At 70.4% G+C, this 54,343-nt stretch carries 56 protein-coding genes and 4 pseudogenes (2 of these 60 cut by a window edge); 32 read left to right on the top strand and 28 right to left on the bottom strand.

All coding sequences use genetic code 11. The features are described 5' to 3' along the window. A protein-coding gene (locus ACWDAG_RS16645; RefSeq protein WP_450696297.1) for an RICIN domain-containing protein crosses the window boundary here: on the top strand, nt 1–2,535 show its 3' portion. 111 nt of this gene lie to the left of the window's left edge; only the last 2,535 of its 2,646 coding nucleotides appear in the window; the start codon falls outside the window, past its left edge; it ends in the stop codon at nt 2,533–2,535. 57 nt (nt 2,536–2,592) lie between these two features. Continuing rightward, nucleotides 2,593–2,916, top strand: a pseudogene (locus ACWDAG_RS16640) (LuxR C-terminal-related transcriptional regulator); the annotation flags it as partial. A 41-nt stretch (nt 2,917–2,957) separates the two neighbouring features. Here ACWDAG_RS16640 and ACWDAG_RS16635 read toward each other — a convergent pair. After that, nucleotides 2,958–3,095, bottom strand: a pseudogene (locus ACWDAG_RS16635) (VOC family protein); the annotation flags it as partial. A 71-nt stretch (nt 3,096–3,166) separates the two neighbouring features. Further along, a complete protein-coding gene (locus ACWDAG_RS16630) occupies nt 3,167–4,072 on the bottom strand; it encodes a serine/threonine-protein kinase (RefSeq protein ID WP_450696296.1) in 906 nt (301 codons plus the stop codon). A gap of 124 nt (nt 4,073–4,196) precedes the next feature. Between ACWDAG_RS16630 and ACWDAG_RS16625 the strand changes: the two genes are divergently transcribed. From ACWDAG_RS16625 to ACWDAG_RS16605, 5 genes are all read left to right on the top strand, one after another. Continuing rightward, a complete protein-coding gene (locus tag ACWDAG_RS16625) occupies nt 4,197–4,742 on the top strand; it encodes an RNA polymerase sigma factor (RefSeq protein WP_450696295.1) in 546 nt (181 codons plus the stop codon). A gap of 61 nt (nt 4,743–4,803) precedes the next feature. Continuing rightward, a complete protein-coding gene (locus ACWDAG_RS16620; protein WP_450696294.1) occupies nt 4,804–5,550 on the top strand; it encodes a hypothetical protein in 747 nt (248 codons plus the stop codon). Between the two features lie 148 nt (nt 5,551–5,698). Further along, nucleotides 5,699–6,397 (top strand): hypothetical protein, encoded by a 699-nt coding sequence (locus ACWDAG_RS16615; protein ID WP_450696293.1) that lies wholly within the window; start codon nt 5,699–5,701, stop codon nt 6,395–6,397. Between the two features lie 489 nt (nt 6,398–6,886). Beyond that, nucleotides 6,887–7,141, top strand: a complete 255-nt coding sequence (locus tag ACWDAG_RS16610; RefSeq protein ID WP_450696292.1) for a hypothetical protein — start codon at nt 6,887–6,889, stop codon at nt 7,139–7,141. Nucleotides 7,142–7,333: 192 nt separating this feature from the next. Continuing rightward, nucleotides 7,334–7,822, top strand: a complete 489-nt coding sequence (locus ACWDAG_RS16605) for a DUF5994 family protein (protein WP_450696291.1) — start codon at nt 7,334–7,336, stop codon at nt 7,820–7,822. A 29-nt stretch (nt 7,823–7,851) separates the two neighbouring features. On the opposite strand, the gene ACWDAG_RS16600 is transcribed toward ACWDAG_RS16605, so the two are convergent. Beyond that, complete coding sequence (locus tag ACWDAG_RS16600) at nt 7,852–8,250, bottom strand: DUF5994 family protein (protein WP_450696290.1); 399 nt, start codon at nt 8,248–8,250, stop codon at nt 7,852–7,854. 546 nt (nt 8,251–8,796) lie between these two features. Between ACWDAG_RS16600 and ACWDAG_RS16595 the strand changes: the two genes are divergently transcribed. The 6 genes from ACWDAG_RS16595 to ACWDAG_RS16570 all read left to right on the top strand — a co-directional run bounded on the left by ACWDAG_RS16595 (nt 8,797) and on the right by ACWDAG_RS16570 (nt 12,665). Continuing rightward, entirely contained in the window at nt 8,797–9,141 is a 345-nt protein-coding gene (locus ACWDAG_RS16595; RefSeq protein WP_450696289.1) for a hypothetical protein, read from the top strand. 510 nt (nt 9,142–9,651) lie between these two features. Then, the gene (locus ACWDAG_RS16590; protein ID WP_030224351.1) at nt 9,652–9,855 is read left to right on the top strand and encodes a cold-shock protein; all 204 of its coding nucleotides are present in this window, start codon (nt 9,652–9,654) and stop codon (nt 9,853–9,855) included. Nucleotides 9,856–10,033: 178 nt separating this feature from the next. Beyond that, a complete protein-coding gene (locus ACWDAG_RS16585) occupies nt 10,034–11,521 on the top strand; it encodes a DEAD/DEAH box helicase (protein ID WP_450696288.1) in 1,488 nt (495 codons plus the stop codon). A 151-nt stretch (nt 11,522–11,672) separates the two neighbouring features. Beyond that, nucleotides 11,673–11,933 (top strand): CBS domain-containing protein, encoded by a 261-nt coding sequence (locus ACWDAG_RS16580; RefSeq protein ID WP_450696333.1) that lies wholly within the window; start codon nt 11,673–11,675, stop codon nt 11,931–11,933. A 6-nt stretch (nt 11,934–11,939) separates the two neighbouring features. Beyond that, complete coding sequence (locus tag ACWDAG_RS16575; protein ID WP_450696287.1) at nt 11,940–12,266, top strand: SCO5918 family protein; 327 nt, start codon at nt 11,940–11,942, stop codon at nt 12,264–12,266. 30 nt (nt 12,267–12,296) lie between these two features. Next, entirely contained in the window at nt 12,297–12,665 is a 369-nt protein-coding gene (locus tag ACWDAG_RS16570; protein WP_450696286.1) for an STAS domain-containing protein, read from the top strand. A gap of 12 nt (nt 12,666–12,677) precedes the next feature. Here the strand turns inward: ACWDAG_RS16570 and ACWDAG_RS16565 are convergent, their stop codons facing one another. From ACWDAG_RS16565 to ACWDAG_RS16515, 11 genes are all read right to left on the bottom strand, one after another. Next, on the bottom strand, nt 12,678–12,971 hold the full coding sequence (locus tag ACWDAG_RS16565; RefSeq protein ID WP_450696285.1) for an SCO5918 family protein: 294 nt from the start codon (nt 12,969–12,971) through the stop codon (nt 12,678–12,680). Between the two features lie 121 nt (nt 12,972–13,092). After that, nucleotides 13,093–13,791, bottom strand: a complete 699-nt coding sequence (locus tag ACWDAG_RS16560; RefSeq protein WP_450696284.1) for a hypothetical protein — start codon at nt 13,789–13,791, stop codon at nt 13,093–13,095. 242 nt (nt 13,792–14,033) lie between these two features. Further along, complete coding sequence (locus ACWDAG_RS16555; protein ID WP_450696283.1) at nt 14,034–15,155, bottom strand: sensor histidine kinase; 1,122 nt, start codon at nt 15,153–15,155, stop codon at nt 14,034–14,036. Beyond that, the gene (locus tag ACWDAG_RS16550; RefSeq protein WP_450696282.1) at nt 15,155–15,832 is read right to left on the bottom strand and encodes a response regulator; all 678 of its coding nucleotides are present in this window, start codon (nt 15,830–15,832) and stop codon (nt 15,155–15,157) included. Before ACWDAG_RS16550 ends, ACWDAG_RS16555 begins: the two co-directional genes overlap by 1 nt. Nucleotides 15,833–16,044: 212 nt before the next feature. Beyond that, the gene (locus ACWDAG_RS16545; RefSeq protein ID WP_450696281.1) at nt 16,045–16,266 is read right to left on the bottom strand and encodes a hypothetical protein; all 222 of its coding nucleotides are present in this window, start codon (nt 16,264–16,266) and stop codon (nt 16,045–16,047) included. 110 nt (nt 16,267–16,376) lie between these two features. Continuing rightward, on the bottom strand, nt 16,377–17,471 hold the full coding sequence (locus ACWDAG_RS16540; RefSeq protein WP_450696280.1) for an NlpC/P60 family protein: 1,095 nt from the start codon (nt 17,469–17,471) through the stop codon (nt 16,377–16,379). 58 nt (nt 17,472–17,529) lie between these two features. After that, the gene (locus tag ACWDAG_RS16535) at nt 17,530–18,012 is read right to left on the bottom strand and encodes a poly-gamma-glutamate biosynthesis protein PgsC/CapC (protein ID WP_450696279.1); all 483 of its coding nucleotides are present in this window, start codon (nt 18,010–18,012) and stop codon (nt 17,530–17,532) included. Continuing rightward, complete coding sequence (gene pgsB / locus ACWDAG_RS16530; protein ID WP_450696278.1) at nt 18,009–19,280, bottom strand: poly-gamma-glutamate synthase PgsB; 1,272 nt, start codon at nt 19,278–19,280, stop codon at nt 18,009–18,011. Before pgsB ends, ACWDAG_RS16535 begins: the two co-directional genes overlap by 4 nt. A 7-nt stretch (nt 19,281–19,287) precedes the next feature. Next, nucleotides 19,288–21,504: a HAMP domain-containing protein gene (locus ACWDAG_RS16525; RefSeq protein WP_450696277.1), complete on the bottom strand. Its 2,217-nt coding sequence runs from the start codon at nt 21,502–21,504 to the stop codon at nt 19,288–19,290. Nucleotides 21,505–21,923: 419 nt separating this feature from the next. After that, nucleotides 21,924–22,058, bottom strand: coding sequence for a hypothetical protein (locus ACWDAG_RS16520; protein WP_450696276.1), 135 nt, complete (start codon nt 22,056–22,058; stop codon nt 21,924–21,926). Nucleotides 22,059–22,093: 35 nt separating this feature from the next. Then, the gene (locus ACWDAG_RS16515; protein ID WP_450696275.1) at nt 22,094–22,855 is read right to left on the bottom strand and encodes a DUF4232 domain-containing protein; all 762 of its coding nucleotides are present in this window, start codon (nt 22,853–22,855) and stop codon (nt 22,094–22,096) included. 415 nt (nt 22,856–23,270) lie between these two features. Here ACWDAG_RS16515 and ACWDAG_RS16510 point away from each other — a divergent pair, with 415 nt between their 5' ends. Continuing rightward, on the top strand, nt 23,271–24,248 hold the full coding sequence (locus tag ACWDAG_RS16510) for a TolB family protein (protein WP_450696274.1): 978 nt from the start codon (nt 23,271–23,273) through the stop codon (nt 24,246–24,248). On the opposite strand, the gene ACWDAG_RS16505 is transcribed toward ACWDAG_RS16510, so the two are convergent. Beyond that, nucleotides 24,236–24,823, bottom strand: a complete 588-nt coding sequence (locus ACWDAG_RS16505; RefSeq protein ID WP_450696273.1) for a hypothetical protein — start codon at nt 24,821–24,823, stop codon at nt 24,236–24,238. The genes ACWDAG_RS16510 and ACWDAG_RS16505 overlap by 13 nt on opposite strands. 161 nt (nt 24,824–24,984) lie before the next feature. Between ACWDAG_RS16505 and ACWDAG_RS16500 the strand changes: the two genes are divergently transcribed. Both ACWDAG_RS16500 and ACWDAG_RS16495 read left to right on the top strand, forming a co-directional pair. After that, a complete protein-coding gene (locus tag ACWDAG_RS16500) occupies nt 24,985–26,172 on the top strand; it encodes a macrolide family glycosyltransferase (protein WP_450696272.1) in 1,188 nt (395 codons plus the stop codon). 245 nt (nt 26,173–26,417) lie between these two features. Further along, entirely contained in the window at nt 26,418–27,602 is a 1,185-nt protein-coding gene (locus ACWDAG_RS16495) for a type III polyketide synthase (RefSeq protein ID WP_450696271.1), read from the top strand. A 12-nt stretch (nt 27,603–27,614) separates the two neighbouring features. Here the strand turns inward: ACWDAG_RS16495 and ACWDAG_RS16490 are convergent, their stop codons facing one another. From ACWDAG_RS16490 to ACWDAG_RS16480, 3 genes are all read right to left on the bottom strand, one after another. Next, nucleotides 27,615–29,777, bottom strand: coding sequence for a SpoIIE family protein phosphatase (locus ACWDAG_RS16490; RefSeq protein ID WP_450696270.1), 2,163 nt, complete (start codon nt 29,775–29,777; stop codon nt 27,615–27,617). 222 nt (nt 29,778–29,999) lie between these two features. Beyond that, entirely contained in the window at nt 30,000–30,878 is an 879-nt protein-coding gene (locus tag ACWDAG_RS16485) for an alpha/beta fold hydrolase (protein WP_450696269.1), read from the bottom strand. A 29-nt stretch (nt 30,879–30,907) separates the two neighbouring features. Beyond that, a complete protein-coding gene (locus tag ACWDAG_RS16480; RefSeq protein WP_450696268.1) occupies nt 30,908–31,609 on the bottom strand; it encodes an SDR family oxidoreductase in 702 nt (233 codons plus the stop codon). A 103-nt stretch (nt 31,610–31,712) separates the two neighbouring features. Between ACWDAG_RS16480 and ACWDAG_RS16475 the strand changes: the two genes are divergently transcribed. Next, complete coding sequence (locus ACWDAG_RS16475; protein WP_450696267.1) at nt 31,713–32,282, top strand: TetR/AcrR family transcriptional regulator; 570 nt, start codon at nt 31,713–31,715, stop codon at nt 32,280–32,282. 18 nt (nt 32,283–32,300) lie between these two features. Next, nucleotides 32,301–32,423, top strand: coding sequence for a hypothetical protein (locus tag ACWDAG_RS16470; protein ID WP_450696266.1), 123 nt, complete (start codon nt 32,301–32,303; stop codon nt 32,421–32,423). 26 nt (nt 32,424–32,449) lie between these two features. Here the strand turns inward: ACWDAG_RS16470 and ACWDAG_RS16465 are convergent. After that, nucleotides 32,450–32,800: pseudogene (locus ACWDAG_RS16465) on the bottom strand (zinc-binding dehydrogenase); the annotation flags it as partial. Between ACWDAG_RS16465 and ACWDAG_RS16460 the strand changes: the two are divergent. The 3 genes and pseudogenes from ACWDAG_RS16460 to ACWDAG_RS16450 form a co-directional block, all read left to right on the top strand. Further along, nucleotides 32,788–32,907 (top strand): annotated as a pseudogene (locus tag ACWDAG_RS16460) (TetR-like C-terminal domain-containing protein); the annotation flags it as partial. The pseudogenes ACWDAG_RS16465 and ACWDAG_RS16460 overlap by 13 nt on opposite strands. A 207-nt stretch (nt 32,908–33,114) precedes the next feature. Further along, nucleotides 33,115–33,432 (top strand): helix-turn-helix domain-containing protein, encoded by a 318-nt coding sequence (locus tag ACWDAG_RS16455; protein ID WP_450696265.1) that lies wholly within the window; start codon nt 33,115–33,117, stop codon nt 33,430–33,432. A 97-nt stretch (nt 33,433–33,529) separates the two neighbouring features. Next, the gene (locus ACWDAG_RS16450; protein ID WP_450696264.1) at nt 33,530–34,012 is read left to right on the top strand and encodes a hypothetical protein; all 483 of its coding nucleotides are present in this window, start codon (nt 33,530–33,532) and stop codon (nt 34,010–34,012) included. Here ACWDAG_RS16450 and ACWDAG_RS16445 read toward each other — a convergent pair whose 3' ends face one another. Then, a complete protein-coding gene (locus ACWDAG_RS16445; RefSeq protein WP_450696263.1) occupies nt 34,013–34,816 on the bottom strand; it encodes a TrmB family transcriptional regulator in 804 nt (267 codons plus the stop codon). A 259-nt stretch (nt 34,817–35,075) separates the two neighbouring features. Here ACWDAG_RS16445 and ACWDAG_RS16440 point away from each other — a divergent pair, with 259 nt between their 5' ends. Continuing rightward, entirely contained in the window at nt 35,076–36,326 is a 1,251-nt protein-coding gene (locus ACWDAG_RS16440; protein WP_450696262.1) for a S53 family peptidase, read from the top strand. A 76-nt stretch (nt 36,327–36,402) separates the two neighbouring features. Here the strand turns inward: ACWDAG_RS16440 and ACWDAG_RS16435 are convergent, their stop codons facing one another. Continuing rightward, entirely contained in the window at nt 36,403–37,002 is a 600-nt protein-coding gene (locus tag ACWDAG_RS16435; RefSeq protein ID WP_450696261.1) for a DUF4232 domain-containing protein, read from the bottom strand. 175 nt (nt 37,003–37,177) lie between these two features. Here ACWDAG_RS16435 and ACWDAG_RS16430 point away from each other — a divergent pair, with 175 nt between their 5' ends. Both ACWDAG_RS16430 and ACWDAG_RS16425 read left to right on the top strand, forming a co-directional pair. Continuing rightward, a complete protein-coding gene (locus ACWDAG_RS16430) occupies nt 37,178–38,551 on the top strand; it encodes a helix-turn-helix domain-containing protein (RefSeq protein WP_450696260.1) in 1,374 nt (457 codons plus the stop codon). 171 nt (nt 38,552–38,722) lie between these two features. Next, nucleotides 38,723–40,087: a S53 family peptidase gene (locus ACWDAG_RS16425; protein WP_450696259.1), complete on the top strand. Its 1,365-nt coding sequence runs from the start codon at nt 38,723–38,725 to the stop codon at nt 40,085–40,087. A gap of 206 nt (nt 40,088–40,293) precedes the next feature. Here ACWDAG_RS16425 and ACWDAG_RS16420 read toward each other — a convergent pair whose 3' ends face one another. The 3 genes from ACWDAG_RS16420 to ACWDAG_RS16410 form a co-directional block, all read right to left on the bottom strand. After that, complete coding sequence (locus ACWDAG_RS16420) at nt 40,294–41,526, bottom strand: RNA-guided endonuclease InsQ/TnpB family protein (protein WP_450696258.1); 1,233 nt, start codon at nt 41,524–41,526, stop codon at nt 40,294–40,296. A 379-nt stretch (nt 41,527–41,905) separates the two neighbouring features. Next, nucleotides 41,906–42,550: a response regulator gene (locus ACWDAG_RS16415; RefSeq protein WP_389072487.1), complete on the bottom strand. Its 645-nt coding sequence runs from the start codon at nt 42,548–42,550 to the stop codon at nt 41,906–41,908. After that, nucleotides 42,538–43,788 (bottom strand): histidine kinase, encoded by a 1,251-nt coding sequence (locus ACWDAG_RS16410; protein ID WP_450696257.1) that lies wholly within the window; start codon nt 43,786–43,788, stop codon nt 42,538–42,540. The genes ACWDAG_RS16415 and ACWDAG_RS16410 overlap by 13 nt, the downstream gene beginning before the upstream one ends. A 169-nt stretch (nt 43,789–43,957) precedes the next feature. Between ACWDAG_RS16410 and ACWDAG_RS16405 the strand changes: the two genes are divergently transcribed. After that, nucleotides 43,958–44,407, top strand: a complete 450-nt coding sequence (locus tag ACWDAG_RS16405) for a hypothetical protein (protein ID WP_450696256.1) — start codon at nt 43,958–43,960, stop codon at nt 44,405–44,407. Nucleotides 44,408–44,442: 35 nt separating this feature from the next. Here ACWDAG_RS16405 and ACWDAG_RS16400 read toward each other — a convergent pair whose 3' ends face one another. Both ACWDAG_RS16400 and ACWDAG_RS16395 read right to left on the bottom strand, forming a co-directional pair. Further along, nucleotides 44,443–45,261: a COG4705 family protein gene (locus tag ACWDAG_RS16400; RefSeq protein ID WP_450696255.1), complete on the bottom strand. Its 819-nt coding sequence runs from the start codon at nt 45,259–45,261 to the stop codon at nt 44,443–44,445. 133 nt (nt 45,262–45,394) lie between these two features. Beyond that, the gene (locus ACWDAG_RS16395) at nt 45,395–45,772 is read right to left on the bottom strand and encodes a DUF952 domain-containing protein (protein ID WP_450696254.1); all 378 of its coding nucleotides are present in this window, start codon (nt 45,770–45,772) and stop codon (nt 45,395–45,397) included. 133 nt (nt 45,773–45,905) lie between these two features. Between ACWDAG_RS16395 and ACWDAG_RS16390 the strand changes: the two genes are divergently transcribed. Next, nucleotides 45,906–46,109 carry a cold-shock protein gene (locus tag ACWDAG_RS16390; RefSeq protein ID WP_351473368.1) on the top strand — a complete coding sequence of 68 codons (204 nt, stop codon included), beginning with the start codon at nt 45,906–45,908 and terminating at the stop codon, nt 46,107–46,109. Between the two features lie 232 nt (nt 46,110–46,341). After that, entirely contained in the window at nt 46,342–47,808 is a 1,467-nt protein-coding gene (locus ACWDAG_RS16385) for a DEAD/DEAH box helicase (RefSeq protein ID WP_450696253.1), read from the top strand. Between the two features lie 53 nt (nt 47,809–47,861). Here ACWDAG_RS16385 and ACWDAG_RS16380 read toward each other — a convergent pair whose 3' ends face one another. Next, nucleotides 47,862–49,001 carry a sugar ABC transporter substrate-binding protein gene (locus ACWDAG_RS16380; protein ID WP_450696252.1) on the bottom strand — a complete coding sequence of 380 codons (1,140 nt, stop codon included), beginning with the start codon at nt 48,999–49,001 and terminating at the stop codon, nt 47,862–47,864. A gap of 232 nt (nt 49,002–49,233) precedes the next feature. Between ACWDAG_RS16380 and ACWDAG_RS16375 the strand changes: the two genes are divergently transcribed. The 3 genes from ACWDAG_RS16375 (at nt 49,234) to ACWDAG_RS16365 (ending at nt 51,527) form a co-directional block, all read left to right on the top strand. After that, nucleotides 49,234–50,706 (top strand): AAA family ATPase, encoded by a 1,473-nt coding sequence (locus tag ACWDAG_RS16375; RefSeq protein ID WP_450696251.1) that lies wholly within the window; start codon nt 49,234–49,236, stop codon nt 50,704–50,706. A 120-nt stretch (nt 50,707–50,826) separates the two neighbouring features. Continuing rightward, nucleotides 50,827–51,105, top strand: a complete 279-nt coding sequence (locus tag ACWDAG_RS16370) for a CopG family transcriptional regulator (protein WP_450696250.1) — start codon at nt 50,827–50,829, stop codon at nt 51,103–51,105. Then, nucleotides 51,102–51,527 (top strand): PIN domain-containing protein, encoded by a 426-nt coding sequence (locus tag ACWDAG_RS16365; RefSeq protein ID WP_450696249.1) that lies wholly within the window; start codon nt 51,102–51,104, stop codon nt 51,525–51,527. The genes ACWDAG_RS16370 and ACWDAG_RS16365 overlap by 4 nt, the downstream gene beginning before the upstream one ends. 319 nt (nt 51,528–51,846) lie before the next feature. Here ACWDAG_RS16365 and ACWDAG_RS16360 read toward each other — a convergent pair whose 3' ends face one another. Further along, entirely contained in the window at nt 51,847–52,239 is a 393-nt protein-coding gene (locus tag ACWDAG_RS16360) for a nuclear transport factor 2 family protein (protein WP_450696248.1), read from the bottom strand. A gap of 140 nt (nt 52,240–52,379) precedes the next feature. Between ACWDAG_RS16360 and ACWDAG_RS16355 the strand changes: the two genes are divergently transcribed. After that, nucleotides 52,380–53,447, top strand: coding sequence for a chitinase (locus ACWDAG_RS16355; protein ID WP_450696247.1), 1,068 nt, complete (start codon nt 52,380–52,382; stop codon nt 53,445–53,447). 288 nt (nt 53,448–53,735) lie between these two features. Continuing rightward, a protein-coding gene (locus tag ACWDAG_RS16350) for an SCO2400 family protein (protein WP_450696246.1) crosses the window boundary here: on the top strand, nt 53,736–54,343 show its 5' portion. Its footprint extends 238 nt past the window's final position; only the first 608 of its 846 coding nucleotides appear in the window; the start codon lies at nt 53,736–53,738; the stop codon falls past the right edge of the window.

Genomic DNA, 54,343 nt, shown 5'->3' with positions numbered 1-54,343 from the left:
CAGGAGGATTCGCAGGCCGCGACCGTCGACGGCGATTCCTACTACCGGCTGGTTTCCGTGCGCAGCGGCAAGGTGCTGGACGTCAACGGCTTCTCCACCGCCGACGGCACCCGTATCCAGCAGTGGACCGACCAGAACACCGCCAACCAGCAGTGGAAGCTGAGGGCCACCGGGGACGGCTACTACGAACTGGTGAACCGCAACAGCGGCAAGGTGCTCGGCATAGCGGGCAGTTCGACCGCCCAGGCGGCCGCCGCCGAGCAGCAGACCGACAGCTCCGCCACCTCCCAGGAGTGGCGGATCAGCGATGTGAGCGGTTCCGACGCCGTCACCTTCACCTCCCGTAGGAGCGGCCAGGTCCTGGACGTCTCCGGAGGCTCCACGGCCGACGGCGCGGCAGTCATCCAGTATCCGGGCACGGGCGGCACCAACCAGCAGTGGAAGCTGGTGAAAACAGCCGAGACCCAGGCGTCCGGGACCGGCAGCGCGCAGACCACGGCCGCGGCCGGACCGTATGTGTGGAAGAACGCCCCGGTGGCGGGCGGCGGTTACGTCACCGGCCTGGTCTTCAACCAGAAGGAGAAGGGCCTGCTGTACGCGCGCACCGACATGGGTGGCGCGTACCGTTGGGACACCGGGGCCGAGCAGTGGATACCGCTGACCGACCAGTTCGGCGAGAAGGACTGGAACCTGCTGGGCATCGAGTCGCTGGCCACCGACCCGGTCGACCCGGACCGGCTCTACCTCGCGGCCGGCACCTACACCAACGAGTGGGCCGGCAACGGGGCGCTCCTGCGCTCCACCGACCGCGGCCGCACCTTCCAGCGCACCGACCTGCCGTTCAAGCTGGGCGGCAACGAGGACGCCCGCGGGGCGGGCGAGCGCCTGGTGATCGACCCCGCGAACCACGACCACCTGCTGCTGGGCACCCGCAAGAACGGCCTGTGGCGCAGCACCGACGCCGGTAAGACCTGGAGCCAGGTCTCCTCGTTCCCGGTCAAGGACGGCGCGAGCTTCGGCACCGGCATCTCCTTCGTGACGTACGGCCCGGCCGGCAGCAACACGATCTACGTCGGCGTCGCCGACAGGTCCACCAGCCTGTACCGGTCCACCGACGGCGGCAGCTCCTGGCAGGCGGTCTCCGGGCAGCCCACCGGCCTGGTGCCGCAGCACGGCGTGCTCTCCGGTGACGGCTCGCTGTACGTGTCGTACTCCAACAACACCGGCCCGAACAACGTGTCGGGCGGTTCGGTGTGGAAGTACGCCGGCGGGGCGTGGAAGAACATCTCGCCGTCACAGGGCAACTACGGCTTCGGCGGTCTGGCCGTCGACCCGCAGAAGCCGTCCACGGTGATGGTCACCACGCTGGACCGCTGGTGGCCGCAGGACGAGGTCTACCGCAGCACCGACGGCGGTGCGACCTGGAAGACCCAGTCCGACAGGTCCGTGCGGAACGCCTCCATCGCCCCGTACCTCGGCACCGGCATCGGGCACTGGATGACCGCGCTGAGCATCGACCCGTTCGACTCCGGGCACGTGCTGTACGGCACCGGCAACGGCATCTGGGCCAGCAACGACGCCAACGCGACCGACAACGGCGGCACCAGCCACTGGTTCATCGGAGCCCGCGGGCTGGAGGAGACGGCGTACTACGACGCGGTCTCCCCGCCCGGCGCCGCCGCCCTCATCACCTCGCTGGGCGACCAAGGCGGCTTCGTGTACGACGACCTGACGAAGGAGCCCACCGGGCGGCTGACCAACCCGGAGATGTACAACAGCACCTCCGTCGACTTCGCCCAGTCCAACCCCTCGCTGGTGGTCCGGGTCGGCCGGGGCGGCAAGCAGGACGGCGCCCTCTCCACCGACGGCGGCCACACCTGGAACGGCTTCAAGGGCGAGCCGGTGCCCAGCGCGGACAGCGGCCACATCGCGATCGCGGCGGACGGCTCCACGTTCGTCTGGGCCGAGGCCGGCCAGGCCCCGTACCGCTCCACCGACCGGGGCGCGAGCTGGTCGAGGGTCAACGGTCTCGGCAACGATGCCGTGGTCGTCGCCGACCGGTCCTCGGCCAACACCTTCTACTCGCTGAACAACGGCACGCTCTACGCCAGCACCGACGGCGGCGCGACCTTCGGTGCCCGCGCATCCAACCTGCCGAGCGGCAAGCTCAGCGCCGTCCCCGGTGTCGCGGGTGACCTGTGGCTCTCCGGCGGCGGCAAGGGGCTGCTGCATTCCACCGACGGCGGCCGCAGCTTCACCACGCTCTCCTCGGTGCAGTCCGCCTCCGCCCTCGGCTTCGGCAAGGCCGCGTCGGGCGCCTCCTACCAGGCCCTGTACCTGATCGGCACCGTCAAGGACGTCACCGGAGTGTTCCGCTCCACCGACAAGGGCGCCACCTGGCTCCGCGTCAACGACGACGCCCACCAGTGGGGCGGCATCAGCGGCATCGGCATCATCACCGGCGACCCCGACACCTTCGGCCGCGTCTACATCGGCACCAACGGACGCGGCCTCCAGTACGGCGACCCGTCCTGACCCCTACGCCCGAGCGGGGTCGCGGCCACAACGGCCTGCGGCCCCGCCCTGGCTGAGGGGGTGGGCTACCTGCTCAAGGAACGGGTCAGCGCGGTGGCCGACTTCACGGCCGCGATCGAACGGGTCGCCGCAGGCGGGACGGTGGTGGACCCGAAGGTGATCCACCAGCTGGTCCGGCTGCGCCAGGATCCGCTGGAGCGGCTCAGCCCCCGCGAGCGCGAGGTGCTCGGGCTGATCGCGGAGGGCCGCACCGACGCCGGCCTCGCCAAGCACCTGTTCATCAGCGAGGCGGCTGTGAACAAACACATCGGCAATATCTTCAACAAACTGGATCTGCCGGTGGACACTGAGGGCCGCCGGCGGGTGCTGGCGGTCCTCGCCGCTCCAGTGGTACGGCCGGCTCTGAGCACCTGCCGATGGTCGGACGCGGTGACCCATTCGACGAACTGGACGATCACGCCGTTGGGGTCGGTGACCTGGAAGAGGCGTTCGCCCCAGGGCTCCTCTCGCAGCGGCACGGCGATCTCGACGCCCTCGGCACGCAGCCGCTTCAGCTCGGCGCCGTGCACCGCACCCTGTTCCAGCGCAGCACAGTCCGTGAGATCTTGTGGGGCCCGGCCACCATCCGCGTTCAGCGGGCCAACCATGTCAGCACCGTCGTCATCAGGAACACAGCGACCGCCGCAAGCCAGACCACAAGCCGTGTCGGCCCCGAAGATCCGGGGGCCCGCTCCTCGTCCCCTCGTGACAGCAGTGCGTCCGCGAACGCCTGCGCGGTTTGCGGTCGTTCCTCGGGTTCCACGGACAGCGCAGCACGAAGAAGTGTTGCGATGCCGTCCGGAACGTCGAGATCTCTGGGAATCGTCGGCAACGACGACGTCGATGTCCGCTGCGGCACGAGGACTGTGCGACCGCCCGAACCGAACGGCTTGTGCCCGGTCAACAGCTCGAACGCGACGACACCGAGGGCGTACACGTCGGCTCGACCGTCGAACCCGCCGGTCTGGAAGGCCTGTTCGGGTGCCATGTACGCGGGAGTACCGGTGGTCACGGTCAGCCCCGACGCGTCGGCCAGTTGCTTCGCGCTGCCGAGGTCCGCGACAAGTACGGCCATGGGCGTGCGGTCGGCGTCTAGGAGGAGGTTCGACGGCTTGATGTCGCGGTGGATGACGCCCGCGTCATGGAGCACCTGTACGGCGTACCCGGCCTCGGCCGCCAACTGGAGCGCCTCCGCGGGCCGGCAGTGCCCTATCTTCTCGGCCAGAGTGCCACCCCGGACGTAGTCCATGACGAAGTACGGCCGGTCGTCCTGGACACCGACGTCGTGAACACGCACGACACGTGGGCTGGAGATCCTGCGGAGCAGCCTCGCCTCCGCCAGAAACCGTTGTCGCACATCGGCGTTCGAAGCCCAGTTGTCGGCCAGCACCTTCACCGCGACATCGGTGTCGAGCTCGGGGTCGTATGCCCTCCAGACAGTGGCGAACGAACCGGCTCCCAGCCTGTCCTCAAGGAGATAACGACCTAGCTTCTGCATACGGCAACATTTTCCCTGAGGCGATAAGGCGGATTGCGGCGATACGGCGGATGCGGCGGATGCGGCTGGGAACTACTGTGCGACCTTGTGGGATCCAGGTCGGACGATATCGGGGGACAGCAGGGTGTTCGAAGAGGATGAGCTGACGCAGCTCGTGGCGTCTGCCCAGGCCGGTGACCGGGGGTCCCTGGACCGCCTCCTCGTCAGGCTTCGGCCCACGGTCATGCGCCGCTGCTCCAGGTTCCTTCCGCACCACGCCGACGCCGAAGAGGCGGCGCAGGATGCCCTGTTGTCCATCAGCACACATCTGCACGAGTACACCGGGCGAGGCTCGTTCCTCGGTTGGGTGACCGTGATCGCGTCGAACGCCGCCAGGTCCACGTATCGCTCGATGCGCCGGCGCGCGGAGGACAGTCATGCGGTCGTTCCCGACGGGGTCGACCCCCGGACGACGAGCGTCATCGCGGGGACCCGCCTGGACCTGATGGAGTCGCTGGCCGCGCTGGAGGAGCGGCACCCGGCCCTGGTGGAGTCCTTCGTGCTCCGTGATCTCGGCGACCTGACCTATCTTCAGGTCGCCGAGATCACCGACGCTCCGCTGGGCACGGTCAAGGACCGCATCCATCAGGCTCGTCGCTTCATGCGGGAGCGTCTGGGCGGTGGCTTCTGAGACGCCCCGGCTCTCCGCTTCCCACCGGCATCAGCTCGACGGATGGCCGGGAGGTGCTGCCGTGCGGGGTCGGACGATCGTCGTCATCCTGGCGGTAGCCGCCGTACTCGGGCTGTTGACCGGCCGGTTCGTCCTGCCTCCGCCCTCCGCTCCGGCCACCCCGACGGTACGTCCGGGCGTCGCGGCCTCCTCGTCGGGCAACGGCTCTCCCAAGCCGAGACCCGCGAGCGGCCCCATGACGAACCGGCACTTGCTGACAGCGGCCGACTTCAGGAAGGTCGGCCTCTCCCAACGCATCTACGTACGGGATCGCGTCGGCGACGGCAACTACGCCAACGCGGCCTGCACCGGCGAGAGGACCCTCGGCGAGACCCTGGGATCGTACGGCGCGCACTTCCGCGGGTTGGTGACGAGCAAGGACACGGGCAGCGACGACCCCACCACGGCGGCGGACATCGGCGATCAGGTCGCACGCGAAGTGGCCGACGACGCCCGAAGCCGGGCACTGGCCCAGAACTTCGCCCAACGCCTGCTGTTGGAGGAAGTGCCGTGCCAGAGCGAACCGGCCACCCACTGGATCTACGGGCCGACACACACGATCGACATCACTGCGGACATCACCGCGAGTTGGATGGGTGTGTACGACGGCGACCTGAACACCACAGGGACCGCACCCCGAGGCAAGGAGCCCTGTGGAGGCATCGCCGTACTCCGCAACGGCTCTCACTACGGGGTCCTGGAGGTGCATGCCTGCCTGGACACGGCCACGATGACGCGGATCGTCCGTGCGGCCGTGACAAAGCTCTGAGACCACCCTGAGACCACTCCCACCTCGCCACCTGACGTGACATGGATCACACAAAACACGGCAGGCCGCCATCCAACATCTCCCGCACCTCCGGCATCTCCCAGGTGTACGACGACGCCCACCGCGTCGCGACCAGACAGGAGATGACATGTTCGACAACCAGGCAGCCGGCAGGAAGTTCTCGCGTCGCCGTCGTACGGCAGGAGTGGCCGCCTCCGTCGGGGCCGCGCTGCTCGCGGTCGGGATCGGCGCGCTTCCCGCCGCCGGCGCGGACACGAGCGCCGCGAGCCGGTCGGCAACCGCGCTCACCGCCGCCGCTGCTGCCGCGCCCGGCCTCGGATCCGCCGCCCTGCTGCAGAGTGACGACTTCTTCCAGCAGGGTCTGACCCCGGTCGGCGCGACCGTGGAGCTGACCGGGAAGCAGGCTCTTTCGGCGTGCTCCGGCGAGGAGACGATGCGCTCGCTGACCAAGGGGAAGGCCGCCGCCTATGCCGACGTGACCTGGGCCTTCGACACCGGCCGCACCTCGCTGACCGAATCCGTCGCGGACGGTTCCACCGCCACGTCGGCGGCCTCGTACGAGAAGCAGCTCAACAAGATGGTGCGCGGCTGCCAGGTCGAGCCGCAGGGGCACTGGTACTACGGCAAGGGACACGCGATCACCGTCAAGGCCGGCAACGGCACTTGGTACCCGGCCTTCAACGGCGACGGCAAGGCCGCCGGCGGCATCGCGGTGATCCGTAGTGGCCACAGGTTCGGCATCGTCGAACTCTCCGGCCGGCCCAGCGACGCCCCCGGCTACCTGGAAGGCATCACTGCCGGTGCCGTCAACCGACTGGCCGACTGATCCCGCTCCGCCACGGCGATCCGAAAGCGGTCCCGGACGTTCGCGGCCGGCCCTGGTGCCCCGCTGTCGCGTCTCGGTCCGCCTCGCTCCTGCTGTGCGACACCCCGGCAAAGGCCCCGGCCAGGGCGGCCGGGGCCTGTTGGCCGTGACCCCGGCGCAGCCACCATGGCCGGCAGCGGCGTGAGACACCCGGCGCGATGCAGCTGCGCCACCAGCCCGGCGCAGAGGAGACCCGTGGCGGCCGGCACCACCCAGGGGAGCCACCGCACACCGGTGTCGAACAGCGCTCCCACGGCCAGGTTCCCGAGCGAGATCGCGATGCCGGAGGCGGTGCTGTAGGCGCCGTAGTAGGCGGATTCCTCGTTTCACGGTACTCCGCGGCCCACTGCGGCCGGGAAGGCCGCTGGTCACGCGCGTGAGCCGCGAGACGCGCCGGAGTAGAGTCGGAGATCTGGTCCGCTCTCCGTGCCCGGATGACCCGAGGTCGCCATGCAGCAGCCCGAGCAAACCCCCTCGGAAGGGCACGCCGACGTACGCGTCGTCGCGGCCTCCCCCGAGGTCGCCCGTCGTGTCGCGGAGGTGCTGCGCCGTTGCTTCGCGGCGACCGAGCAGCGCAGCTATCCCGCGGGCGCCGGGGGCGGAACACGCCTCGAGCTCGTCGTGGACACGACGCGGGCGGCAGAACCGGCGCGGTCCTGGCTGGAGACCAGCCGCCCCCCGGGAGCCGACAGCCGGGGCGAGTGAGGCGACAACCAGGGCAGCCCGTTCGGTCTGTTCGAGGAGTAGCGTGAGGTCATCGGGAGCATTTCGCACACCGGCCCCGACGCCGGTGTCGTTCCTGGTGAGCAACGACGCCGGACGACTGCCCACGCGCAGGGAGTCCGGAGACGGGTCCGCACGATGTCCGCGAACACCGGCCGTCCTCCGCTGAGCGCCATGCCCTTCAGGGCTCCGACCGCACGTCTCGCCCTCAAACCCCTGAGCCCCTCCCCGGAGCCCGTCGAGCTGGACGGCGCCTGGTGGCCCCGCTCACGTGACCTGGCACAGGAACTCGCCCCACTGACCGACGTACTGGACCCAATGTGGGGCCGGATCACCCGGATCGCCGTCAATCCCCGCTACTGGCCGATCATTCCGCGCAGAATCTTTGTCAACGGCCATGTGGTGAAGGTCGGTTGGTTCACCTCGGAGCTGGATCCGCACAAGATCCTGCTGCTGTCCGGCACGTCGGTCCTCCGGAACCTCCTGGTGGTTCCCCCGGAGACCGACGACGCGGCTGCCGCCCGGCTGATGTCCGCCGCGAGCGCCGGCGCGGGCCCGCGCCGGACCGCGTCCGCCCTCATGGCGGCGGAGCAGCCCGAGGGCACGGCCTCGTCGTACGACACAGGGGCCGGCCCGGCGCCCCGGCCGGCGGCGGGCATGTGACGTCCGGCTCACCCCGGTCACGGGCCGGGTCAGGCCCGACCGCCCGCGGCGGCCGACATGAGCGGTTCCGCGGCCTCCTCGGTCGTGTCCGGCGGCACGACCAGCAGGTCCCAGCGCCCCCGGCCGGGGGCGAGCAGGACGACGGTGCGCGGGGCGGATGCCGCCGGTGTCCTGCGCAGCCGTACGACCTGGTTGGAGACGAGCATCCGGCCGGGCACCGCGGACCACGTCGCCCCGCTGACCGTGACGCTGGTGATGTGGCCCCACGCGTGCGGCAACCCGGCGAGCAGTTGCGGAAGTTCGACGAGGAGGTCGTACGAACGAGGCCACCACGCGCCGTCGATGGCCCGGGGCAGGTCCCTGTGCGGGGCCAGACGCAGGCGCAGGGCGGGCCGGGAGGGAAGCGGTGGTTGCAGTGCGGTGGCCATGACGGCTCCTGCCAACTGCCTTGCACGATGGGATGGTTGACGCCGATCCGACCCCACAGCAGCCGGCCGGCCAGGCCGGGAGCCGGGAACGGCAGGACCGCGATCACCGCCGGCGCGGGCACATACAGCCGCTCCCCGCCGCCGCGAGCGGGCAACGGGCCGTCCGGCCTGGGTGACATGGAGGGGCTCCTTGACCTCGGCGGAGGCCGCTGGGACGGAGGTGCGGCAGGGGTCACGGGCTGCCCGTGATGGATGGGTGGTGTACTGGAGACGACCTGTCAGATGGGCACGACGCACCCTCGCTCTCCCCACCGTACTCCCCGTGCCGGGAAGCACCCGGAGACCGCTGGTCAGGCCCCCGGGCGGGGTGGGCTCGGGCCGGTGCCACGTTGACACGGATCGGCGCCGGACGTTGACTGACGGAACGGCGCAGGGCCGTGAAGGGCAGGGCCGACCGGGTCTCCGGCAGCCTGGAGCAGGCCGCCGAGAAGGCCGAGGGCGTCTTCGGGCGGCGACGCCATCACCACGAGAACGGTGCATACGACCATGTACGACCAGACACGCGCCCAGCAACCCGCCGACCGGCCCCCGGGCCTCGCCGGGCGCCGCGCCCCAGGCGTGGAACCGCTGCTCCCGCCCGACGAACGGGACAGGATCGTCCGGCGCCTCGGACACGCCGTGAACACCTTCGCGGACGCTCCGGGCGAGGCCCTGGAGGAGGCTGAGAACGCCTTCGACGAAGCCACCGAGGCGCTGGTGAACGCCCTTGCGGAACGTCGGCGCCTCCTGCGCGCGGGCTGGCAGGACCGGGACCCCGAGACGCAGTCCGCCGAACTCCGGCTCGCGCTGCGGGAGTACCGGGAGATCACCGGGCGGCTGCTGCGCGCGTGAACCGGGCGGCTGCCGCGGGCACAAAGGGCCACGGGTCCGCCGGGGCAAGCCCCTTCCGACGGTCGCCGCCAGTCGTTCGATCACCGGCGGCGGTCGTCTGGGACTCCCTGTGCGGCCCGCTGGACACCGCTCACTGGCTCGACGCACCGCACACGGTGATGGCACCCGGCCGGGTGATCACGGTGGAAGCCGCCCGGCTGATGCTCGCGCCGCGGCCGACCCCGCGCTCCACCTCGGCGCGGGCGCGCTTCTGAGCCGCTGACGTGGCAAATAGTGGCAAATATTTCGTCGGCTCGAAGAGAGAATGAGGCACGGGGAACGGGGAATATTCCCTGCCCGGCCGACGGAGCGGAATTTTTTCGCGGCAGGTGGCCGAGCGCGCCGTGCTACTGTCGAGACAGGTTGCAGTTGTGGTTGCCAAAAGGTTCTTTTTCCGACGGGCTGATCATCGCGGCGACACGGAGGGCGCACAGGGCGAACTCCGAGCACCGTTTCCGAAGGAGAAATGACATGGCTACAGGCACTGTGAAGTGGTTCAACGCCGAAAAGGGCTTCGGCTTCATCGAGCAGGACGGCGGCGGCGCCGACGTCTTCGCCCACTACTCGAACATCGCCGCCCAGGGCTTCCGCGAGCTGCAGGAAGGCCAGAAGGTGTCGTTCGACATCGCTCAGGGCCAGAAGGGCCCGACCGCCGAGAACATCGTTCCGGCCTGACCACAGCACCGACGCATACTTCGCAGCTGGGGCCCGCACCTTGGGGTGCGGGCCCCAGCTCGCTGCATTTTCAGGGGGAATCGCCCCTGTCGTCTTCGGCTCGTTCTCGCGATTCTCTGCGCCGTTCATCATGCTGCGGGAATTCCTTGATACGCGCCCGCATCGAGGAAGATCCCACATGAACAGAACACGCGTTTCACGCGCTCAACGCCCCCAGCGCGCCACGCGCTCCACCCGCCCTTACGACCGTTTCGAGGGCTCCACCGCAAACCGCTCCGGCGCCCGGCGCCGCCCCAAGGGCCACGACAGCCGACAGGCCGCGACCGGCGGGGAGTTCGCGCTGCCCAGGACGATCGAGCCCGCACTGCCCGCCGTCGAGTCGTTCGCCGAACTCGCCATGCCGGCGCCGCTGTTGGCCGCGCTCGGCCACGAAGGCGTGAGCGTGCCGTTCCCGATCCAGGCGGCGACCCTGCCGAACTCCCTGGCCGGCCGTGACGTACTCGGTCGTGGCCGCACGGGTTCCGGCAAGACCCTCGCCTTCGGGCTCCCGGTGCTGGCCCGTACGGCGGGACGGCGGGCCGAGCCGCGACAGCCGCTGGCCCTCGTCCTGGTACCCACCCGCGAGCTCGCCCAGCAGGTCACCGACGCGCTCACCCCGTACGCCCGCGCCGTACGGCTGCGGCTGGCCACCGTGGTCGGCGGGATGTCGATCGGCAGGCAGGCCAACGCGCTGCGGGCCGGGGCAGAGGTCGTCGTGGCGACGCCGGGGCGGCTGAAGGACCTCATCGACCGGGGCGACTGCCGGCTCGGCGAGGTCGCCGTCACCGTCCTGGACGAGGCGGACCAGATGACCGACATGGGGTTCATGCCCCAGGTCACCGCGCTGCTCGACCAGGTGCGTCCCGGGGGCCAGCGGATGCTCTTCTCGGCCACCCTGGACCGCAACGTCGACAAGCTGGTCCGCCGCTATCTGACCGACCCGGTGGTCCACTCCGTCGACCCGTCGGCGGGTGCCGTCACCACGATGGAGCACCACGTCCTCCATGTGCACGAGGCGGACAAGCACCGCACGACGACCGAGATCGCGGCGCGGGACGGCCGGGTGATCATGTTCCTGGACACCAAGCACGCGGTGGACCGGCTGACCAAGCACCTCCTCGGCAGCGGTGTCCGGGCGGCCGCCCTGCACGGCGGCAGATCCCAGCCGCAGCGCACCCGGACCCTCGCGCAGTTCAAGAGCGGGCAGGTGACCGCGCTGGTCGCGACCAATGTCGCTGCGCGCGGCATCCATGTCGACGACCTCGACCTGGTCGTCAACGTGGATCCGCCGGGCGACCACAAGGACTATCTGCACCGCGGCGGCCGTACGGCCCGGGCCGGCGAGTCGGGCAGCGTCGTCACCCTGGTGACCCCGGCCCAGCGCCGTGACGTGAGCCGGTTGATGGCCTCGGCCGGCATCAACCCGACGATCACCGCGGTGCGCTCGGGAGAGGCGGAACTGAGCCGCATCACCGGCGCCAAGGCCCCGTCCGGCGTCCCGGTCGTCATCACCGCGCCGGCCGCGGAGCCGCCCCGGCGGGCCGCAGCCCCCGCTTCGGGCTCGGCCCGAGGCCGTCGGGGGCGGGCCGCTCGGGGCCGGTCCGCCGGGCAGCGCCGCGCGGCATGACAGGTCGCGGTCCGTCGCCGGTCGGCGACGGACCGCCTGCGCAAAGCCGTCGCGCTCAGAGAATCCGCCCGTACCGCAGGAGGCAGCTGTGACACCGCTTCAGACGCATCGATCGCTCAAGACGCATCGAAACCCGACCGTGCCCGACGTCATGGTCCGGGTCGACCACGTGGACGCGATCGAGCTACGGGTGTTCGACGACATGACCGTCGAGGTGGCCCTGTCCATCATGGCCGGTGCCGGCGTGGACCACCTGCTCCTGTGCGACGGGGACGACGAGCGCACCGGCTCGGTCACCCGGGCCGAACTCGCCGTGCACCGCGACAGTTCCGCCTACACGGACCACGTCCGGCTGCGGGACGTCCTCGGCGCACCGTGCCCGTTCGTCAGCCCTTCCACCTTCTCCCTGTGAGGCACCATGCGCTGTGTGATCGCCCGCTACCCGTTCGAACTGACCAAGCACGGAGTGCTGGACTCGATGGCGGGAGTCCAGCCCGAGATCGTCACCGGTGACTCCGTGACCATCGGCCGCCGCCGCTATCCCGTGATGCAGGTCGGTGAGGTCATCACCCGGCAGGACCGCCGCGACTTCACCAGCGGCGAGGTCACCCGGACCATGGCCCGCCTCGGCTTCACCTGCCACGCCCGTCCCGAAGCCGCGCCGATCCCGGCTGCGGGTGCCCGCAGCCCCCTTCAGGCCGCCTCGGAGGCGCTCGGGAGCCCCGGCCCCGTCCAAGGACTCTGAAGTTCCGACCGGACAGAGGAGATGGGGCGCATGTGCGCTCATCCCGACCCGTCCGAGCCCTTCCGTAGGCCCGAACTGTTCGACGAATGCCGGATGGTGCGCGCCCGCGGCAAGCTGGACCCGACCACCATGACACCCCTGGTGCACGCTCTGGAGGGTGCCCGCACCGGATGCGGGCGCGTCTTCCTCATCGTCGATCTCCGCGAGGTGACCTTCGCGGACGGAAGCATCCTGCAACCCCTGTGCGAGGCGTGGGACGACTGCCGGGCCCGGCAGGGCTGGGTCCGCGTCGTCCACAGCAGCCGTGGCATAGAACTCGTCATGCTGGACGGCGGGGTACTCGGCCGCTTCCCCGCCTATGCCAGCGCCCAGGACGCCTGGCGCGGCCGCAGAAGATGACGTAAGGGATGGTCAGCCGAGCGACCGGTCGACGGAACCGTACGACAGGCCGGGCGTGGGCGGGGGCTGCTGGGGTGCGGTCCGGCAGGTGAAGCCGAGACGGACCAGTGCCCGGACCATCTCCGTGGCGGTGAAGTCGCGCGGGTCCTGGCGGGTGATCACCACTCCCACCTGCTTGACGGGGTACATCCGCTCCCCGATGACGACACATTCCCCCGCCAGGGGCTCGGGCCGGACCTTCTCCATCGACATCTCCACCTCCGCCTTGGACAGGTCGAACGGGTAACGGGCGATCACACAGCGCATGGGTGCCTCACCAGGGTCGGGACGGATCCGGGACGGGTGGAACGCGAACGGGCGGCAGTGCGCTCGACGCGGGTGTCGGTCGAAAGAGAACGGTCAGGGGCCCGCAACCACCGGTCGCCGGTCAGCGGAGCACCAGAAGCCGGCTGGGAGCGAGAGGCGACGCCCCGCGGTCCTCGGCCGACAGGCAGCGCCAGCCCCAGGACAGCAGTGCTTCGAGCGTGTCCGCGTTGTCCCGGTCGATCAGGGTGACACCGAGCGCGGCTGCGTGATCGCTCAGCAGCCGCTTCTGCAGGCGCCGGGCGAGGTTCCACTCGCGGCTCTGGTCCTGGGTGCGTACCCGTCGCTCCACGAGAATGTCGGCGATCGCGAAGAGCCTGCCGAAGGCGGCGACGCGGAGTAGGCTCTCCGGGAGGTACCACCCGTCGAGGCCGTCCCACCAGGGCCCGTCGCCACGCACGGGGAACCCGTAGGCGCATGCCGTGAGGCCGATGGCGCCCGAGGGGCCGGCGGTCTCCGCCACGAGCAGCTCGAACCCCGGTCGCCGCATGTGGCCCGTGAGCCGTCGCCGGAATGCGGCGGACCGGCCCTGGCCCGACGCGTCCGAGGCCCCCACCTGGTGGGAAGAGGTGTTCGTGTACAGCTCGCCGAGCTCCCGCATGCGGTCGTCGATCTGGCGCCGGGTCAGCGGACGGACGAACTCGCCCCTCTCGGGTGAGGGCCCCTGCCGGCGCCGCTGGGGCCGCGCCTCGGGAAGCGCTGGTTGCCGGCCGGGGATCCCCGGGTGGGCGGTCTCCGGGCGGTCCGGCGTGTTCACGGTCATGGGCGAACCCTGCTCCGGGTCCGGACGGGTCCGGCCCGGCGTCGTCGTTCGCCGAGAACGGCACCGGCGCGTGAGCCGGCACACGAGGTGCCCTCGGTGCCTCCGAGCCTACGCCCGCCGACGTGGCCGGCGGGGGAGCGGCCTCGGTGCAGGAGTGTGCAAGGCGAAGCGCCCCCGGGTCGGCCGGAGTGCGTACGGCCAGGTCAGAGACGTTCCGACCGCGAAAGCGCCGCGGGTTGTGCTCAGGCGGGCCGGGTGGGGGCCCGTAGCTCGATCTCGTATCCGCCCTGTGGGGTGGGTTCGGCGGTGAGGGTGCCGTCGAGCAGTTCGGCGCGTTCTCTCAGGCCGATCAGGCCGTGCCGGGCGCTGGGCAGGGCGACGGAGGGGCGGGTGGGGGCGGTGTTGGTGACGGTGACGCCGAAGTGCCGTGCGTCCTGCCACAGGCGCACCTCGGCGCGGGCGCCGGGGGCGTGCTTGCGTACGTTCGTGAGGGCTTCCTGGACCGTGCGGTAGACGGTGCGCTGGGCGGTTGTGCTGATGCCGGGCGGGAGGCCGCCGGTCAGGGTGGTCTCGATGCCGCTGTTGGCGATCAGCTGCTGGAGGTCGGCGAGGGTGGGCTGGGGGGTGAGTTCGGTCTCCTTGCCGCCGGAGGCGCGCAGCAGGGTGACCATGTGGCGGAGTTCGTCGAGGGTGTTCACGCTCAGGGTGCGGATGGTGCGGGCGGCGTCGCGGGCGGCGGGGTCCTTGGCGGCGACCTGCAGGGCTCCGGCCTGTACGGCGATGAGGCTGACCTGGTGGGAGACGACGTCGTGCATCTCGCGGGCCAGTTGGGCGCGTTCGCGGGCGAGGACGGTCTGGGCGTGGAGGGCGCGTTCGTGTTCGCGGGCCACTTCGACCTCGACGAGCTGTCGGGCCACCTCGTGTCTGGCCTGGACGAGCTGGCCGAACAGGATCGGGGCGAAGGCCGTGGCCAGCGTGTAGACGAACTGGATGAGCGTCCAGGTCTGGTCGCCGGACAACGAGTCGGACAGGGGCCAGGCGAGGGTGCTCGCCGCCGCGTTCAGCAGGGCGCAGCCGGCCAGCAGCGGGCGGTTGCGGGTGCGCGTGGCCAGTGTGTACAGGGCGGCGATCGGCGCGACCGCCACGTCCATGAACAGGGTCATGGGCAGGGTCAGCAGGAAGACGGTCAGTGGAAAGCGCCTGCGCAGGAACAGTCCTGCGCACCCGAGGGCGGCGCAGGCCAACATGAACGGTGTCGCCTCGCCGTAGAGGTTGATCCAGGCGTCGAGCGCGCCGAGCACGACGAGGCCCGCGTCGAGGGCCCAGGTCGGCACCCGCCGCCACAGTGCCTGACCCGTCCTCATCACCCGTTGCCCCGTGCCGTGTCGGCGTCGTCGTCGCTGAGCAGCCCCGCGCGCTCCGCGAGGAGCGCCGCCTGGACGCGGCCGGCGACCCGGAGCTTGGTCAGGATCGAGCTGACGTGGTCCTTGACGGTGCCCGCGCTCAGATGGATGCGGGCGCCGATGTCGGCGTTGGACAGTCCTTCCGCGATCAGGACGAGGACGTCACGTTCGCGGTCGCTGAGCAGATTCACGCGCGCCGCGTCCGCGTCCTGGGGCGCGCCCGGACCCGGATGGCCGCGCAGCAGAGCCCGCGAGGCTTTCGGGGACAGCACCACCCCGCCCGCGGCCAGGGTGCGTACGAGGTGGGCGAGTTGCTCGGGCTCGGTGTCCTTGAGCAGGAAGCCCGCGGCTCCCGAGCGCAGCGCGGTCACGATGTACTCGTCGGTGTCGAAGGTGGTCAGCATGGCCACCGTCGGCGGCTCGGGCAGCGTCTGGATCTCCCTCAGGACGGCCAGGCCGTCCACATCGGGCATGCGGATGTCGAGGAGCACGACGTCCGGCTGCTCGCGCCGGATCACGTCGGCGGCCTGCGCTCCTTGCGCGGTCGCCACGACCTGGAGGCCGTCGGAGGCGTTCAGGATCAGCTCGAACCCGGACCGCACCAGCGCCTCGTCGTCCACCACCACTACCCGGATCACCGGCGTTCCGCCTCACACTCGTCTGCTCGGTCCAGCTTCTCGGCCACCCGTGCACCCCGTATCGGGGCAGCCACGTTCTCGTACGGTGATCGCCTGCCGACGACAGTACGTCGGGCAAGGCGCGCGACGGTGCGGCCGCTGTGGACCCCCGCCACCCGGCAGGCCGGTTCCAGCCGGTCGGGGGGGGCGCTCCGGCCGGGGCTGTCGCCGGCTCAGTGGACCAGTGAGGCCGCCCGCGTGGCGACGATCTGCACCCCTGCCTCGTAGAACTCAGGGCGGAGGACGAACAGGACGGCGGCGCCCGCCACCAGCGTCAGGCAGAGAAGTTCCAGCAACCCCCCTCTGCCGGGTGGGACGTCATGTCCCCGCACGTCGATGTCGGCCGACGCCCCGAGGGTGGTCTCGGGTTCCTTGTCACGAACCTGCTGTGTCATGCCTCCAGCCTGGACGCCGGGCCGCCCTCCGCACATCCGGCGACCGTCGGGTCCGCCCCCGCCGAGTGGCTGGAGAAGACCGGCCTGGGGTAGGAGCCGTCGGAGCGCGGTCAGAGGCGGCGGGCCGCGCGCAGCCCCTGGGCGTAGTAGCCGTCGCCGTCGAGCCGTGACGTGCCGCCCTTGTCGCCCATGGTGGGGCCGCCCGCGTTCTTCCGGCTGGAGATGAAGCGCGGGTGGTCGGCGGTGTCCAGGCCGAGGTAGATGCCGATGTGGCCGATCCGTCCGCCGGGCACATCCCGTGTTCTGAAGAAGACCAGGTCGCCGGGCTGGAGCTGCTGGATGACGACGGGGCGGTGGCCGGTGAGGGGGATCACGGGTACGCCGAGCCGCCCGCGGGCGATCGCGTCGGGGGTCCGCTGCAGCCCGCTGCCCGCCGTGCCGTCCCTGCTGTTCAGCGGGAGCCCCGAGCGGTATCCGTACACCAGCCGGACGTAGCCGGAGCTGTCGACGGAGCGCGCGCGGTCCTTCTCGGGGCGGCGGGTGACCGCGTCGGGGAAGGTCCAGGGGATGCCCAGGTAGTCGTAGAAGTCCGAACCCGTGCGCCGCTTGTCCTGCCCGGTACGCCCGGGGTCGCCGGCGGTGCCGGGTGTGTAGCGGGCGGCACCGCCGTATCTGACTCCCGCTGCCGTCGTCCGGGCCGGGGCACCGGCGATGTAGTCGAAGGCCGTGGCGAGGATGTCGGGGTCGCGGCTGCCGAGCCGGGACCTGAGCCAGGTCCCGAACCAGCCGCTCCGCTCCGCGCCAGGGGCCCATGCCTTGGGCAGCAGCCGCACCCAGCTCTTGGTGACGACCTCGGCATCCGTCGTGCGCGGCTCGGCGAAGGTCCTGCTGGGCCCCGTCAGTACGGCCGTACGGGCGCCGTCGGTGAACGTGGCGACGACCGTGCCGCGCCGGTCGCGGGCGACCGTGCGGGCGGGGTTGCCGATCCGCTCGAAGTGCAGTCTGCCGCCGTCGGCCCGGGTTCCGGCATCCGGTGCTGCCCGTGCTGTCTGTGCTGCCGGGGGTGCTGCCTCCGGATGGTCGGTGCGGTGCCTGAACTGCAGGGTCAGGACGCAGCTCGCGGCGAGCAGGACGGCTGTCACCAGGAACAGGGCCGCGTTCCTGGGCAGGGAGAACTTCCGGATTCTGGGCAGGGGCCGTTTCACTGGTCAGCTCCGATGGGCGGGAAGGCGAGCGGGCGCCGCGTGACGGGGAGGGGGCGGCTCATGTCGTGGGCAGGGCGCCCAGCAGCAGCCCGGACACCAGAATCACGTATGCGGCGAAAGTGACCGCGCAGGTGGAGAGGACGGTCGCTGCCTTGGGCTGCCTCTCCAGCTGGTAGGCGATGAGTCCGGGGACGATGAACCCGAGGGCCTGATGGGCGAACAGCAGGGGGAACTGCTGCTGGAGCAACAGGGAGAGCCCGGCCTGGAGCAGGACGCCGATGAGCACGACGGAAGCGAAGAGCCGCTTGCCGTAGAGGATGACGAAGCGCTGCAGCAGCTTGGTCAGCAGGTAGGTCAGGCCCGCCACGGCCGCGACCATGGCGGCGCGCCGCAGATCGCCGACGAGGGTGAGGGCGAGCCAGCCAGGGGTGATCATGCCGCCCGGTGAGAGGTTCGTGGTCAGGTAGCACAGGAGGGAGAAGACCAGACCGAGTGCGATGCCGATGGCGGCTATCTGCGGGGTGACTACTGCGGGGATCAACGGGACTCTCCACGGGAGGAGTTGTGGTGGGCGACCGGCGTTGTGGGGGCGTCGCCCGGGTCGACGGGGTCGGCGGCGGCGTCGGGGTGGTCGGGTGCGAGTGCCGCGAGCCGCTCCAGGAGGAGTTCGCCCTGGCCGTGGATGTTGCCGATGGCGACGAGCGAGGAGTCCGGCCCCAGGTGAGCGAGGAGATCCGCGGTGAGCCGGTCGGGGTCGCGGCGGTCGCCGCCGAGATCGACGACGTTCCCGGTCCAGTGGGTGGGTATGGCGTCGGCGGCCGATTTGGTGGGGTGGCCGATGAGGAACACCGTTTCCGGGTCGAGCCGGGGAATGAGCGCGCCCATCTGCCCGTTGCGCTCCACACGGTCGGGACGGCAGTTGATGACGACGTGCAACGGGCGGTGGATCGCGCCCAGTTCGAGCAGCTGCGTGATGTTCATCAGCGTCGACTCGGGATCGTTGGCGGCGAAGACGTTCGCGAATCGCAGTCGCCTTCCGTCAGGGGTGCGGTATCGCTCGACGGACAGCACACCCGGGTCCGGTGGCGCCTCGTACATTCCCTTCAGGGCGGTCGCGCGGTCGACGCCGAGCAGTTCGGCGACCGCGAGGGCGATGGCGACGTTCTCCTTGAAGGTGAACCAGCTGAAGCCGCGCAGTTCCTCGTCGGTGACGGTTTCCGGGGCGGCGTGGACCAGCTCGCAGTTCCGGGCGTCGGCCTCCTGCTGGAGGATGTGGAGCCGCTCGCGTTCGGCGGTGACGCAGATGCCTCCGACGGGCATCGAGCGGGACAGGGAACGGGCGACGTCGTCCAAGGTCGGTCCCATCTCGGCGAGATGGTCCTCGCGTACGTTGCACAGCACGCCGATGGTGGAGCGGATCAGCTTGGACTGGTTGATCTCCTGGAGCGCGGGCATGACGGCCATGCACTCCATGACCAGGACATCGGGCCGGTAGCCGGCGGCCCGTCGGACGATGCCGATCTGCTCGACGACGTTGGCGATGCCGAACTTGCGGTAGACCGGCTCCTCGGTGGCGTCGGGGTGGATGAACCGGGCCGCGGTGCCCGTGGTCTTGGCGACGGTCACCAGGCCGCTGCCGCGCAGCGCGCCCGCGCACAGCCGGGTGATGGAGGACTTGCCGCGGATGCCGTTGACCAGCACTCGGGTGGGTATGGCGGCCAGATTCGCGTCATGGCGGCGCTGTTCGACGAGGCCCGCGACGAGCAGGCCGGCGCAGCACGCCGCGAGGACGCAGTACAGGAAGAGCACGGCCGGGTCAGCTCCTGGGGCCGGGGGAAGGGGAGGGCGTGGGCGCCTCGTCCGGGGAGGCGGGCGCCGGCGGTGCGACGGTGCGCGGGAGACGCTGTCTGATCAGTTCGAGGCTGCGGGCAACGGATCCCACCTCGTCGTGGTGGCGCGGGTAGAGCACCGTTGTGCGGTCCCCGGCCGCCAACGCCTCGGCGCCCTGGGCGAGTTCACGCAGCGGACGGACGACGACGAGGTACAGCCAGCCGAAACAGAGGCCACCCGTGGTCACCCCCAGCAGACCGACGAGCATGATCCGCCGCTGTGCCTCGTACTCGGGCAGGCCGATCCAGAACACCGGCCTGATCGAGGCGACCTTCCAGCCGAGTGCGCTCGCGACGCCCGGCTTGTCGTGGAACGGCGCCACCGCGGCGACCGCCGGATCCCTCCAGCCGAGCAGCAGTTCGGCGGAGCCCCCGGTGGTGCGGACGGCCTTCAGCCGGTCCCGCAGCCGGCTGTCGGAGACCCGCCCGAAGGCCACGAACCCCTTGTTGGACGCGATGACCCGATGCGCGGAGTCCACCAGCCACACCGAGCCGAGACCGGGCCGGTCGAGGATGCCGGTCAGATACTGGACCTTGAACTCGCCCACGACATAGCGGTGTTGGGACCTCGCCGACGCATCCTTGCCCTGCTGAGGGGCCACGGCGGCGAGCACCGGTTCCGTGCCGGAGGTGTTCGTCTGCCTGACTCCGGGCCTGATGCGGGCCCTGTTCGGGGTACGGGGTTCTTCGCCTGCGCGGACCAGGATTCTTCCGGTGCCGTCGACGACGTACAGGGACCGATACCGGCCGTGCTGCTCCAGGGATCTGCCGAGGACCTTGCGCGCCTCCTGCGACCGCGAAGGGTCGACCACGGTGGCGAGATGGGCGAGATCCGCGTATCCGTCGTTGATCCCCCTGCGCACGCGATCCGCCGTCGTCTCGGTGCGTTGCCGCTGGTCCTCGGAGATCAGCCGCGGCACGACCGCGGCCGGGCGCGGCAAGGTGCCGGCGAGCGTCAGCAGCGTCGACGCGGGCCAGGCCAGCAGAGCGCACGCGCACACCACGAGGACGGTGCGCAGTCCGAGCCGACGCAGCCCCTTGCCCGTCCCGGGCAGAACACGCCCCTTGGCCGGTGGCCGCGCGACCGTCTCCTGCGACGACCCGTCCCCGCCACCGAGTTGACGGCGCAGTGCCTCCAGCGCGGCGCCGACCCGGGCGGGTTCCCCGAAGCGGGGCACGCGGACGGGAGCCGTGAGGTCGCCCGAGCCGAGCCTTAGCGCGTCGCGACGCAACCGCAGCAGAGGCCGCTGCACCGCCAGGTGGAGAGCGGCGGTGAGGCCGGCCGCGAGGGCCAGGAGCACGGCCGCGGCGAGGAGGGCGAGACGAAGGTCGCCGGTCCCGGCCCCATGACGCTCGGTTCGTACCGTGGTGACGACCGTCAGTCCGAGTGCGCTGCTCGGGCTCTCCTTCGTGGCGAGCCCCCGGGCCACTGCGGCGTACCCGACGGCGGTACGGGTGTTGCCGTCCGCCGCCCCGACGAGACTGCCGCTCGGACCGTCGAAGCCGCCGGCAGCGGCGGTGTCCGACGGTCCCTTGCCCTGCGCCTCGCGGGCCGCGTTCCCGGCCAGCGCCTTGGCCCGGTCGGTGCCGGATCCCGGCCCGGCCGAGGTGAGAGTGACTCCGTCCCGGTCCACGACGCCCAGCGTGCGCTTCCTGCCGACGGAGATGCCCGGCAGCTTCACGCTCTGGGAGGCGACGAGCAACTCCTGCCTGCCGCCTTGCGACAGCGTCGCAAAGGTCAGCAGCCGGGTGACGCCCGAGTCGTCCCGCACCAGTCTCGGGGGCGGGTTCGCCGGCAGTGCACGAAGGTCCACCCTCCCGAGCGGTACGGCCTCGCCCTGCGCGGCGAGCAGCCGACCGGTGGACCGGTCGACCACGGCGGTACCGCGCCACTTGCGGTAGGTCCGGTCGAGGCGGGTCAGCATTCCGTCCGCCGATACGGACGTGGACCCCGTGAAGTCCGCGGCCGCCGTCCGCAGATCGGTGACGCTCTGGTCGACGGCGCCCTGCAGCGCCACCGCCCCGTCCTCGGCGATGTGCTGCTGGGAGCTGAGGACGGCCTCGGGAACGCCCCGTTCGGCATCGCTCCCGACGGCGAACACCGTCAGGCCGGCGACGAGCGCCAACAGAACCGGCAGGGCCACGAGCGGCGGCCGCACACCTCCTAACACCGCCATGTCCGCCCGACGCCGAGCCGGGCGCTGCTTGGATATCGCAGATCCACTGGTGGTCAAGAAGAATCCCTTCCAGAAAAGAAGTTCTCGACCTGCCTGACGACGGGAATGCTTGGCCGGTTTATCCGGGAGGTGTGACGGTACTCACCGAGCGAATTTCAAAACCCGCCTGACCTGCTACTTTACCGAGCCTCAAGAATGATGGATTCAGTCTTCAGAAATGTGAACAATCACAATCGACCAACCCCGAGTGAGACGAGAATTTCCCGCAAGGAGTATTTTCCATTTCTGCTTCCGTGCCTATCCGGCAGTCGGCTGTTCCACCCCCGCCGATCGGCGGGGGTGGCACGCTCTCCGCCGGACCTTCGGCTGCCGGCCGGCGCAGGAGTTCAGACCGCGTGGCCGCGGCGGAGGACCCCCGCCTCCTCCGCCAGGCGGCATGTGCTTCCCATGACGACGACCTGGAAGGCCGCGCCGAAGTAGGCGGTTACGAAGCGGGTGATCCTGAGGGTGCTGCTGCGCATCGTGGGTTGCCTGCCTTCCGGGTCCGGTTCGGGTGTCACCAGTTGACGGCGTCGTCCATCGACTGCTGCCAGTACGTGACCTTCAGCGAGTCGTCGACGTACACGCCCTTCGCGGGCAGCGACGGGTGCGCGCCCTTGCCGACACTCCCCGCCATGGAACGGCCCTGGAAGTACACCGTCAGGGACTTCGACGTGTAGCCGTGCCCGCCACTGCCGTCGGTCGCGGACAGGCTCACCGAGGCATACCCCGACTGACCCGGCTCCAGCGTGACCACCGCCTGCGGCTGCGAGTCATCGATGACCGGCGGCACGGACTGCGCCTGCCCGAACTGCACGGCCGGATAACCGTAGAGGAAGCACGTCCTGGACCCCGTGTTGGTCACCGTGAGCAGCAAGTGGTTCACCGGACGGGTCAGCGGAGCCGCGACCGTCTTCGTGTTGGAACCCTCGCAAGTGACCGGCTTGTTGGAGGACCCCTTCCCCTTCGACGCCGAGGCGCCGTTGGTGGACTTCGAACCGGTGGTGGAGCCGGTGGTGGACTTGCCGCCGGAGGAGCCGGTCGAGCCCGTCGAGCCCGTGGAACCTGAAGACGAACCCGCGGAGCCGGTCGAACCCGTGGAGTCGGAGTCCGCGCCCGACGAGGTCCCACCGGACGAAGAGCCCGTGGAGGCGGACGCCGCCGAGCCCTCGTCGTGGGTGCCCGTGCCGTTGTTGCACGCGGTCAGGGAGAGTGCGGCGAGAACGGCGGTCGCGGCGGCGGCTGCGAGACGGGTGCGGGAGGTACGGAGACCGGACATGGTGGTGTGCCCCTTCGGTGTTCGGGTGGTGGTGCTGATCGGATGACCGAAGCCTGCGAGGTGATCCGTCCCAACCGCCACGCCCGGCAGCGTGTTAGGGACGCTGGAACGCCGAAACGGTCGCTGACCTGGGAGAACACAGTCGCCCTGGAACGGGCGAATGGGATGCGGGGACTGCGCTGCGGCGCCCGTGCCCCGACTCGGAGCGGCAGCCGCCGGCCCGGGGCTGCTCCTCGTACGACCCGCTATTGCACAGCTGTGACGTCGAGCGCACGGCTCCGTCACGCCCCATGGGAAGACTTCCTCTCATCGCGAAGAGCAGCAGGCCGAGCGGACCGGTTCGGGTCCCGGGGACGGCGGGCGGCTCCCGCGAGACTCTCGCCGCAACGTCATTCGCCTTCCTGGGGGAACCTCGATGTCCGCTCGTAACCGTCGGAGCACCGCAGCCGTCATCACGGCAGGTGTCGCCGCGCTGCTCGCCCTGAGTGGCGCGGCCGCCACCGCGATGGCCGCTCCGTCCTCCGGCCGCGACGCCAGGGGCAGCGCCGCGATGGTCGCCGCGTCCGCGTCCACCCACACGCTCACCGTGCCCAGGGGTCTCACCATCAGCGACGGCACCCGCCATGTCTGGGTCAACGGCAAGTCGATCGACTTCGGCACCGTCGTCCGTGACCTGGCCTGGAACCCCCGCGGCACCAAGGCCGCCTTCATCGACGGCCACGGCAACCTGGAGGTCTCAGACCCCGACGGCAGCCACCGGGTGACGGTCGCCGCCAACCCGGGCGGGCAGACCTGGTCCCACCCCACGTGGCAGGTCACCGCGGCCGACCGGGCGAACGGCATCCCCGCGAAGAACAACATCATCTTCTCGGCCAGGGTCCACGGCAGCACCGTCCTGGAGCGCGTGAAGGCCACCGCCGACCACGGCACACCGGCCAGGATCAGCCTGAACAGCGACGCGGACGGCGGCGGCCTCCCGCAGACCGACAACACCTGGCCCAACGTCGGCGGGACCTACGGGACCTCCGTCTACGAGAACACCCGCACCGGCGAGGTCTACATCCGTGACGACTACCTGCGTCAGCAGGGCGGTGCGCTGACCAGGGGTTCCGAGCCCGCGCTCGCCCCCGACGCGGAGGAGGTCGTCTTCGTGCGCTCCGTCGGCGGGCACGACCACCTCTTCGTCGACGACCTGAGCGCCGGCAGCAACGCCGTCAAGGACATCACGCCGCACGCCACCACCGACTACACCGAGCCCACCTGGTCGCCCGACGGCAGGACCCTCGCCTTCCGCGCGCCCTCCGGCACGTACACCGTGACCAGGACCGCCCACGGCTTCGGCAAGCCCGTGAAGGTCACCCAGCACACCGGCCTGCCGGCCTACCGCGGCTGACCGCCGCCCAAACGGCCGCCGGAGCGGGCGAGTTCGGCCCGTAGCTCCTCCAGATGCTGGTCGGCCGTGTCATGCGGCAGGTACTCGACCACATCGAGAAAGCGGAACAGGACCTGGGCCGAGGTGACGGCGAACTCGTAGTCGCCGAAGCCCACCACGGCACCCAGCTCACCACGAACGGCACCCCGGACGACATGCGCGGTCATGTCGTCCGGGTTTTCCGCTGTCAGCCCCCGCCGCGCGTTGGGGCGCGCCAGATACGGGCAGACCATCGAGGCATAGAGCATGCACGCGCGGTGCCCCGGAGCCTCCAGCGTCGCCGCCATGTTGCGGTACGGCCGCCCGGCAGCGAGCGCCTCGCGGATCGCCGAGCTCTCCGGGGCGCCGACCACCCGCCACACCGGCCCCTTGGGCATCAGGGTGTTGCACACGGAACACAGCCGCCGTCGCGCGCACTCGGCGCTGCGCCCGTAGTCGGTGAGCGCGAACTGGGGCTCGTCGCCCTCCCACGGGGTGATGGCGGGTACCGGATAGCCACGGCTGTCCCGAGGTCTGGCCTCGACGCTCGCCGGCATGGGAACGGAATCGAATCGCACACCTCATGTTCAACCACATGACCGCCGTACCGCGACGGGCAATCAGGCATGCCCGCATCCGAGAAGTCCCGGAACGGCGTTGCCCAGGAGGGCTTCTCGGCGTTGCTGTGTCATAGCCGCCTATCCAAGGAAGTCCGGACATGCCCCGTTCTGCTCATATCGCCATGGTCGGTACGCCTCTGGTCGGGCATGTGCTGCCCGGCCTGGAGATCATCCGTGAGCTTGTGGCACGCGGTCATCGCGTGACGTACGCCAACGCCGGTCCCGTCGCCGAGCTGGTCGCCGCCACCGGCGCCGAGCCGGTCGGCGTCACGTCCACGCTTCCGGTCGCCGGCCACGACTGGCCGCAAGGTCCCATCGCGTCCGCCTCCCGCTTCCTCGACGAGGCGACGGCCGTACTGCCGCAGCTGCACGCCGTGTACGACGACGATCCCGCCGACCTCTACCTCTACGACGTCGGCGCGTACGCGGGCCGCGCGCTGGCCGAGGCGCAGGGCCGCGGCCACGTCCAGCTGGCCGCGTCGCATGTGGCCTGGGAGGGCGCCCAGGACGAGATCGCCGCCGCATACGCCCGGTTGCCCGGTGGCCCCGAACACCGGGCGCGGTTCGCCGACTGGCTGAACCGGTGCGGTGCGACGACCACGAACATGGAGGAGTTCACCGGCCACCCGAAGCGGGTACTGGCCATGATCCCGCGCGCCCTGCAGCCGTATGCGGATCGTGTCGACTCCGAGGCGGTGACGTTCGTCGGCCCGTGCTTCGGCGTCGACCGTGAGCGGGACGGCTGGAAGCGGCCGGCCGGTGCGAAGAAGGTGCTGCTGGTGTCGCTGGCCGGCTCGGCGTACCACGCGGCGCAGGAGATCTACCACCAGTGCGTGGCCGCGTTCACGGATCTCCCGGGATGGCATGTGGTGCTGCAGACGGGCAGCGGCAGCGATCTGGGCGAACGGGTTCCGCCCAACTTCGAAGTACGGCCGTGGGCCTCGCCGCTGACCATTCTCGAACAGGCGGACGTATGGGTGACGCACACCGGGATGGACAGCAGCAGCCAGGGGCTGTGCACCGGAGTGCCGATGATCGCGGTACCGAACGGCCCCGGCCAGTGCCTGCACGCCGACCGGCTCGTCGAACTGGGCGTCGCCCGCCGGATCGACGCCGCGGACGTCACGGCGGCGACGCTGCGCACCGCCCTGATGGAACTCATCGGCGATCCACAGGTCGCCACGCGCTCGGCATGGCTGTGGTCCGAGGTCCGCGCCGAGGGCGGCACTCGCCGGGCCGCGGATCTGATCGAGAAGGAGTTGGCCGGTGACAGGGTGAACAGTTGACGGAACGTATGCATATCAAGGGGACAAATCACCCCACATGTGCGCCGTCTCACGCACACCAATAGCCATCCAAGTTGCCCAGATCACAGCGTAAATGCCCATTTGGCGTCCATTCTCGAAGCGGCTCAAGAAGCCCGAAGTGGAGCGAAACGCCATTTACTTGGACACATTGCGCCCCAAGTGGCCCATGACTCGGCGTTCGTGGCGTTCCGCCTCGCCCCCTCCCCCGGAGAAAGGTGCCAGTCATGGCCGCTTATCTGTGCCCGCCTGCCGTGATACACGGCGAGCACACCGTGCAGACCAGCCAGATCGTGGCGGAAGTGCGTGATCGCCACCCGGACGCGGCGTGGGCGCCGAGGATCGACGGCATCGCTGCCAGTACGGGCATCGAATCCCGCGGCTGGATGCTGCCGTTGGAGGCCGCCGTCGCGCCCGGCAGCGGGGGCGGCCTGCCCGCTGCCGGTGTCGGGCCGGCCCGGGAGGCGCTGGCCGGTGACGGGTTCACCGAGCAGGACGTGGACCGCGTGATAGCCGCCCTCGAAGCGATACCCGCGCCGCAGACCGTCCAGGAGCGCACCGCGCCGGCCTGGGCGGCCGTGCAGTCCTGCGGGGAGCGTGCGGCGCGCGGGGCCCTGCAGATCGCGGGCCTGGACGCCTCGGACGTCGACTGTCTGATCACCAGTCACTCGACGACCCCGGCGCTGCCGGGGCTGGACGTCGCCCTGGCCAACAAGCTCCCGCTCCGGGACGACGTACTGCTGCTGCCGGCCACGCAGTGGGCCTGCATCGCCGGGACCCGTTCCCTGGCGCTGGCGGCGGATCTCGTGGCCGCGGATCCCGACCGGGTGGTCCTGGTCGTGATCGCGGAGGCTCTGAGCACGACGTACCAGCCCGCGGACGACACTCTGGAGTCCCTGATCGTCCGGTTGCTGTTCGCGGACACCGCGGTCGCCGCGGTGGTCACGGGCCGCCCCCGGCCCGAGTCGGCGCTGCGGCTGGACGCCTCCTGGAACCACACCCTGCCCGGCACCCAGGACCTGCACCGCCTGGAGACCCGCGAGGACGGCACCCACTTCGTGATGGACCGGCGCGGACCGCGCGCCGTGCAGGAGACCGTCACCGCCATGTGGGAGTGGCTGCGCCTGCGCTACCAGGACGACCCCGACTCCTGGCACCCCGACGTCCTGCTGGCACACCCCGGCGGGACGCGCGTGCTGGAGTACATGGAGCAGACGATGCCCGACGGGTGGCCGTCGGGGCTGCTGGACTACAGCCGGGAGAGCTACACCAGCGGCAACCGCGGAGGCGCCGCCGTGTTCGACATCATGCGCAGGGCGTACGACGCCGGGCAGGAGAAGGGCAGTCGTGCCGTCCTGTACGCGGCGGCCCCGGGCCTGACGGCCACCGCCCTCGAAGGGGAGTGGCTGTAGGGCCTTTCCGCGTCACCTCTCCACCGACGCCCAGACCACCTTGCCGGTGTCCGTCCAGCGCACCCCCCACCGGGTGGTGAGGCCGTGCACGACGTGCAGGCCGCGGCCACCGTCGTCGAGGAGGCCGCCCCTGCCCAGCCGCGGCCTGCCGTTGCCGGTGTCGCCCACCTCGCACAGCAGCCCGTGACCGGTTCTGATCAGCCGTACCGTGAGGGGTCCGCCGGCGAAGCGGACCGCGTTGGCGACCAGTTCGTCGACCACGAGCAGCACCCTGTCCTGGGTCTCGTCCCTGATGCGCCATTGGTCCAGCAGGGCGGAGACCAGCGTGCGGGCCCGGGCAGCCGCGTCGACCCGGGCGGGCAGCCGCCAGGTCGCGGTGTCCTCCTTGCGGTAGCCGATCATGCGCGCGAGCAGCAGGGTCACATCGTCGCGCCGGTGCGCGGGCGCCAGCGCCGAGACGATGCGCCGCGCGGCCTGCTGCAGGGAATCCCAGGGGTGCACCGCGGACACGGCGTCCGCCAGCCTGCCGATGCCCTCGTCGATCGACAGCTCGGGGTCCTCCACCAGGCCGTCGGTGTAGAGGGCGAGCAGCGAGCCCGGGGGTGCGGCGAACGCGTGCACCTCGTACGGCTCGCGCAGCGCGAACTCGGCGCCCAGCCCGGGGTGGGTGCGTACCGCGACCGGGCCCGCGGGTCCGTCCGGGGGCATCAGCACCGGGGGGAGGTGGCCGGCGCTGGCCAGCGCCACATGGTGGCTGACCGGGTCGTACACGGCGATGCAGCAGGTCGAGCCGAGGGCGCTGTAACCGGCCGCGAGCCCCGACTCCGCGTCGTCCAGCAGCGACACCGTCTCGTCCAGGTGCTCCAGCACCTCGTCGGGCGCCAGCCCCGCGGACAGCAGGGCGCGGGCCTCCATGCTCAGCTGTCCCATGGTGGCCGCGGCTCCCAGGCCATGCCCGACGACGTCACCGACCACCAGCGCGGTACGGCCGTCCGGCAGCGGAAAGCTGTTCACCCAGTCGCCGCCGACGCCCGCGCTGTCGGGGGTGGCGGGCTGGTAGACGCTCGCGGTCTCGATGGTCTCGCCGCCGGACCGGGGCAGCAGTCGGCGTTGCAGCGCCAGCACCTGCGTGTGCTCGCGCTGGTGCTGACGGGCCAGGTCGACGTGGTGGGAGGTCCTGGCCACCAGCTCCTGAAGGTCGAACAGCTCGCCGTCCTCGAAGGGGCGGTCCGCCCGCCGCCAGACCTCCGCCACCCCCAGCACGACGGGCGGCGCGCCGTCCAGGACCAGCGGTATGCACGCCAGACCCGCCGCCAGGTCACCGGGCACCAGGGCACGCACCAGCCGCGGACTGCCGAGCACCCGCTCGATCGCCTCCCGGTCGGGGAAGACGATGGCCTGCGCGGCATCGTCACGCAGTATCGCCTGGGACAGCAGACGACTCGCGTCGCTCGGCAGATCGTCGCCCGGGGTCACATAGCCGTCGGGCCACGCCCGGTCCGGCACCAGGGCCGCCCGCCGCAGCCGGATGCGGTCCTGCGGCTGCCCCGTGACCACCTCACCCGTCCATACGGCGAAGTCGAGGTCGACGGCGGTCACGTCTCCCCAGGCCAGCAGGGACTCCGCCAGCGACTGCGCGGTCTCTCCGATGTCCAGCGAGGTGCCGATCGCGGTCTCGGCGGCGTACAGGTGCAGCCTCCTGGCCATGGCGATCAGGGAGACGGTGAGGCCCTCCTGCGGAGCCGCGGCGGCCAGGATGCTCATCGAGACCACCAGCTCCGACCCGTCGCCGCGCCGCAGGCGCTGGACCCGGGCGACATGCGGCTCACCGGTCTCCAGGACCTGCCGCAGCCGTCGCGTGACCGTCGGTACGTCCCAGGGAGGCAGAAGATCGACGAAGGGTCTCCCGACCACGGCCTCCACCCCCGCGAAGACCGGGGCGTCCAGATTGCAACAGGTGATCCTCAGCTCCCGGTCCAGGTTGACCACCCCGAGGATCTGCTCCTGACGGCCGGGGGCCGGACCGGCCTCCACGCGTGGGCGGGATGCGCCGTCGTCCTGCTGCTCGGCGGAACCGGCGGCCGCTGGCTCTCCTCCGTGTGGCATGTACCGCCCCAAAGCGCCGCTGACCATGTCGAACGGCGACGCGGACGAAGGGGAGGGGGTGGAGTCCATGCGGCTCTCTCAGCTCGCTTGCCGGCCCCGGCACAGCGCCGGGGTCGTACCAGAACCCGGGCGACAGGGCCCCGAGATTCCTGACCGCACAGCTCATTCAATAACACCCGCGGCCGCTTCGCCCGCCATCGCTTCACGGTTTTCTTCGTGGCCTGCCTCTGCCGCTGCTGGGCATCGCCCTCCTCGGGTACGTCCGGGTCATCGGAGCCGGTTCGCGGGGTCTCACGCCGCCGCGTTCAACAGATCGGCCAGTGCGTCGGGCCGTTCCAGGGCGATGAAGTGGCCGGCCTTCGGCACCTGTGTGAACTCGGCGGCCGGCAGCAGCCGCCGGTTGGCTTCCCGGTCCGAGCGCCGGGACCAGTCCTTCTCCCCGTAGACGAGGTGGACGGGCGCCTTGACCCCGGGATAGCGCGAGCGGGCCGCGATCAGGCTGGGCAGGGCCTGGTACACCGCCCGCGCGACGGTCGGGTAGCCGGGACGGCCGCCCACCCGCAGGAGCTCGTCCACGTAGTCCGCCCGCAGCGCGCTCCTGTCGCCGAGGCCGCCCCGCAGGATCGCGCGGAGGACGGGCCTGGGCTCGACCCCGGCGATCACCGGCCCCACTCCGGGGGCGAGAACGCCGCCGACCACCACGCGGGCGAGGAGGCCGGAGCGGGCGATCCCGCCGCGGAAGTCGTACGTGTTCACCGCGACGACGCGTCGGACGCGCTCCGGGAGATCGGCCGCGGTGGTCAGGGCGAGCACCGCACCCATGGACTCCCCCACCAACGTCACGTCGTGGAGGTCGAGGTCGGTGAGGAGCCGCTCGACGCCCGTGCGCATGGCCGGCTCGTCGTAGGACGCACCGGGCACGATCTCGGAGTGGCCCATCCCGGGCAGGTCGAGGGCGTACACGGTGTAGTGGTCCGCGATCAGCGGGACGAGGAGGCGGAAGTGCTCCGCCTGGGTGCGCACGGTGTGCAGCAGAACCAAGGGGGCGCCGGTGCCCGCCTTGAGGTAGCGCAGCGTTCCCTCGCGGCCGTCGAGTCCTGCGCGCGGGGCGATGGTGTGGCTGGTGGTCCCCGGGATGTGGATCGTGGGACCTGACTCCTGGGCGGGCATGTCACCGACTCCTCGTGTGGGGAAGGGGCTCACTTCGCCAGCTGGGGGTACAGCCCTGCCAAGTCCCCGGCCAGACCCGCCTTGACCTGGCGGGAGATGTCGTCGGCGAGCACCTCGTACGCGCCCGCCTCGATGCCGTCGAGGGCGAGTCGGGCGACGTCACGGGGGTCGGACTTGGGGGCGTCGACATCCGCCGCGAGGTCCGTGTCCACGTAACCCACGTGCAGTCCGGTGACCCCGATGCCGCGCGGCTGCAGCTCCAGGCGCAGGGAGTTGGTCTGCGACCACAGGGCGGCCTTGGAGGCGCTGTAGGAGCCGCCGAGGGCCAGCCAGGAGAGCACGGAGTGCACGTTCAGGATGTGGCCGCCGCCGTTGCGCTCGATGACCGGCACGAAGGCCCGGGTGAGAAGCAGCGGACCGTAGAAGTTGGTCTCGAACTCCCGGCGTACGTCGTCCACTCGGGAGCCCAGGAAGGACGCGCCGACCGAGGCACCGGCGTTGTTGATCAGCACGGTGACGTCCTGCGCCTGCGCGGCGGCCGCCGCCACGGAGGCCGGGTCGGTGACCTCGAGCGCCACCGGGACTGCGTCGGGATGCGTCACGCCGCGCGGATCGCGGGCCGTGGCGTAGACCTTGCCGGCACCGCGCGCGTACAGCTCCTCCACCAGCGCCTTGCCTATGCCACGGCTGCCGCCGGTGACGAAGACGTTTGCGCCCTTCAATGCGGTCATGACTGCCCTCCGGAGAACGAGAAACCGATCGGTTTCCACCAACGTAAACCGATCGGTTTCCAAGCGCAAGCGCCTCCTGTCGGAGTCGCGTTAACCTCGCAGCATGACCACCGAGGCGAAGCCGAGCCCGCGAGAGCGACTGCTGGATGCGGCGGCCACGCTCACCTACCGAGACGGTGTCGGTATCGGCGTGGAGGCCCTGTGCAAGGCGGCGGGGGTGTCGAAGCGCTCCATGTACCAGTTGTTCGAGAGCAAGGACGAACTGCTGGCGGCGAGCCTGGAGCAGCGCGCGGCCGCCTACGCGGCCTCACTCCTGCCCGCGGCGGACGACGACCGTTCACCCCGGGAGCGGATCCTGCACGTCTTCGAGCAGGTGGAGTCGCAGTCGGACGCGCCCGAGTTCCGGGGCTGCCGGTACCTGGCCGTCCAGATCGAGCTCAAGGACCGGAGCCACCCCGCGAGCCGGGTCGCCCACCGGGTCAAGGAGGACCTGACCGGGTTCTTCCGCGCCGAGGCCGAGCAGGGCGGGGCGAGCGATCCCGGCCTGCTGGCCCGGCAGCTCAGCCTGGTCTTCGACGGCGCCAGCGCCCGCGCGGGAATCGGAGCCGACCGACTGGCCGGGCTCGTCGCGCCCATGGTGACCACGCTGCTCGACGCAGCGGGCATGCACTGACCGACCGGACGACCGCCCGTGAAGCTCGTCTCCCGCGACACCTCCGGCACCCTCGGGCGCAACAACGGCAACGGCAAGGGGTCCTTCGGCGGCCGCACGAAGATCGCCACCGGCCGGCAGGGGCACAGGAGCCTGTTCTGAACGGACGCGCGCCACTTGGATGCCTGCTACGGGGTCAGGACGACCTTCCCGGCGGCGGTGCCCGACTCGGCCAGCCGCAGGGCCTCGGCGACTCGGGTGAGCGGCAGTTGCGCGGCGATCTGGGCTGTGACCTCGCCGCGCCGCAGGGCGGCGAAGACCTGGGTGAGGTCGGCGCGCAGGCGGGCGCGGAAGCGGTCCTTGGCCAGGGCACGGCCGGCCCAGACGTTGAAGAAGTACGCACGGCGGCGGTTGGGCAGGGCGTTCCACAGCCACACCCGGCCGAGCAGCTTGAGCACGGGCCACTGCTTGGAGCCCTCGTCGTCCCGGGTCGAGGCACTGCCGTAAGAGACGAGCGTGCCGCCGGGGGCGGCTGCACGGCGTCCTGTCCCTGGAACTCGCCGGCCACTTCACGGGCATGGGAATCGACCCCGCGCAGCTCTTCGCCGCGGAGTTGGACGACCTGGCGGGTACGCCGGCGAACTGACCTTCGCGGGGAGGGGCCCCGGGTGCATCAGAAGTGCTGCTCACGCCCCGGAAAAAATCTCTCCGGTTTCGCGTAATCGCCGCCACCCCACCGAAGTCTCCCTGGACGAACCCCCGACCGGGTCCGGAACCCCAGGAGGCACACGCCCATGCACACCGACTTCCTCGTCGACGAGCGCGCAGGCATCCCGGCCGGGAGGCGCAGCTCGTGAGCACCCACCGCCTCGACGTCCCCCAGCTCCACCGCCGTCTCGACGCACGGCGCCGGGAACTCGGCCTCACCTGGCGCGCCGTGGCACGGCAGACGGGGCTCGCCCCGGCCACGTTCAGCCGGATCACCAACGGCCGTTCACTCGAGGCCGACGCGCTCGTCACCCTCTTGGTCTGGCTCGACCTCGACACCGGCATCGCGGCCCTGATCGAACCCGGCGACAAACCGCTTCCCTGCCCGGACTGCGGACGGGTCCTCCAGCCGAAGCGCGACGGCGGCATGCGTGCCCACCCCTGCCGGAAGGCCGCCGACTGACGGCAGTTCGCCTGCTGCTCACCGCAGGCGGCACCGTCCCGCTCGCCCGTCCCGCTCGCCCGTCCCCCTCCGCCATGAACTTCACCGGAGCAAGGCCATGATCCCGTTCCTGCTCATCCTCAGCGTGCTGTGCATGTCCGGCTACTTCATCGTCTACAGCATGAGCCCTCCCGACCGCGCCACCGTGGCCGGCACCCGTGCTCAGGACGAGGCCGCGTTTCTCGCCGCGGAACGCTGCCGCTTCGACGAGCTTGTGGCAGATCTCGACCTCCGGACCGCGGAACGCGACCGGGTCCGGCACGACTCGGCCGACCGCCACAGCGTCAACACGATCACCAGCGACGCCCTCGACGCCCTGTATGCCGAACGTGACCTGCTGCGCGAGCAACTCGCCACTGCCGGCCGGCCGAACCTCGACGCTCTTCTCGACGCCTATGCCCACCGAGGCACGGCCGTCCGGCAGGCCCTCCGCCTGGTCGACAGCGTCATCGGCGCCCCGTCCCCCGACGCCGACGCCGACGCCGCCGAGCAGCGGGCCGTGCGGGACTTCGCCCACACGATCCGAAACGCTCTCCAGTGATCACGGCCCGGCTGCGGCGTCCTTCCACACGGTGTGGAAGGCCAGTCGCAGACAGGCCGCAAGGGCCGGGTGTTCGATGAAAAGGGTGGTGGTGGAGCCGGCACCGGCCACCGGGTCGGGCATGTCGCACAGCACGAGGGAGGCGTCGGCTATGACGAGTTTCAGCGGCAGTTCGGGGGCGAAGCGGGCCTCCTCCCCCGCGGCGGCGAAGCGCCGTACGTGCTCCACCGTCTCGGGGTCGTCGAGGGCGTCGTCGAGGTAGATCGCCCGGACGGTGCCGCCGGAGCGGTGGAGCCGGCGGACCACCGCGATGCCCTCGGTGTTGTCCGCCGGGGCGACGAACGGCGGTTTGCAGAAGGTGAGAAGTTCGTGCTGCGCCTGCCGCTGGATGTCGGCGAAGCGCTCGGCGATCGCCTTGGGGTCGCGCAGGATCTCGATGTAGTCCAGCGGATCGGTGTGCTCCCGCCCCTGGGACCAGAGCGGCTGCAGAACACCGGCCAGCCCCTGCGAGACCCGCTCCAGTCGGTCGACGGACTCGCGTTGCAGCGCCATCAGCCGGGCGAGGGCCAACTCGGGAGTGACAGCTGAGTACGTGGCCACACGACCGGGGTGGGAGGTGGCCAACTGCCGCCGTATCAGCGCGTCCAGCACGTCGTAGACGCGTTGGCGCGGCACGTCGGCCTCCCGGGCGACCTCGGCGGCCGTGTAGGAACCACGCCTGACGAGTGCCAGGTAGACCCGTGCCTCGTACCGGGCCAGGCCCAGTGACATCAGGTCGTTGACGGTTCCGTCCTCAAGCTCCATGGCTGCACAAGGTACCTGTCCGGGCAATGGAGTTGGGGACCAAGGTTTTACCAACCCGCGCTGTTCTCTTCGGCAAACTGTCAATAACCTCATGGGCAGCCACCACTGACCGGGGTGGCAGCCAACAGAATGCCCGGAACACGACTCCACTCGGCCACCCCCAACGGAAACCGCTTGTCATGTGCGCGACATAAGGCATGGCGTGAGGGCTTCCGGCCGCCGACACGGAGCCACCCATCCCCCCACGGAGGGCAGTTCATTGAGTTCTCACCGCAGAAGGAACCTGATACGCCGCGGCACGCCCGCACTGCTGTCGGCAGCGGCTCTGATCACCGGCGGTCTGGCCGTCGCCTCGCAGTCCTCGGCCTTCGCGAACACAACCAACGCGGCGCCCGCGGCCGCCACGGTGCACACCCACCGGCTCTGTTCGCAGCCGAGCAAGCCCGGCTACATGGCGTGCCAGGCGGAGGTCCGCACCGACCTCAGGACGCAGAAGTCCCTCGGCCGCCACGACACCCCCAAGGGCTTCGGACCGGCCGACCTGCAGGCCGCCTACAACCTGCCCAAGGACGGCGGCAAGGACGCCACGGTCGCGATCGTCGACGCGAACGACGACCCGAACGCCGAGAAGGACCTGGCGGCCTACCGCTCCCAGTACGGCCTGCCGGAGTGCAGCACGGCCAACGGCTGCTTCAAGAAGATCGACCAGGACGGCGGCACCAACTACCCGGCGCCGGACGCCGGTTGGGCCGGTGAGATCTCACTCGACGTCGACATGGTCAGCGCGGCCTGCCCGCAGTGCAAGATCCTGCTCGTCGAGGCCAAGTCCGCCAACATGGACGACCTCGGCGCGGCCGTGAACCAGGCCGTCAAGCAGGGCGCCAAGTACGTCTCCAACAGCTACGGCGGCAGCGAGGAGGCCGCGGACACCTCCTCCGACGACCAGTACTTCAAGCACCCCGGCGTCGCCATCACCGTCAGCTCCGGTGACAGCGGCTACGGCGTCGAGTACCCCGCCGCCTCGCAGTACGTCACCGCCGTCGGCGGCACCTCGCTCAAGAAGGACAGCAGCACCCGCGGCTGGTCCGAGTCCGTGTGGGGCAAGTCCGCGGGCGGCGACGGCGCGGGCTCGGGCTGCTCGCAGTTCGACGCCAAGCCGTCCTGGCAGAAGGACAGCGGCTGCGCCAAGCGCGCCGTCGCCGACGTCGCGGCCGTCGCCGACCCGGCCACCGGTCTCGCCGTCTACGACACCTACCAGGCCAGTGGCTGGAACGTGTACGGCGGCACCAGCGCCTCCGCGCCGTTCATCGCCGGTGTGTACGCCCTCGCGGGAGCCCCGGGCTCCGGTGACGTCCCGGCCTCGTACCCGTACGCCCACCCGGACCAGCTGAACGACGTCACCGACGGCGCCAACGGGTCCTGCAGCGACTACCTGTGCAAGTCGGGCAAGGGTTACGACGGCCCGACGGGCCTGGGTACCCCGAACGGTGTCGCGGCCTTCGCCAAGTAGCTCCACCGAGTAGCTCCACCGAGCAGACACGACGAGGGCCCAGGTCGGTGACCTGGGCCCTCCTGCCGTCATGGCGTCACCAGTTGACGGCGTCGTCCATCGACTGCTGCCAGTACGTGACCTTCAGCGAGTCGTCGACGTACACGCCCTTCGCGGGCAGCGACGGGTGCGCGCCCTTGCCGACACTCCCCGCCATGGAACGGCCCTGGAAGTACACCGTCAGGGACTTCGAGGTGTAGCCGTGCCCGCCACTGCCGTCGGTCGCGGACAGGCTCACCGAGGCATACCCCGACTGACCCGGCTCCAGCGTGACCACCGCCTGCGGCTGCGAGTCATCGATCACCGGCGGCACGGACTGCGCCTGCCCGAACTGCACGGCCGGATAACCGTAGAGGAAGCACGTCCTGGACCCCGTGTTGGTCACCGTGAGCAGCAAGTGGTTCACCGGACGGGTCAGCGGAGCCGCGACCGTCTTGGTGTTGGAACCCTCGCAGGTGACCGGCTTGTTGGAGGACCCCTTCCCCTTCGACGCGGAGATGTGCGTGACCGGACCGGCCTTCGGGCCGGAGGAGCCGGATCCCAGGGCGGACGACGGGGAGGCGAGGGAGAGCGCGGCGAGAACGGCGGTCGCGGCGGCGGCTGCGAGACGGGTGCGGGAGGTACGGAGACCGGACATGTTGCTGAGCCCCTTCGGTGTTCGGGTGGCGGTGGTGATTGGATGACCGAAGCTTGTGAGGTGATCCGTCCCAACTGCCAGGCATGACCGGGAGTTGGGGACGCTGGAACACCGAAACGCGTTCTGACCAGGGGGGACGCAGCGGGTCTGGAACGCGGGACTGGAACACGAGGGGATGGGGAAACGAGTGCCAGGGGCAATAGGGGCCGATGGGACGGAGGCGTTCGCGCAGTTGCTGCGGGAGCTCAAGGACCGGTCGGGACTCAGCTACGGGACGCTCGCCAAGCGGCTGCACATGAGCACGTCGACGCTGCACCGCTACTGCAACGGCACCGCGGTGCCGGTCGAGTACGCACCGGTGGAGCGCCTGGCGAGGGTATGCCGGGCAACCCCGCAGGAGCTGGTGGAGCTGCACCGGCGCTGGATCCTCGCGGACGCGGCACGAGGGAACCGGGCGGAACAGGCCCCGGTGGATCCGGGGCCGCCGGCAACCGACGCACAGGACACACAGGACACACAGGACGCGCAGAACACACAGGGCATACAGGGCCGGCAGGAAGAACCGGGCTCACAGGGCGTACAGGACAAGGCCGACGCCGAGCACGGTGAGCCGGTCGTCGTCGACGTGTCGCGCGAGCCCGTGTCGCCGCGCCCGCGCCGTGGCCGCCGTACCGTCCTGATCTCCGCCGTCGCGGTGGCCGCCGTGCTGGGAGCCGTCGCGCTCGCCGTGCCGTTCGGCGGCAAGCACGACACGGCGAGCGATCGGCCCGCCGGTGACACCGCCCTCGTCACGGGTACGCCGGACACCGCGAGCCCGTCCGACTCCCCGTCCCCGAGCGCGACGGGAACCAAGCCGTCCACCTCGGTCTCCGCAAGCGCGACCGAGACCCAGGGCACCGCGCGGCGCGGCGGGCAGGGCGGGGGCCGGCAGGCCGACGGCGGCGCCTCCACCGCCGTCCCGCTCACCGTCGGCACCCGTCCCTACGTCTACGACTCCCCGTGCAGCCAGCACTTCCTCGTGGACAGCGAACCCGCGCAGGTCGGCCCGCCGGCGAGTGAGGACACCGCCACGCGCTGGGCCGCCGCGTACGGGGCGGTCTCCTCGGACCAACAGGAGGTCGCCCTCACCGTGCAGGGCACCGGCGCGGAGACCGTCGTCCTGGAGGCAATGCACGTGCGCATCCTCAGCAAGGGCGCGCCGCTCGCCTGGAACGACTACTCGATGGGCGTCGGCTGCGGCGGTGGCGTCGAGACCAAGTCGTTCGACGTCGACCTCGACAACGGCAGTCCCACGGTCACCGTCAAGGGCGGCCAGCGCGACTTCCCGTACAAAGTCAGCGAGTCCGACCCGGAGGTCTTCTACGTCGTCGCCCACACCAAGGCCCACGACGTCCGTTGGGACCTCACCCTGGACTGGTCCAGCGGCAGCCGGCACGGCACCGTCCACATCGACAACGCCGGCACCGCGTTCCGCACCAGCGCCGACGCGGACCGCCCGGGCTACGACTACCCGCTGGGCGGCAGCGAGTGGATCAAACGGGAGAGCTGACCTCAATCGGGAGGTAAAGGGTTCGGCATTGTCCCCCCAATGGTCTTGAACTGTGCATGACTCGTTCGATGGGATGCGCGTAGACCACCTCGGGATCACCACGTGAGACCGAGTTCTTCGCGAACCCGTTTCGCGCATCCACTTCGCAAGACTCCGAATCCAGGGGGATTCATGCACATAGCCCGTATCGGGCTGGGCGTCGCGGCTGCCACGTCCGTCGCCGCCCTCGCGGTCACCGCTCTGGGGACCGCCGCGCCCGCCGCCGTACCGCACACCCTGGCGGTACCGGCCGTCGCCGGGCACACTCTGGTCCACGATGTGAGCAGCCCGCTGACCAGCGAGCAGTGCCAGGCCAAGTGGCACATCAACTGCTACACCCCGCTCCAGTACCGCAAGGCGTACGACCTGAACGCCCTCTACCGCAAGGGCGTCACGGGCAAGGGCCGCACCATCGTCATCGTCGACTCGTACGGTTCCCCCACCGTCCAGCACGACCTCGACGTCTACAGCCACCAGTTCGGTCTGCCCAGCACCAAGGTGAAGGTCGTCAAGTGGGGTCACGTCCCCGCCTTCGACCCCAAGAACTCCGACATGACCGGCTGGGCCGGCGAGACCACCCTCGACGTCGAGCTGGCGCACGCGGTGGCACCCGCCGCCAAGATCGTCCTGGTGGAGACGGCGGTCTCCGAGACCGAGGGCACCACCGGTCTGCCGGAGATGATGGACGCCGAGAAGCACCTGATCGACCACGGTGTCGGCGATGTCATCAGCCAGAGCTTCGGCGCCACGGAGAACACCTTCCCCGGCTTCGACCACGGCGACTTCTCCAGCATCAAGAAGCTGCGGTACGCCTTCCAGGACGCCAACCGCAAGCACGTCACCGTCCTCGCGGCCTCCGGTGACGGCGGCGCGACCGACCTCAAGCTCGACGGCAAGACGTACTACAAGAAGCGCGTCAACTCCTGGCCCTCCGCGGACCCGCTGGTCACCTCGATCGGCGGCACCGAGCTGCACCTGAACGACGCGGGCAGCCGCGTCAAGCCGGACAGCGTCTACAACGCCTCCGAGCACGACTTCGGCGCCGGCGGTGGCGGCCAGTCGCACGTCTTCACCCGCCCGTCCTTCCAGGACGGCGTGAAGAGCAAGGTCGGCACCCGCCGCGGCACCCCGGACATCTCGATGGCCGCCGCGGTCAACGGCGGCGCGTGGATCTACTCCAGCTACGACCCGACCGCCGTCGGCTGGGACGTCACCGGCGGCACCAGCGAGGCCACCCCGATCTTCTCGGGCATCGTCGCGCTCGCCGACCAGGTGGCCGGCCACCGGGTGGGCAACATCCAGAAGGCCCTGTACAGCCTCTACGCCCACAACGCCAAGGCCAACGGCATCGTCGACGTCAACGACGGCACGAACAACTCCTACCAGGGCGTGACCGGCTACAAGGCCGTCAACGGCTACGACCTGGCGACCGGCGTCGGCACCGTGGACGCCCTCAAGTTCGTCCCGGCCCTCGCCAAGGCGAGCAGCCGCCGCTGACGCCTCCCGCACGACAGGACGGCCCGGGTTCCGTACCCGGGCCGTTCGTGTGCCCGCGGCACTTCCGACGTCCACTGGACCCCGCCCTGAGACGGCTCCTACGACCTCACGGTCCACGCGACGACCTGCTCGGGAGCCCAACCGGCGCCCTGCGACTACTACTTCACCTTGAGTCCTCTCCCTCGTGAACGAGGGGGATTCCTGGCTCAGACTGCCTCCGGGAGCGGCGCTCCCGGGGGTCTTACGCCTTCGGCGCCAGCCGGGTTGAGACCAGCCCGGACGAGCATCACGCGGGCGGAGTTCTTGTCCCGGGGGGACACGGTTCCGCACGCGGTGCAGGTGTAGGTGCGTTCGGACAGCGGCAGGGCGTGCTTGGCTCTCGCTCCGCAGGTGCCGCAGTCCATGGTGGTGTGGGCCGGGTGCACCAGGTGGACGATCCGGCCGTGTTTGCGGGCCATCTCCATCAGGGCCCGTTTGGTGGCGCCGATCGCCGCGTCGGCGGCCTTGCGGGCCATCGTCGACTTCGCGAGGAACCTGGGCTTGAAGTCCTCCACCGCCATCGCGTCGTGGTCGGTCACCACGCGCTTGGCCCATTTGCGGCTGGTGTCCTGACGCTGCCGGGCGATCTTCGCGTGGGTCTTCGCCCGCCGCTTCTTCGCCTCCCGGTAGCCCTTCGATCCGGCCTGCCCCTTCTTCGGCTTGCGGCGGGCCATCATCCGGTCGTAGCGGGACAGCTTGGTCTGCGCTTTCTTGCCGTGCTGGGCGTGCGGGAGGTCGTGGGCGTCGGACGTGGTGGTCGCGATCTCGCGCACGCCCCAGTCGATGCCGATCACCCGGCCGGTCTCCGGCAGCGGCCGCACCTCGGCCGCAACAACGAAGGACGCATACCAGTGGCCGATGCCGTCCTGGTAGACACGCACGCTGGACGGACCTGCGGGCAGCTCCCGCGACCACACCGGCGTCAGGACGATGCCCCCGGCCAGGTGCAGCCGGCCGTCCAACAGCCGGAACCCGCGCTTGGTGTAGTTCAGGCTCGGCAGGGCCTCGCGCTTCGTCTTCCACCCCGGCATCCCGGCCCGCTGCCCTTGCGGAAGGCCCTCGCGGATGTCCTTCTGCGCCTTGGCCCTGGACTTGCCGAAATCGCGGATGATCTGCTGCTGCGGCACCGAGCTGCCCTCCCGCAGCCACGGCGTCCCGGCACGGGCCTCGGTCAGCATCTTGTCGAGCTGTGCCGGACCGCACGTCTCCTTGCCAGCACCTTCGGGCCGGGTCTGGTTCCGGGCGTGGACCTGCTGGGACTTGGCCACGGACTCGTTCCAGATCCAGCGGCACCGGTCCCACTCGTCCAGCAGCGCGGCGAGCGCGGTGGACGACACGCGCAGACGGAACGTCCACCGGGCATGCCCGGCAGCCTCCGCGACCGCCCCCACCACCGCCACACCCTCACCCCCTCTACGCCCCTCGGACCGTACGTCCGCGGCCTGCCGACGCCTTGCGACAAGACCGTACGTACGACAACCGCACGCCCGTACCCCGATCGTGCGATCACCACTCCCACCGGCGACTATCGGCACACACGTTCGCATCCCCCGGCTCCGCCAAACAGCCATGCGGACGCTCCGCGCCCATAAACCCAGTGAGATCGTGCACCTGCTTGAGGGTGCGTGCGGCGCTCCCGTGACGGACGCCAGATCGCCCGGCGGCGATCCGGCTGCCCCTGCCCCGCCACGCGGGAAGCCGGACTCCTCCCCGGCGTGAACGCCGGGGCATCCTCCGGTCACCAGGTGAACTGAAACCCACGCCATCGCATGCCGTGGCTCACGCCACCCCGAGAAAGTGCAGCACCGCAAGGACCCGCCGGTGGTCCGCGTCCGCCTTCGGCAGGTCCAGCTTGGCGAAGATGCTGTTGATGTGCTTGGCCACCGCGCTCTCGCTGACGACGAGTTGTTCGGCGATGCCCGCGTTGGACCGGCCGCCCGCCATCAGTTCCAGGACCTCGCGTTCTCGGGGGGTGAGCCGGTCCAACGGGTCGCTGTGGCGGCGTACCAGCAGCTGGGAGACCACCTGCGGGTCGAGCGCGGTGCCGCCCGCGGCCACCCGGCGCAGGGTGGCCGCGAACTCCTCGACGTCTGCGACCCGTTGCTTGAGCAGATAGCCGATGCCGGAGGTGTTGGCCGAGAGCAGATCGGTGGCGTAACGCTCCTCGACGTACTGGGACAGGAGCAGTACGGCGGTCTTCGGCCACTGGCGCTTGACGACCAGCGCGGCCCGTACGCCCTCGTCCGTGAAGCCGGGGGGCATGCGGACGTCCACCACCGCGATGTCCGGCCGGTGCTCCTCCACCGCCGCCAACAGCGCCTCCGCGTCGCCCACTTCGGCGACCACCTCGAACCCGGCCATCTCCAGGACCCTGACCACGCCGATCCGGAGCAGTACGGAATCCTCGGCGATCACGGCACGCACGGCAGCTCCACGGTGATGACGGTCGGCCCCCCGGCGGGGCTGTCGACCGACAGCGTGCCATCGACCGAGGCGACCCGCTTGGCCAGCCCCGAAAGGCCGGTGCCGGCGCCGAGTCTGGCACCGCCCACACCGTCGTCACGGATGACGACCAGCAGGGCCGTCCCGGCACGCTCCACCGTGACCTCGGCCTCGGACGCCTGCGCGTGCTTGACCACGTTCGTCAGCGCTTCGGAGACGACGAAGTAGGCGACGGACTCGATCGTCGGGGACAGCCGTGCCGTCAGGTCCACCGTCACCCGGACCGGGACGGGCACCCGGGCGGCGAGGCCGGAGAGCGCGGCGTCGAGGCCGCGGTCCTCCAGGACGGCAGGATGCAGCCCCCGTACCAGACTGCTCAGTTCCTCGATCGCCTCCTTCGCCTCGCGGTGCGCCTCGTCGATCACGCGGCGGGCGTCCTCCGGCAGGTCGCCGAGGGTGGCCTTGGCGATTCCGAGGTTGACGGCCAGGGAGACCAGCCGCTGCTGGGCTCCGTCGTGCAAGTCCCGTTCGATGCGCCGCCGTTCGGCGTCGACGACGTCCACGAGCCCCGCCCGGCTCTCGGTCAGCACCTCGACCCGGCGCTCCAGCTGCTCGGCCCGGCTGGGGCCGAGCAGGGCGGTCGCGACACGGGTGTCCAGCCGGGAGAGGGCGCCGGACAGCCAGGCCGCCAGGTGGAGCAGGGCGATCCCGGCAGCCGTGAGGTACGCCGCCCAGGTCGAGTACCCGAGGTGCTGCATGCGCCAGTCCAGCGGTACGACCCAGATCCACACGTAGACCGAGGTGGCGGCGAGCGCTACGGCCCAGGTCAGCAGCACGAAGACCGCAGCAAGGGAAAGCAGCGGCCCGTCCAGCAGGTGGTACAGGAGCTGCCGCCTTCCGACCGGGGACCGCAGCCACTGGTGTGGCCGGGGCCGCCGTCCCTCGTAGGGCGAAGGGATGTCCACGCCGAGCCGGACCCGGAAGCGGGCGTGCTGCGCCTCGGTCAGCAGCGGTCCCGCGAACACGACGGCGGCGAGCCCCGCGACCAACGCGAGCAGGACCGCCCCCGTCGACGTCGCGTTGAAGACGATCAACGGCAGAGCCATGACGACCAGAACGCCGAACTGGATCAGCAGGCCCGTGGCGAGGAAGGCGACCGGGCGGCCGGCCCCTCGCAACGGCCGCAGGACGAGGCCCCGCAGACGGGTGACGATGCGCATTGACGAAACGCTACTGCCCAGGTCAGGGGCGGTCCATGGCGCAGGTGCCCGGCTGGGGGTGCAGCTAGTGCCACCCCCACAACGGACAGCTGGGTTACTGACTGTGACCGCCGGTTGGCGAAGGCTGGAGGCCGTGGAGAAGAGCCGGAAACGCGAGGAGACCGAACCGATGAGCATGCTGATGATCCGTCAGGAGCACGGGGTCACCCGCCGTGTGGCCGTTCCCGGCGCCCGCCGCTGGTACCACCGCTGCCGCACGGAACATGTCCTCGTCGGCTGCGGTCTTGCCCTGCTGCCCTGGCTGGTCGTACTGGCGAAGGGCCTGCCCGGCACCGCCGTCGCCACGCACTGGAACACCGCCTGGGTGGGCCTGGACGCCCTGGAGGCGACGGGCCTGATCGCCACGGGGCTGCTGACCGCCCGAGGCCACCATCTGCACCCGCTCACGGCCTCCGCCACCGCGACCTTACTGGCGGTCGACGCCTGGTTCGACACGATGACTGCGGCCCCGGGCGGGGACCAACTCTCGGCGCTGGCCATGGCGTTCGGCGCGGAGCTGCCGCTGGCGGCGGTGTGCGCGGCACTGGCGGTGCGGGGGCTCGCCCGCCGCACCGCCTGACCGGTTCGACGGCCGTACCGACGCGCCGGCCGGACTCAGACCGTGACCTCGCCGCGGACGTCCGTACGCGAGACCGCGAGGTAGCCGACGAAGCCGAGGATGGCGACCGTCCAGGACAGGGTGACCGGGCCGAGGCCCAGGGCCAGTCCGCCCCGGTCGTGGCCCATGGCCATCCAGTCGGCGACGGAGGCCCCGAGCGGACGGGTGATGACGTACGCCGTCCAGAAGGCGGCCACCGCGTTCAGACCGCCCCAGCGGTGGGCGACGGCCGGTACGGCGATGGCGACGGCGTACACGACGGCCGAACCGAGGTAGCCGAGCCCGATCGTGGCGGTGAGGTCGCCCGCCGCGGTGCCGAGGGCGAAGGTGGCGAGGACCGCCGCCCAGTAGAAGGCCTCGCGGCGCCGGGTGTGGATGCTGTGGATGGAGAGGGTGCCCTCGCCGCGGTACCAGAGGACGAAGACGGCGGCCAGCGCCACCATGAAGAACGGCGTCGAGACCAGGTACGGCACCCCGAGGCCGACGTGCAGCACATCGGCGGCCATCGTGCCGAACACGCTGACGACCACGATCGCCGTCCAGTAGATCCAGGCGACGTACCGGCGAACGGCGAACTGCACCACCAGGGCGGCCACGAACGCGAGGGAGCCGACGCCCACCGCGGGGATCGGGCCGAGCAGGTGCGCCAGCCAGTCGGAGGCCGTCTCGCCCATGCCGGTGGTCAGCACTTTGATGATCCAGAAGTAGACGGTCACCTCCGGCACCTTGCTCGCCGCGTGCCGTACGCGACCCGTGTGCTGTGTGTGCCGCGAGGGCTGCACGGGCCGGTTGGGGGTGAGGTGATCTGTGCTCATGGCAGGCACGATGACATGGCGAACAGCCGTCGCCACAGGCCCCTTTGCCAGAGTTTTGGCGCCTGTAGTGCACGAGTTGCCCGAGCCCCGTCCGAGCCTGAACGCAACCTGAACGGGAGGGCAGATGCGCTGGTCAGGGACGTACGTCGGGTGGTACGTCCGCAAGGCCCGTCGCGCGGCCCTCCTCGTCCCACCGGACCACCAGGACACGCTCCACCGCCTCGCGGTCGAGGGGCCCGAACACATGAGGGAAGAGGGTGCCCTCCGCGACTCCCGGGGGCGGCGCGGGAGCCGCCGCCTCCCACACGCACCGCGCGCTCAGCCGTGCTTCGTCGAGCAGCAGCGCGAGCAGCGGCCGGGGAGCGCTGCCGTAGAACGCGTTGACGACCTTGAGCGTGGTCGCCTCGTCGGGGGAGCAGTGGACGAAACCCTCCTCGGCCAGGGAGGAGGGGGCATAGGGCCGGTCGGGACTGGCGTTCCACTCGGCGCTCGGCACGACGTGATAGATCATGGCCGAGTTATACCCCAGCATCGGGCCACCACCTGTGCTACGGTGCCAAACGGCAGTATTGGTTACCAGAGGCTTTTGAGTGCTCTTCGACCTTCCGTCGACGAGCACTCTTTTTTGTTGAGGGAGATTCCGTATGGCATCCGGCACCGTGAAGTGGTTCAACTCGGAAAAGGGTTTCGGCTTCATCGAGCAGGACGGCGGCGGCGCCGACGTCTTCGCCCACTACTCGAACATCGCCACCCAGGGCTTCCGTGAGCTTCACGAGGGCCAGAAGGTGACCTTCGACGTGACGCAGGGCCAGAAGGGCCCGCAGGCCGAGAACATCCTTCCCGCCTGACGCTGACGCGTACGTACCACGTGGCTGGGGCCCGCACTCTTTGGGTGCGGGCCCCGGCTCGTTGCGTTTTCCCGCACTCGGCTCAATTCTCCGCCGGACCCTTCGCTTCGCAACCTTCACCTCGAATTCTTCATCCGTTCCTTCGGTTTCTTCGGCTCCTTCTTGCGAATCCTCAACGGCCCGTCCGCTGGGAGGCATTCCTCGATACGTGCCGCATCGAGGAGGCTTCCGCATGAACCGCACAGCTCGTACGAACGCCCGCACCAGCACTCGCACGAACAAGAGACCCACCCGTTCCCGTACGGCCCCGGGCCGCCCCGCAGCGTCCGGCGGCGAGTTCGCCCTGCCCGTCACGGTCACCCCGGCACTTCCGCCCGTCGAGGACTTCGCCGAACTCGACATGCCCAGGCGTCTGTTGACGACCCTCGGCGCCGAAGGCGTGACCGCCCCGTTCCCCATCCAGGCCGCAACGCTGCCGAACTCCCTGGCCGGCCGGGACGTCCTGGGCCGCGGGCGCACCGGTTCGGGCAAGACGCTCGCCTTCGGCCTCGCCCTGCTGGCCAGGACCGCGGGGCAGCGGGCCGAGCCGCGGCAGCCGCTGGCCCTCGTCCTCGTCCCCACCAGGGAACTGGCCCAGCAGGTCACCGACGCCCTCACGCCGTACGCCGGCGCGCTGCGGCTGCGGCTCGCCACCGTGGTCGGCGGGCTGTCGATCGGCCGCCAGGCGGGTGCCCTGCGCTCCGGGGCCGAGGTCGTCGTGGCGACGCCCGGCCGGCTCAAGGACCTCATAGACCGGGGCGACTGCCGCCTGGACCAGGTCGCGATCACGGTCCTCGACGAGGCCGACCAGATGGCCGACATGGGCTTCATGCCGCAGGTGACCGCCCTCCTCGACCAGGTGCGCCCCGACGGTCAGCGGCTGCTGTTCTCGGCGACGCTGGACCGTAATGTCGATCGTCTGGTTCGCAGCTACCTGCACGACCCGGTCGTCCACTCCGTGGACCCGTCCCAGGGCGCCGTCACCACGATGGACCACCACGTGCTGCACGTGGAGGACGAGGACAAGCACGCGACCACGACCGAGATCGCCGCCCGTGACGGGCGGGTGATCATGTTCCTGGACACCAAGCACGCAGCGGACCGGCTCGCCAAGAAGCTGCTGGCCGTCGGGGTGCGCGCGGCGGCGCTGCACGGCGGCAAGTCGCAGAACCAGCGCACCCGGACCCTGGCCCAGTTCAAGGACGGCCAGGTCACCGTCTTGGTGGCCACGAACGTGGCGGCCCGCGGCATCCACGTCGACAACCTCGACCTCGTGGTCAACGTCGACCCGCCCGGCGACCACAAGGACTATCTGCACCGGGGCGGCCGTACGGCACGCGCCGGCGAGTCCGGCACCGTCGTCACGCTGGTCCTGCCCCACCAGCGGCGCGAGGTGTCCCGTCTGATGGCCGACGCCGGGATCACCCCGCGGACCACCCGGGTCCGCTCGGGCGAGGCCGAACTGAGCCGCATCACCGGCGCCCAGGCCCCGTCGGGCGTCCCCGTCGTCCTCACTCCGCCGCCCGCGGAGAGCCGCCCGGCGCGTACGGGGGGTCCCGCCCCGCGGGCACGGCGCGGCCGCCCCGCCCAGCAGGGCCGCCGCCGCGCCCCGGCCAAGGGCGGCAACGGCACCAGGGGCACCAAGGGGAACACCCGCTGAGACCGGCGCCCGGGACGCACCTGCGTCCCGGGTGCCGTGGCGCCGGCTGGGGACTACTTCAGCCCGATGGCCGCACAGTCCGCCGCGTACTTGGCGGTGCAGATGTCCTTGACGGTGTAGACGCCGTCCTTGATCACCGTCGACTTGATGTTGTTCTTCGTGAGGGCGACCACGGGGACCAGCATCGCCGGGATCGCCTTCTGGGTGGGGCTGTCGACCGAGTCCTGGGTCAGCGCGTCGAACTCGAGGCTCTTGCCCTGCACCTTGTCCACCGCCATGTCCGCGGCGTTGGTCGCCTCCAGCAGGAACGACTTGTACACGGTCATCGTCTGCTCGCCCGCGACGATCCGCTGCACCGCGTCCAGGTTGGCGTCCTGCCCGGTGACCAGCGGCATCTTGGTGGCTCCCGCCGCCTTCAGCGCGTCGATGACGCCGCCCGCCAGGCCGTCGCTGGCCGAGTAGACGGCGGCTATGTTGCCGAGCCCCACGGACTGGAGGGCCTTCTTCGTGTTCGCCTTGGCGACCGAGGGCAGCCACTTGTCCGTGTCGTACGACTTGACGATGTCCACCCGGCCCTTCAGCTCGCTGAGCGCGCCCTCCTTGACGAGTGCCGTGTTCGGGTCGCCGGGGTCGCCGTTCATCATGACGACCTTGCTGGTGGCGGCCTTCTCACCGAGCGCATCGGTGATGGCACGGCCCTGCACCTCGCCGACGAGCTCGTTGTCGTGCGAGACATACGCGTCGATGGGCCCCTGGGCGAGCCGGTCGTACGCGATGACGGGAATCCCCGCGTCCTTGGCCTTCTGGACGTCCGGCGCGATGGCCTTGGCGTCCAGCGCGTCCACCATGATCGCATCGACCTTGGCGTCGACCATCTCCCCGAACTGCTTGCTCTGCTTGGCCACGCTCGCCTCGGCGTTGGCGTAGCGGACCTTGCCCTTGCCATGGGTCAGGGAGGCGACCCGCGCCTTGAAGATGGGGTAGTCGAACTTCTCGAACCGCGCCGTGTCCTTGTCGGGCAGCAGCAGCCCCACCGTGATGTCGTCCCCCTTCTTCGGACTCTCAGAGCTACTGCTCCCACTGACGCTGTCGATGACACCGCAGGAGGAGAGGAGGAGGGCCGAGGCGGAGGCAAGAACGGGGACGACGGCGAAACGACGCACGCCGGTTCTGCGGGGGGTGTGAACGATCACTTGCAGGTGCCTTCCGGGCAGTGGAGGAGCGGACCACTGGGTGAAGGAAGAGCCAACGGGCTCGTGGAGGACACGTCAAGACATCCGGTTGTCATCCTTTCAACTTCCTACGGAATCTCCTCATCCGGCACGTGTGACGCGCTCTCCGCACGAAGAGGCGCAGGACTCTCACGCAGCACGAGAATGTAGGAGTACAGTTTATGAAGTCGTACTTCTATATCTAGGACAAGGTGTGGACAAGCCTGCCGAGATGTTCGACCGGGATCACGAGTGGTCGGCGCTGAGGCGGTTCATCACCGACGCGCAGCCGGGCGCCACCCTTGGCGTGGTCTCCGGGCGTCGCCGCCAGGGGAAGACGTTCCTGCTGGATGCCGCCTGCCGTGCCGCCGGAGGGTTCTACTTCGGTGCGACAGAGGCCGCCGACGCCGAGTCGCTGAGACGGATCAGCACCGCCCTGACCACCCATCTCCGCCCCGCCAGCCCTTTCCACTTCGCCGACTGGGCGGAGGCTGTCGATGCGCTGCTCGCTCTCGGCTCCGAACGGCCCGTACCCGTGGTGATCGACGAGTTCCCCTACCTCGCCAAGGCCAACCCGGAGCTGCCCTCGATCATTCAGGAGGCGCTGCGACCGCTGCGTGACCAGCGCACCGGCTCGCGCACTCGGCTCCTGCTGTGCGGCTCAGCGCTGTCCTTCATGGGTCGTCTGCTGTCGGGCAACGCCCCGCTACGCGGGCGCGCCGGGCTGGAACTGGTCGTCCGTCCCCTCGACCACCGCCTCGCGGCCGAGTTCTGGGACATCACCGACCCTCACCTGGCCATGAAGGTGAATGCGATCGTCGGCGGCACGCCCGCCTACAGGCGCGAATTCGCGCGCGGAGACGCTCCCTCCGGACCGGACGACTTCGACGACTGGGTCATCCGTACCGTCCTCAATCCCGAGACCCCCCTCTTCCGCGAGGCCCGCTATCTGCTCGCCGAAGAACCCGATCTCCGCGACACCGCCCTGTACCTGTCCGTCCTGGCCGCCGTCGCCGACGGCAACGCGACCCGCGGGGGCATGGCCGGCTATCTGGAACGCAAGGCCACTGATATCGCGCACCCCATCAACGTCCTCGAAGATGCAGGACTGCTCCACCGTGACGCCGACGCGTTCCGCGACAACCGGCCCACGTACCGAATCGCCGAGCCACTGATCGGCTTCTATCACGCGATCATGCGCCCGGTCTGGGACCAGCTCGAACGCCCCGGCAGTGCGCCACGGGTCTGGCAGGCCAGCCGCCGACGCTTCGTCAGCAACGTCCTGGGACCTCATTTCGAACAGGTCTGCCGGGAATGGGCTCTCCACCACGCCGACCCGGAACTCCTGGGCGGTCTGCCCGCCCGAGTCGGGCACGGCGTGGTCCACGACCCCAAGGCCCGTATCGGCCATGAGGTCGACGTGGCGGTGATCGGCATCGCCGACACCGGCAAACCTCCGCTCCTGGCCATCGGGGAGGCCAAGTGGAACGACACCATGGGCATGGCCCACATCGACCGCCTCCGCCACATCCGCGACCTCATCACCCAGGCCGGACGCTACGACACCAGCCACACGCGGCTCATCTGCTTCAGCGGAGCAGGTTTCAACGACAAAGCAGGCGCCATTGCAGAGGCCGACCGCGGCATCCGGCTGATCGACCTGGCTGCCCTTTACGGCCAGGCCTGAAGACCCAGCACAAGGGACACGACCGGATACCGGGCGAGATGCGGAATCTCCTTATCCCGGTGCGGATGCGGGCAGCGTCGCGGCGGTACGGGCCCGTACACCTGGAGTATGGTTTCTTGTATGGCCACCAAAAAAGTGACAGTGACGATCCCCGAGGATCTGCTGGACGAGATCCGCGCCGAGGCGGCCGAGCGGGGACTTTCGGCGTATGTGGCCGAAGCGCTGCGGTTCAAGCGCGACCGGGACCGGCTGTTGGAACTGGTCGACTGGCTGCAGGAGGAACACGGCCCGGTCACCGAGGACGAGCGCGCGGACGTACTCGTGGAACTGCAGGATCTCGACGCCGAGCACGAGCGCCGCCGCGCCACCCGAGGACACAACCCCGAAGAGGCCGCGTGAAGAAGCGCGCCACTGAGCACAACCGACAGCCACTGCGCGTCTTCGTACTCGACTGCGAGGCCTTGTCCCTGGCAGTACGCGGCGATCGGAAGATGATCGCCTGGCTCGACCTCGCGGCCAGGGGTGAGGCCGAGGTGGTGACGTCGCCCATGACCCTGGTCGAGGCGTACGACGGCAGAACCACCGAGCAGCGCTGGGACTGGGTGCTCTCCCGGCTCAAGGTCGCCGACATCGGAAAGGACGAGGCCCGCCAGGCCCGGCGCCTCCTGGCTGCCGCCGAGCTCCACGGTCACAAGTACGCGATCGACGCCGTGCTCGCTGTCATCGCACGTGGACACAAGGGCCAGGTCACCGTCTTCACCTCGGACGTGGACGACTTGGAGAAGCTCCTCCCGGAGACCATCGTCGTCAAGAAGGTATGACGGGAAGGTCTGACAGGTAGCCCGCGGCCGGCGCTGGCAGGTTGTCAGCTGGCCATCGACGAAGCCCGACCGTCGGTTAGGTCCCGGACGAATCTCCGGGCCGCCCTCAGACAGGCCGGGGATGGATCCATTCCCTTCAGAACTGCAACCCCCGGAAGCCGACCGCGCGCTTCAGACCATAGTCGCGGGCACTGACAACGGAGCTGCCCTGATCGGCCGTCAGCTGCAGCCGGTCCGCCCCGCACCAGGTCCGAGCGCTCGCCAATGCCGTCCTCGCCCCACACTGCCGCCCACGACCAGCACGAGCACCCCGAGGCAGTCACCGGGCGTGATCCGTGAATGTCCGCACCCCGGCCAAAGTGCCCTGGTGGAAGTACATGCGCCAGCCCGTCTCCGTCAGGCGCCACAAGGAGCTCCGCCACACGCGGCGGCCCTGGTTGTCGGCGAAGTACGTCAGGTGCACGATCCCCGGAGCCAGGACGGTTCCTGACATCTTGCTGACCTCGACCGGCGCATCAGGGGACACCGTTCCCGCGCTTGTCACGGTGAGGATCGACTCCGCGTCCCACCAACGACCAGACGCTCCGATCTCTCTGAACTCCGGATCCAGAAGCTCCGAGACGAGAGCCGGAGAAGCGCGCACCTCAGGGTCGAGAAGCCGCAGCTCCCCAGCCATGGCCGCTTGGACTGCCCGTTCGTTCTCGTCCGCCATGCACGCATCCTACGAAGGCCCCAGGAGGGTCAGATAACTGTAAAGAACCTTGACAGGCAATTGGTCTAGTCCAAATATGGTCGTCTGTTCGCCCCCACACCCCTCCCCTCTTCCTCTCCGCCATCCCTTTGGGAGCGTCAATGAGACGACCGCGTCCTGCTCTTCGTGCGTTGCTGTCCTGCATCACCGTGACCGGTCTGTCGGCCGGTCTCGTCGCGCTCGGGGGAGGCGGGGCGTTCGGAGCGGATGCCGCGCCCTCGCGGCCCGCCCCGCCCATGCCCGCCCATGTCGCCGCCCCGTACTTCGAGGCCTGGACCGGGGAGAGCCCGGCCGCGCTCGCCGCCGCCTCCGGGAACAAGTACCTGACCATGGCGTTTCTGCAGACGGACGCGGCCGGTTCGTGCACCGCCTTCTGGAACGGCGACACCACTCAGCCCATCTCCAAGGCGGTCTACGGCAAGGACATCGCGGCCATCCAGGCTCGCGGCGGCAACGTCATCCCCTCCTTCGGCGGCTACGGCGCCGACACCACCGGCACCGAACTCGCCGACAGCTGCACCAGCGTCGACGCCATCGCCAAGGTCTACGAGAGCCTGGTGACGACTTACGGCGTCTCGCGCATCGACCTCGACATCGAGGCGGACTCCATCAACAACACCGCCGGGATCGACCGCCGCAACAAGGCCATCGCCCAGGTGCAGCGGTGGGCCGAACGCACCGGGCGGCGCGTGCAGTTCTCGTACACCCTGCCCACGACCAACACCGGCCTCGCGCCGAACGGCGTGGCCCTCCTCAAGAACGCCGTCGACAACCACGCGCGCGTGGACGTCGTCAACATCATGACGTTCGACTACTGGGACGGCGCCACGCATGACATGGCCGCCGACACCGAGACCGCCGGTGCCGGGCTCGTCAGCCAACTCGCCGCGCTTTATCCCAAGAAGAGCCTGGCGAGACTCTGGCACATGGTCGGGGTCACCGAGATGCCCGGTATCGACGACTTCGGTCCGCAGGAGACCTTCACCACCCAGGACGCGGTGAAGGTCGAGCAGTGGGCCGAGGCCAAGGGCATCAACACCCTTTCCTTCTGGGCGCTGCAGCGGGACAACGGCGGGTGCGTGGGCACCGCCGGCTCCAACTCCTGCTCCGGGATCGCGCAGGACACCTGGTCCTTCAGTCACGTCTTCGCGCCGTTCACGCGCCGCTAGACCACGAGGCTCAACACGGGAACCGCGCCCTCACCTCCGTCCGTCGTGGGCGGCGCGGCCGCCGTGCTCCTCGCGACTGTGATCAGTGCCACGGACTCGCACATCACCTGGAAGTTCCGGCGCTGACCTGGCCGTTCGACCGAAATGTGCCAGGCGTGCAGAGAATCCGCGCAGGAGAAGCACACAGACCTCACACAGTCTTTCGAAACCCTCGTTACCGTTGCAGCCCGTTCGATCTCCCATGCATCTCCGGTGCATCTCCCACGCGAAGGGTCAGGACGACAGCGGATGGATTACTGCTCCTCATGCCGCCGGCACCTCAACGGCGCCCTGGTGTGCCCCGGTTGCGGTGCCTACGCCCCCGACATCGCACCGGTGACCTCCCACGGCCGCGCCGTCCCTGCGCCCGCCGCGACGGCGATGTGGCCGGAGGTGGAAGAGCCCCCGGAGACCGACGCATACGGTGACGACGAGGGCGGCGCCGAGGCCGCGATACCCCTGTCCCAGGGGCGGGCCGCCCGGCGCAGGCAGCGGGCGCGCTGGAAGAAGAACCAGCGCAAGGCCGTGGTCGCGACCGCCGTCGCGCTCGTCGGCGGCGGCATGACCCTCGCCTCGATGGACCACGGTTCCGGCCGACGTGCCGAGGCCTCGACGGCGACGGACCTGTCGAGCATGGGCTCCGAGGACGGGGCCGCGGACCAGAACGTCCAGCTCCCGCCGCCCGGCACGGGCAAGCACCGCAAGCCCGACACCACTCCCGACCGCTCCGCCACGGCCGGCAAGGCTCAGCAGCACTCAGGAGCCACCGCGTCCCACACCGATTCGGCGCGGACGCAGCCGTACACGCCCGTCGCGCACTCGACGCCGGCGACGAAGCCCGCCCAGCAGGGCTCCGT

This window comes from Streptomyces sp. NPDC001157, assembly GCF_053598255.1.
The sequence above is the reverse complement of the archived record's forward strand: the minus strand, read 5'-3'. Positions and strand labels throughout refer to the sequence as shown.

What these genes read in the sequence shown, in the direction of transcription:
- ACWDAG_RS16630 (WP_450696296.1), bottom strand. Translation starts at nt 4,072, where the DNA reads ATGCAGAAGCTAGGTCGTTATCTCCTTGAGGACAGGCTGGGAGCCGGT.
- ACWDAG_RS16615 (WP_450696293.1), top strand. Translation starts at nt 5,699, where the DNA reads ATGTTCGACAACCAGGCAGCCGGCAGGAAGTTCTCGCGTCGCCGTCGT.
- ACWDAG_RS16610 (WP_450696292.1), top strand. Translation starts at nt 6,887, where the DNA reads ATGCAGCAGCCCGAGCAAACCCCCTCGGAAGGGCACGCCGACGTACGC.
- ACWDAG_RS16605 (WP_450696291.1), top strand. Translation starts at nt 7,334, where the DNA reads ATGCCCTTCAGGGCTCCGACCGCACGTCTCGCCCTCAAACCCCTGAGC.
- ACWDAG_RS16600 (WP_450696290.1), bottom strand. Translation starts at nt 8,250, where the DNA reads ATGGCCACCGCACTGCAACCACCGCTTCCCTCCCGGCCCGCCCTGCGC.
- ACWDAG_RS16595 (WP_450696289.1), top strand. Translation starts at nt 8,797, where the DNA reads ATGTACGACCAGACACGCGCCCAGCAACCCGCCGACCGGCCCCCGGGC.
- ACWDAG_RS16590 (WP_030224351.1), top strand. Translation starts at nt 9,652, where the DNA reads ATGGCTACAGGCACTGTGAAGTGGTTCAACGCCGAAAAGGGCTTCGGC.
- ACWDAG_RS16585 (WP_450696288.1), top strand. Translation starts at nt 10,034, where the DNA reads ATGAACAGAACACGCGTTTCACGCGCTCAACGCCCCCAGCGCGCCACG.
- ACWDAG_RS16580 (WP_450696333.1), top strand. Translation starts at nt 11,673, where the DNA reads ATGGTCCGGGTCGACCACGTGGACGCGATCGAGCTACGGGTGTTCGAC.
- ACWDAG_RS16575 (WP_450696287.1), top strand. Translation starts at nt 11,940, where the DNA reads ATGCGCTGTGTGATCGCCCGCTACCCGTTCGAACTGACCAAGCACGGA.
- ACWDAG_RS16570 (WP_450696286.1), top strand. Translation starts at nt 12,297, where the DNA reads ATGTGCGCTCATCCCGACCCGTCCGAGCCCTTCCGTAGGCCCGAACTG.
- ACWDAG_RS16565 (WP_450696285.1), bottom strand. Translation starts at nt 12,971, where the DNA reads ATGCGCTGTGTGATCGCCCGTTACCCGTTCGACCTGTCCAAGGCGGAG.
- ACWDAG_RS16560 (WP_450696284.1), bottom strand. Translation starts at nt 13,791, where the DNA reads ATGACCGTGAACACGCCGGACCGCCCGGAGACCGCCCACCCGGGGATC.
- ACWDAG_RS16555 (WP_450696283.1), bottom strand. Translation starts at nt 15,155, where the DNA reads ATGAGGACGGGTCAGGCACTGTGGCGGCGGGTGCCGACCTGGGCCCTC.
- ACWDAG_RS16545 (WP_450696281.1), bottom strand. Translation starts at nt 16,266, where the DNA reads ATGACACAGCAGGTTCGTGACAAGGAACCCGAGACCACCCTCGGGGCG.
- ACWDAG_RS16520 (WP_450696276.1), bottom strand. Translation starts at nt 22,058, where the DNA reads ATGCGCAGCAGCACCCTCAGGATCACCCGCTTCGTAACCGCCTACTTC.
- ACWDAG_RS16515 (WP_450696275.1), bottom strand. Translation starts at nt 22,855, where the DNA reads ATGTCCGGTCTCCGTACCTCCCGCACCCGTCTCGCAGCCGCCGCCGCG.
- ACWDAG_RS16510 (WP_450696274.1), top strand. Translation starts at nt 23,271, where the DNA reads ATGTCCGCTCGTAACCGTCGGAGCACCGCAGCCGTCATCACGGCAGGT.
- ACWDAG_RS16505 (WP_450696273.1), bottom strand. Translation starts at nt 24,823, where the DNA reads ATGCCGGCGAGCGTCGAGGCCAGACCTCGGGACAGCCGTGGCTATCCG.
- ACWDAG_RS16500 (WP_450696272.1), top strand. Translation starts at nt 24,985, where the DNA reads ATGCCCCGTTCTGCTCATATCGCCATGGTCGGTACGCCTCTGGTCGGG.
- ACWDAG_RS16495 (WP_450696271.1), top strand. Translation starts at nt 26,418, where the DNA reads ATGGCCGCTTATCTGTGCCCGCCTGCCGTGATACACGGCGAGCACACC.
- ACWDAG_RS16490 (WP_450696270.1), bottom strand. Translation starts at nt 29,777, where the DNA reads ATGGACTCCACCCCCTCCCCTTCGTCCGCGTCGCCGTTCGACATGGTC.
- ACWDAG_RS16485 (WP_450696269.1), bottom strand. Translation starts at nt 30,878, where the DNA reads ATGCCCGCCCAGGAGTCAGGTCCCACGATCCACATCCCGGGGACCACC.
- ACWDAG_RS16480 (WP_450696268.1), bottom strand. Translation starts at nt 31,609, where the DNA reads ATGACCGCATTGAAGGGCGCAAACGTCTTCGTCACCGGCGGCAGCCGT.
- ACWDAG_RS16475 (WP_450696267.1), top strand. Translation starts at nt 31,713, where the DNA reads ATGACCACCGAGGCGAAGCCGAGCCCGCGAGAGCGACTGCTGGATGCG.
- ACWDAG_RS16450 (WP_450696264.1), top strand. Translation starts at nt 33,530, where the DNA reads ATGATCCCGTTCCTGCTCATCCTCAGCGTGCTGTGCATGTCCGGCTAC.
- ACWDAG_RS16445 (WP_450696263.1), bottom strand. Translation starts at nt 34,816, where the DNA reads ATGGAGCTTGAGGACGGAACCGTCAACGACCTGATGTCACTGGGCCTG.
- ACWDAG_RS16435 (WP_450696261.1), bottom strand. Translation starts at nt 37,002, where the DNA reads ATGTCCGGTCTCCGTACCTCCCGCACCCGTCTCGCAGCCGCCGCCGCG.
- ACWDAG_RS16430 (WP_450696260.1), top strand. Translation starts at nt 37,178, where the DNA reads ATGGGGAAACGAGTGCCAGGGGCAATAGGGGCCGATGGGACGGAGGCG.
- ACWDAG_RS16425 (WP_450696259.1), top strand. Translation starts at nt 38,723, where the DNA reads ATGCACATAGCCCGTATCGGGCTGGGCGTCGCGGCTGCCACGTCCGTC.
- ACWDAG_RS16410 (WP_450696257.1), bottom strand. Translation starts at nt 43,788, where the DNA reads ATGCGCATCGTCACCCGTCTGCGGGGCCTCGTCCTGCGGCCGTTGCGA.
- ACWDAG_RS16405 (WP_450696256.1), top strand. Translation starts at nt 43,958, where the DNA reads ATGAGCATGCTGATGATCCGTCAGGAGCACGGGGTCACCCGCCGTGTG.
- ACWDAG_RS16400 (WP_450696255.1), bottom strand. Translation starts at nt 45,261, where the DNA reads ATGAGCACAGATCACCTCACCCCCAACCGGCCCGTGCAGCCCTCGCGG.
- ACWDAG_RS16395 (WP_450696254.1), bottom strand. Translation starts at nt 45,772, where the DNA reads ATGATCTATCACGTCGTGCCGAGCGCCGAGTGGAACGCCAGTCCCGAC.
- ACWDAG_RS16390 (WP_351473368.1), top strand. Translation starts at nt 45,906, where the DNA reads ATGGCATCCGGCACCGTGAAGTGGTTCAACTCGGAAAAGGGTTTCGGC.
- ACWDAG_RS16385 (WP_450696253.1), top strand. Translation starts at nt 46,342, where the DNA reads ATGAACCGCACAGCTCGTACGAACGCCCGCACCAGCACTCGCACGAAC.
- ACWDAG_RS16370 (WP_450696250.1), top strand. Translation starts at nt 50,827, where the DNA reads ATGGCCACCAAAAAAGTGACAGTGACGATCCCCGAGGATCTGCTGGAC.
- ACWDAG_RS16360 (WP_450696248.1), bottom strand. Translation starts at nt 52,239, where the DNA reads ATGGCGGACGAGAACGAACGGGCAGTCCAAGCGGCCATGGCTGGGGAG.
- ACWDAG_RS16355 (WP_450696247.1), top strand. Translation starts at nt 52,380, where the DNA reads ATGAGACGACCGCGTCCTGCTCTTCGTGCGTTGCTGTCCTGCATCACC.